This is a genomic window from Comamonas sp. MYb21 (genome assembly GCF_037479395.1).
In the GTDB taxonomy this organism is placed as follows: domain Bacteria; phylum Pseudomonadota; class Gammaproteobacteria; order Burkholderiales; family Burkholderiaceae_C; genus Comamonas.
On the sequence record NZ_JBBGZC010000003.1, the window covers coordinates 113,344 to 168,653 of the forward strand.

52 protein-coding genes and 1 pseudogene (2 of these 53 only partly in view) are annotated in these 55,310 nt (G+C 64.7%); 31 read left to right on the top strand and 22 right to left on the bottom strand.

Annotated features, from left to right (window positions below; all coding sequences use genetic code 11):
* From WH367_RS05535 to WH367_RS05545, 3 genes and pseudogenes are all read right to left on the bottom strand, one after another.
* On the bottom strand, positions 1-635 hold the 5' portion of the coding sequence (locus WH367_RS05535; protein WP_021024947.1) for an HpcH/HpaI aldolase family protein. 169 nt of this gene lie to the left of the window's left edge; 635 of the gene's 804 nt are visible here — the first part of the coding sequence; its start codon is at positions 633-635; its stop codon lies off the left edge, out of view.
* A 41-nt stretch (positions 636-676) separates the two neighbouring features.
* Positions 677-1,051 (bottom strand): hypothetical protein, encoded by a 375-nt coding sequence (locus tag WH367_RS05540; RefSeq protein WP_021024948.1) that lies wholly within the window; start codon positions 1,049-1,051, stop codon positions 677-679.
* 35 nt (positions 1,052-1,086) lie between these two features.
* Positions 1,087-1,980, bottom strand: a pseudogene (locus tag WH367_RS05545) (3-hydroxybutyryl-CoA dehydrogenase); the annotation flags it as partial.
* A 147-nt stretch (positions 1,981-2,127) separates the two neighbouring features.
* On the opposite strand from WH367_RS05545, the gene purT reads away from it, so the two are divergent.
* Positions 2,128-3,357: a formate-dependent phosphoribosylglycinamide formyltransferase gene (purT, locus tag WH367_RS05550; RefSeq protein ID WP_339534734.1), complete on the top strand. Its 1,230-nt coding sequence runs from the start codon at positions 2,128-2,130 to the stop codon at positions 3,355-3,357.
* A gap of 116 nt (positions 3,358-3,473) precedes the next feature.
* On the opposite strand, the gene WH367_RS05555 is transcribed toward purT, so the two are convergent.
* Together WH367_RS05555 and WH367_RS05560 are read right to left on the bottom strand one after the other, a co-directional pair.
* Positions 3,474-5,180 (bottom strand): tannase/feruloyl esterase family alpha/beta hydrolase, encoded by a 1,707-nt coding sequence (locus tag WH367_RS05555; protein ID WP_339534736.1) that lies wholly within the window; start codon positions 5,178-5,180, stop codon positions 3,474-3,476.
* A gap of 187 nt (positions 5,181-5,367) precedes the next feature.
* Entirely contained in the window at positions 5,368-6,852 is a 1,485-nt protein-coding gene (locus tag WH367_RS05560; RefSeq protein WP_339534738.1) for an AMP nucleosidase, read from the bottom strand.
* A 155-nt stretch (positions 6,853-7,007) separates the two neighbouring features.
* Here WH367_RS05560 and dbpA point away from each other — a divergent pair, with 155 nt between their 5' ends.
* The 4 genes from dbpA (at position 7,008) to WH367_RS05580 (ending at position 10,583) form a co-directional block, all read left to right on the top strand.
* Positions 7,008-8,417 (top strand): ATP-dependent RNA helicase DbpA, encoded by a 1,410-nt coding sequence (gene dbpA, locus WH367_RS05565; protein WP_339534740.1) that lies wholly within the window; start codon positions 7,008-7,010, stop codon positions 8,415-8,417.
* A 21-nt stretch (positions 8,418-8,438) separates the two neighbouring features.
* Entirely contained in the window at positions 8,439-9,392 is a 954-nt protein-coding gene (locus WH367_RS05570; protein WP_021024954.1) for a cation diffusion facilitator family transporter, read from the top strand.
* 59 nt (positions 9,393-9,451) lie between these two features.
* Positions 9,452-9,916, top strand: a complete 465-nt coding sequence (dtd, locus tag WH367_RS05575) for a D-aminoacyl-tRNA deacylase (protein WP_339534742.1) — start codon at positions 9,452-9,454, stop codon at positions 9,914-9,916.
* An 85-nt stretch (positions 9,917-10,001) separates the two neighbouring features.
* Entirely contained in the window at positions 10,002-10,583 is a 582-nt protein-coding gene (locus WH367_RS05580; protein ID WP_339534744.1) for a sugar O-acetyltransferase, read from the top strand.
* Positions 10,584-10,596: 13 nt separating this feature from the next.
* On the opposite strand, the gene WH367_RS05585 is transcribed toward WH367_RS05580, so the two are convergent.
* The 5 genes from WH367_RS05585 to WH367_RS05605 form a co-directional block, all read right to left on the bottom strand.
* Positions 10,597-10,935 carry a DUF6616 family protein gene (locus tag WH367_RS05585; protein WP_339534746.1) on the bottom strand — a complete coding sequence of 113 codons (339 nt, stop codon included), beginning with the start codon at positions 10,933-10,935 and terminating at the stop codon, positions 10,597-10,599.
* Between the two features lie 14 nt (positions 10,936-10,949).
* Positions 10,950-11,720: a DNA alkylation repair protein gene (locus WH367_RS05590; RefSeq protein ID WP_339534747.1), complete on the bottom strand. Its 771-nt coding sequence runs from the start codon at positions 11,718-11,720 to the stop codon at positions 10,950-10,952.
* Complete coding sequence (locus WH367_RS05595; protein ID WP_339534749.1) at positions 11,717-12,211, bottom strand: MarR family winged helix-turn-helix transcriptional regulator; 495 nt, start codon at positions 12,209-12,211, stop codon at positions 11,717-11,719. The genes WH367_RS05590 and WH367_RS05595 overlap by 4 nt, the downstream gene beginning before the upstream one ends.
* Positions 12,212-12,326: 115 nt before the next feature.
* Complete coding sequence (locus WH367_RS05600; RefSeq protein WP_339534751.1) at positions 12,327-13,688, bottom strand: heavy metal sensor histidine kinase; 1,362 nt, start codon at positions 13,686-13,688, stop codon at positions 12,327-12,329.
* The gene (locus tag WH367_RS05605) at positions 13,685-14,374 is read right to left on the bottom strand and encodes a heavy metal response regulator transcription factor (protein WP_027010427.1); all 690 of its coding nucleotides are present in this window, start codon (positions 14,372-14,374) and stop codon (positions 13,685-13,687) included. The genes WH367_RS05600 and WH367_RS05605 overlap by 4 nt, the downstream gene beginning before the upstream one ends.
* A gap of 210 nt (positions 14,375-14,584) precedes the next feature.
* Here WH367_RS05605 and WH367_RS05610 point away from each other — a divergent pair, with 210 nt between their 5' ends.
* The 4 genes from WH367_RS05610 to WH367_RS05625 all read left to right on the top strand — a co-directional run bounded on the left by WH367_RS05610 (position 14,585) and on the right by WH367_RS05625 (position 21,064).
* Positions 14,585-15,937: a TolC family protein gene (locus WH367_RS05610; protein WP_339534754.1), complete on the top strand. Its 1,353-nt coding sequence runs from the start codon at positions 14,585-14,587 to the stop codon at positions 15,935-15,937.
* Positions 15,938-15,941: 4 nt separating this feature from the next.
* On the top strand, positions 15,942-17,330 hold the full coding sequence (locus WH367_RS05615; protein WP_339534756.1) for an efflux RND transporter periplasmic adaptor subunit: 1,389 nt from the start codon (positions 15,942-15,944) through the stop codon (positions 17,328-17,330).
* 12 nt (positions 17,331-17,342) lie between these two features.
* Positions 17,343-20,522, top strand: a complete 3,180-nt coding sequence (locus WH367_RS05620; protein WP_339534758.1) for an efflux RND transporter permease subunit — start codon at positions 17,343-17,345, stop codon at positions 20,520-20,522.
* A gap of 197 nt (positions 20,523-20,719) precedes the next feature.
* Positions 20,720-21,064 (top strand): DUF4148 domain-containing protein, encoded by a 345-nt coding sequence (locus tag WH367_RS05625; protein WP_339534759.1) that lies wholly within the window; start codon positions 20,720-20,722, stop codon positions 21,062-21,064.
* A gap of 74 nt (positions 21,065-21,138) precedes the next feature.
* On the opposite strand, the gene cadR is transcribed toward WH367_RS05625, so the two are convergent.
* The gene (gene cadR / locus WH367_RS05630; RefSeq protein ID WP_339534760.1) at positions 21,139-21,573 is read right to left on the bottom strand and encodes a Cd(II)/Pb(II)-responsive transcriptional regulator; all 435 of its coding nucleotides are present in this window, start codon (positions 21,571-21,573) and stop codon (positions 21,139-21,141) included.
* A 95-nt stretch (positions 21,574-21,668) separates the two neighbouring features.
* Here cadR and WH367_RS05635 point away from each other — a divergent pair, with 95 nt between their 5' ends.
* On the top strand, positions 21,669-24,083 hold the full coding sequence (locus WH367_RS05635) for a heavy metal translocating P-type ATPase (RefSeq protein ID WP_445228074.1): 2,415 nt from the start codon (positions 21,669-21,671) through the stop codon (positions 24,081-24,083).
* 112 nt (positions 24,084-24,195) lie between these two features.
* Here the strand turns inward: WH367_RS05635 and WH367_RS05640 are convergent, their stop codons facing one another.
* Positions 24,196-25,227, bottom strand: coding sequence for a tetratricopeptide repeat protein (locus tag WH367_RS05640; RefSeq protein WP_339534761.1), 1,032 nt, complete (start codon positions 25,225-25,227; stop codon positions 24,196-24,198).
* Positions 25,228-25,481: 254 nt separating this feature from the next.
* Between WH367_RS05640 and WH367_RS05645 the strand changes: the two genes are divergently transcribed.
* A complete protein-coding gene (locus WH367_RS05645; protein ID WP_339534762.1) occupies positions 25,482-26,276 on the top strand; it encodes a class I SAM-dependent methyltransferase in 795 nt (264 codons plus the stop codon).
* An 87-nt stretch (positions 26,277-26,363) separates the two neighbouring features.
* Complete coding sequence (locus WH367_RS05650; RefSeq protein WP_339534764.1) at positions 26,364-26,771, top strand: hypothetical protein; 408 nt, start codon at positions 26,364-26,366, stop codon at positions 26,769-26,771.
* Between the two features lie 142 nt (positions 26,772-26,913).
* Here the strand turns inward: WH367_RS05650 and WH367_RS05655 are convergent, their stop codons facing one another.
* A complete protein-coding gene (locus WH367_RS05655; protein ID WP_339534766.1) occupies positions 26,914-27,054 on the bottom strand; it encodes a hypothetical protein in 141 nt (46 codons plus the stop codon).
* A gap of 66 nt (positions 27,055-27,120) precedes the next feature.
* On the opposite strand from WH367_RS05655, the gene WH367_RS05660 reads away from it, so the two are divergent.
* Positions 27,121-27,561, top strand: coding sequence for a hypothetical protein (locus WH367_RS05660; protein ID WP_339516347.1), 441 nt, complete (start codon positions 27,121-27,123; stop codon positions 27,559-27,561).
* 97 nt (positions 27,562-27,658) lie between these two features.
* Positions 27,659-28,168 (top strand): DUF2199 domain-containing protein, encoded by a 510-nt coding sequence (locus WH367_RS05665; protein ID WP_339534768.1) that lies wholly within the window; start codon positions 27,659-27,661, stop codon positions 28,166-28,168.
* A gap of 309 nt (positions 28,169-28,477) precedes the next feature.
* Here the strand turns inward: WH367_RS05665 and WH367_RS05670 are convergent, their stop codons facing one another.
* A complete protein-coding gene (locus WH367_RS05670) occupies positions 28,478-28,987 on the bottom strand; it encodes a DUF1993 domain-containing protein (protein WP_339534770.1) in 510 nt (169 codons plus the stop codon).
* A 199-nt stretch (positions 28,988-29,186) separates the two neighbouring features.
* Positions 29,187-30,461: a beta-ketoacyl-[acyl-carrier-protein] synthase II gene (locus WH367_RS05675; protein WP_339534772.1), complete on the bottom strand. Its 1,275-nt coding sequence runs from the start codon at positions 30,459-30,461 to the stop codon at positions 29,187-29,189.
* A gap of 106 nt (positions 30,462-30,567) precedes the next feature.
* Here WH367_RS05675 and WH367_RS05680 point away from each other — a divergent pair, with 106 nt between their 5' ends.
* Positions 30,568-31,161: a TetR/AcrR family transcriptional regulator gene (locus WH367_RS05680; RefSeq protein WP_339534774.1), complete on the top strand. Its 594-nt coding sequence runs from the start codon at positions 30,568-30,570 to the stop codon at positions 31,159-31,161.
* Positions 31,162-31,378: 217 nt separating this feature from the next.
* Here the strand turns inward: WH367_RS05680 and WH367_RS05685 are convergent, their stop codons facing one another.
* Entirely contained in the window at positions 31,379-31,621 is a 243-nt protein-coding gene (locus WH367_RS05685; protein WP_133248169.1) for a hypothetical protein, read from the bottom strand.
* Between the two features lie 149 nt (positions 31,622-31,770).
* Here WH367_RS05685 and WH367_RS05690 point away from each other — a divergent pair, with 149 nt between their 5' ends.
* Together WH367_RS05690 and WH367_RS05695 are read left to right on the top strand one after the other, a co-directional pair.
* Positions 31,771-32,724 (top strand): LysR family transcriptional regulator, encoded by a 954-nt coding sequence (locus WH367_RS05690; protein ID WP_339534777.1) that lies wholly within the window; start codon positions 31,771-31,773, stop codon positions 32,722-32,724.
* A gap of 43 nt (positions 32,725-32,767) precedes the next feature.
* Positions 32,768-33,208 (top strand): hypothetical protein, encoded by a 441-nt coding sequence (locus tag WH367_RS05695; RefSeq protein WP_339534779.1) that lies wholly within the window; start codon positions 32,768-32,770, stop codon positions 33,206-33,208.
* Positions 33,209-33,370: 162 nt separating this feature from the next.
* Here WH367_RS05695 and WH367_RS05700 read toward each other — a convergent pair whose 3' ends face one another.
* Entirely contained in the window at positions 33,371-33,850 is a 480-nt protein-coding gene (locus WH367_RS05700) for an acetyltransferase (protein ID WP_339534781.1), read from the bottom strand.
* A 186-nt stretch (positions 33,851-34,036) separates the two neighbouring features.
* Here WH367_RS05700 and WH367_RS05705 point away from each other — a divergent pair, with 186 nt between their 5' ends.
* The 3 genes from WH367_RS05705 to WH367_RS05715 all read left to right on the top strand — a co-directional run bounded on the left by WH367_RS05705 (position 34,037) and on the right by WH367_RS05715 (position 38,323).
* Positions 34,037-35,410: an aminotransferase-like domain-containing protein gene (locus WH367_RS05705; RefSeq protein ID WP_445228075.1), complete on the top strand. Its 1,374-nt coding sequence runs from the start codon at positions 34,037-34,039 to the stop codon at positions 35,408-35,410.
* 137 nt (positions 35,411-35,547) lie between these two features.
* Positions 35,548-36,408: a DMT family transporter gene (locus WH367_RS05710; RefSeq protein ID WP_339534783.1), complete on the top strand. Its 861-nt coding sequence runs from the start codon at positions 35,548-35,550 to the stop codon at positions 36,406-36,408.
* A gap of 172 nt (positions 36,409-36,580) precedes the next feature.
* Positions 36,581-38,323 (top strand): dipeptidase, encoded by a 1,743-nt coding sequence (locus tag WH367_RS05715; RefSeq protein WP_339534784.1) that lies wholly within the window; start codon positions 36,581-36,583, stop codon positions 38,321-38,323.
* Between the two features lie 81 nt (positions 38,324-38,404).
* Here WH367_RS05715 and WH367_RS05720 read toward each other — a convergent pair whose 3' ends face one another.
* The 3 genes from WH367_RS05720 to WH367_RS05730 all read right to left on the bottom strand — a co-directional run bounded on the left by WH367_RS05720 (position 38,405) and on the right by WH367_RS05730 (position 40,575).
* Positions 38,405-39,043, bottom strand: a complete 639-nt coding sequence (locus WH367_RS05720) for a 2-dehydro-3-deoxy-6-phosphogalactonate aldolase (protein ID WP_312987841.1) — start codon at positions 39,041-39,043, stop codon at positions 38,405-38,407.
* A gap of 61 nt (positions 39,044-39,104) precedes the next feature.
* The gene (locus WH367_RS05725) at positions 39,105-40,067 is read right to left on the bottom strand and encodes a 2-dehydro-3-deoxygalactonokinase (RefSeq protein ID WP_339534786.1); all 963 of its coding nucleotides are present in this window, start codon (positions 40,065-40,067) and stop codon (positions 39,105-39,107) included.
* Positions 40,068-40,188: 121 nt separating this feature from the next.
* Complete coding sequence (locus WH367_RS05730) at positions 40,189-40,575, bottom strand: RidA family protein (RefSeq protein ID WP_021024851.1); 387 nt, start codon at positions 40,573-40,575, stop codon at positions 40,189-40,191.
* Positions 40,576-40,706: 131 nt separating this feature from the next.
* On the opposite strand from WH367_RS05730, the gene WH367_RS05735 reads away from it, so the two are divergent.
* The 8 genes from WH367_RS05735 to WH367_RS05770 all read left to right on the top strand — a co-directional run bounded on the left by WH367_RS05735 (position 40,707) and on the right by WH367_RS05770 (position 50,224).
* Positions 40,707-42,281 carry an ABC transporter substrate-binding protein gene (locus WH367_RS05735; protein WP_339534788.1) on the top strand — a complete coding sequence of 525 codons (1,575 nt, stop codon included), beginning with the start codon at positions 40,707-40,709 and terminating at the stop codon, positions 42,279-42,281.
* A gap of 25 nt (positions 42,282-42,306) precedes the next feature.
* Positions 42,307-43,257 (top strand): ABC transporter permease, encoded by a 951-nt coding sequence (locus tag WH367_RS05740; protein ID WP_339534790.1) that lies wholly within the window; start codon positions 42,307-42,309, stop codon positions 43,255-43,257.
* Positions 43,257-44,150, top strand: a complete 894-nt coding sequence (locus WH367_RS05745) for an ABC transporter permease (RefSeq protein ID WP_339534791.1) — start codon at positions 43,257-43,259, stop codon at positions 44,148-44,150. The genes WH367_RS05740 and WH367_RS05745 overlap by 1 nt, the downstream gene beginning before the upstream one ends.
* A complete protein-coding gene (locus WH367_RS05750; protein ID WP_339534991.1) occupies positions 44,150-45,253 on the top strand; it encodes an ABC transporter ATP-binding protein in 1,104 nt (367 codons plus the stop codon). Before WH367_RS05745 ends, WH367_RS05750 begins: the two co-directional genes overlap by 1 nt.
* A gap of 2 nt (positions 45,254-45,255) precedes the next feature.
* Positions 45,256-46,281, top strand: a complete 1,026-nt coding sequence (locus WH367_RS05755) for an ABC transporter ATP-binding protein (protein ID WP_339534992.1) — start codon at positions 45,256-45,258, stop codon at positions 46,279-46,281.
* A gap of 11 nt (positions 46,282-46,292) precedes the next feature.
* On the top strand, positions 46,293-47,564 hold the full coding sequence (locus WH367_RS05760) for an amino acid deaminase (protein WP_339534793.1): 1,272 nt from the start codon (positions 46,293-46,295) through the stop codon (positions 47,562-47,564).
* A gap of 179 nt (positions 47,565-47,743) precedes the next feature.
* Positions 47,744-48,700: a MurR/RpiR family transcriptional regulator gene (locus WH367_RS05765; protein ID WP_339534794.1), complete on the top strand. Its 957-nt coding sequence runs from the start codon at positions 47,744-47,746 to the stop codon at positions 48,698-48,700.
* Positions 48,701-48,733: 33 nt separating this feature from the next.
* Positions 48,734-50,224: an N-acyl-D-amino-acid deacylase family protein gene (locus tag WH367_RS05770; RefSeq protein WP_339534795.1), complete on the top strand. Its 1,491-nt coding sequence runs from the start codon at positions 48,734-48,736 to the stop codon at positions 50,222-50,224.
* A gap of 33 nt (positions 50,225-50,257) precedes the next feature.
* Here WH367_RS05770 and WH367_RS05775 read toward each other — a convergent pair whose 3' ends face one another.
* On the bottom strand, positions 50,258-51,001 hold the full coding sequence (locus WH367_RS05775; protein WP_339534797.1) for a choice-of-anchor R domain-containing protein: 744 nt from the start codon (positions 50,999-51,001) through the stop codon (positions 50,258-50,260).
* A 957-nt stretch (positions 51,002-51,958) separates the two neighbouring features.
* Positions 51,959-52,522, bottom strand: a complete 564-nt coding sequence (locus WH367_RS05780) for a dihydrofolate reductase family protein (protein ID WP_339534798.1) — start codon at positions 52,520-52,522, stop codon at positions 51,959-51,961.
* Positions 52,523-52,742: 220 nt separating this feature from the next.
* On the opposite strand from WH367_RS05780, the gene WH367_RS05785 reads away from it, so the two are divergent.
* The 3 genes from WH367_RS05785 to WH367_RS05795 form a co-directional block, all read left to right on the top strand.
* Positions 52,743-53,723: a Bug family tripartite tricarboxylate transporter substrate binding protein gene (locus WH367_RS05785; protein WP_339534800.1), complete on the top strand. Its 981-nt coding sequence runs from the start codon at positions 52,743-52,745 to the stop codon at positions 53,721-53,723.
* A gap of 55 nt (positions 53,724-53,778) precedes the next feature.
* Positions 53,779-54,162, top strand: coding sequence for a cupin domain-containing protein (locus tag WH367_RS05790; RefSeq protein WP_021028533.1), 384 nt, complete (start codon positions 53,779-53,781; stop codon positions 54,160-54,162).
* Between the two features lie 67 nt (positions 54,163-54,229).
* Positions 54,230-55,310 carry the 5' portion of an acyl-CoA dehydrogenase family protein gene (locus WH367_RS05795; protein ID WP_027011285.1) on the top strand. 83 nt of this gene lie beyond the right edge of the window, so only the first 1,081 of its 1,164 coding nucleotides appear in the window; its start codon is at positions 54,230-54,232; its stop codon lies beyond the right edge, outside the window.

Consider the following 55,310-nt stretch of genomic DNA (forward strand, 5'->3'; position numbering starts at 1 on the left):
TTGCCGGCCGCGCGGATGCGGGTGATGGCGTTGTCAATCGCGGCATTGACGACCGGGTGGCGCGGCTGGCCAGGGTAGCCCATGCTGGCCGACAGATCGGCCGGGCCGATAAAGATGCCATCCACACCATCGACGGCGGCAATAGCCTCGATCTGGTCCAGCGCCTGCGCGGTTTCCACCTGCACCAGCAGGCACAGCTCCTTGTCGGCATCGTCCACATACTGCATGTCGCGGCCAAAGTTGCTGGCGCGCATCGAGCCGCCCATGCCGCGAATGCCCTGGGGCGCATAGCGCATGGCCTGCACGGCGGCGCGGGCCTCGTCGGCGTTTTGCACAAAGGGGATCAGAATGGTCTGGGCGCCAATGTCCAGGTAGCGCTTGATGAGGACTGGATCGTTCCAGGCCGGGCGCACCACGGCGCTGGTCGGGCGGGGCTGCAGGGCGGCTTCTACCGCCTGGAGCTGCTGCAGCACCTGGGGCACATCGTTGGGCGAATGCTCGGTGTCGAGCATGATCCAGTCATAGCCGCTGCCGGCCAGCAGCTCGGTGATGTAGGGCGAGGGAAAGGCCGACCACAGGCCGATCTGCGCCTGGCCGGCGGCCATGGCTTTTTTGAAGAGGTTGGGAGTTGGCATGCTTGTCTCTGTAGTGTGGTGTTGTCTGTGTGGTGGTGTGGTCAGGGCAGAAGGTGGATCTCGTCGTTGCTCAGCCGCGTGCGGCAGCTGCCGGCCAGGGTGTGCCACTCGCTGGCGCCCAGGTCCAGCGCCTGCTGGTCCGCCATGGCCGTCACGCTGCGGCAGATGGGCTTGAAATGCTTGGCCGCCACCGTGTCGCGCCCATAGCGCTGGTAGTAGCGCTTGAGGTGCAGATCGGCGGCCGGCACCCGGGCGGCCACATAGGCCAGGTAGTCGCGGTAGAGCGCATCGACCGGCGCCTCTTCGAGCTGCTGCTTCCAGAGGCGAAAGCCGGCCATGCAGGCCACCAGGGCCAGCACCAGTGCAGTCACCGGCAGGGCCTTTTTCCAGATCGGGGTGCTGCGTGGCGCGGGCATGGGGAGGAATCGCTGGGCAGCGCGGGCGCGCGCGATCAGGCGTAGCTGTAGACGCCCTTGCCGGTCTTGCGGCCCAGTTGGCCGGCGGCGACCATTTCCTTGAGCAGCGGGCAGGGGCGGTATTTGCTGTCGCCAAAGTCTTTCAGGTAGACCTCCATCACGGCCAGGCAGACATCCAGGCCGATCATGTCGGCCAGGGCCAGCGGGCCAATCGGGTGGCTGCAGCCGAGCTTCATGCCGTCATCGATGTCCTGGGCCGACGCAATGCCTTCGGCCAGCACATAGAAGGCCTCGTTGATCATCGGCACCAGAATGCGGTTGACGACAAAGCCGGGCGAGTTCTTCACGCTGATCGGCGACTTGCCCAGGCTCTCGGCCAGCGCCTTGACCGCATCGTGCGTGGCATCGCTGGTTTGCAGGCCACGGATCACCTCGACCAGCGCCATCAGCGGCACGGGGTTGAAGAAGTGCATGCCGATGAACTTGTCCGCGCGCTTGGTGGCGGCTGCCAGCTGGGTGATCGAGATCGACGATGTGTTCGAGGCCAGCAGCACCGAAGGGTCGAGCAGCGCATCGACTTGCTGCAGGATCTTGAGCTTGAGCTCGTAGTTCTCGGTGGCCGCCTCGATCACCAGCTGGGCCTTTTGCAGGTCTTCATAGCGGGTGCTGCCCTGGATGCGCGCGAGGGCGGCGGCCTTGTCGGCTTCGCTGATCTTTTCCTTCTTGATCAGGCGGTCCAGGCTACTGCCCACCGTTGCCAGGCCCTTTTGCACGGCCGCCTCCGAAATGTCCACTATCACCACATTCAGCCCGGCCACCGCGCAGGTCTGCGCAATGCCGTTGCCCATGGTGCCTGCACCAATTACGCCTACGGTCTGGATCGTCATCTGTCTTCCTTGGGTCCTGTTGCTGGGAGAGGGGCCCGCCCTGCAGTGCCTGTGGCAAGCCCGGTGGCAAGATCATAGCGGCTGGTGTTGCAGTGCGGCACAAACTGGGCGACAGAGCGCGGGGATAGGCGAGGGTTCTAAAATGCCCCCCATCGCTGCGCCGCAGCCCCTTTGTTGACACGACCTGATATGACCACCTTCGGCACCCCGCTTACCAAGAACGCAACCAAAGTCATGCTGCTGGGCAGCGGCGAGCTGGGCAAGGAGGTGCTGATTGCCTTGCAGCGCCTGGGCGTGGAGACGGTGGCGGTGGACCGCTATGACAACGCGCCGGGCCAGCAGGTGGCGCACCATGCCCGCACCATCACGATGAGCGACCCGGCCCAGCTGACGGCGCTGATCGAGGCCGAAAAGCCCGACCTGGTGGTGCCCGAGATCGAAGCCATTGCCACGCCCGCGCTGCAGGCGTTGGAGGCCGCTGGCACCGTGCGCGTGGTGCCGACGGCCCGCGCCACCCGGTTGACGATGGACCGCGAAGGCATCCGCCGCCTGGCCGCCGAGACCCTGGGCCTGCCCACCAGTCCCTACCAGTTCTGCGACAGCCTGGCCGAGCTGCAGGCCGCCATCGATGGCGGCATTGGCTACCCCTGCGTGGTCAAGCCGGTGATGAGCAGCTCGGGCAAGGGCCAGAGCAAGATCGATGGCCCGGCCGATGTGGAAAAGGCCTGGAACTACGCGATGGCAGGCGGCCGGGTGCAGGGCGGCCGCATCATCGTCGAAGGCTTTATCGACTTTGACTACGAAATCACCTTGCTGACCGTGCGCGCCAAGAATGCGGCCGGCCAGATCGAGACCCATTTTTGCGAGCCCATCGGCCATGTGCAGGTGCAGGGCGACTATGTGGAGAGCTGGCAGCCCGCGCGCATGGCGCCCGCTGCGCTGACCTTGGCGCAGGACATTGCCCGTGCCATCACCAGCGACCTGGGCACCGGCCTGAACGGTGAGCCCGCCGGCCTGGGCCTGTTTGGCGTGGAGCTGTTCGTCAAGGGCGACCAGGTCTGGTTCAGCGAAGTGAGCCCGCGCCCGCATGACACCGGCATGGTGACCATGATCACCCAGTGGCAAAACGAGTTCGAGCTGCATGCCCGCGCCATCCTGGGCCTGCCCGTGGACACCAGCCTGAAGACCGCCGGCGCCAGCGCCGTGATCTACGGCGGTGTCGATGCCCAGGGCATTGTGTTTGACGGCGTCGATGCCGCCCTGCAGATCTCCGGCACCGAGGTGCGCCTGTTTGGCAAGCCCGAGAGCTTTGCGCGCCGCCGCATGGGCGTGGCGCTGGCCCGCGCGGCCGATACCGATGCCGCGCGCGACAACGCCAAAAAGGCGGCAGCGCTGGTCAAGCCCCGCGTGGCGGAGTAAGCGGCTGCTGAGCGAACGCTCAGCACCGCGTTAGATTTATTCGATAAAAAAGCATCTGGCTGCCCTTGAGAAGGGCGTCCAGATGCTTTTGTTTTGCTGGCTTGCTGAGGCCGCTTTTAGTTGGTTTGGCAGCTGTAGTTGTCCGCCACGTTCACATCACCACTGCCCTTGTAGCGCGGCCAGGTCGGGTACTCGCACAGCGGCCGGGTGCGGCCGGGCACGCCAGCGGTGTCGCTGACTACCTGGGCGCCAGGGACGGTGCCGGCGGTTACCCACTGGTCCAGCGCTTTCAGCGAATCCCAGTTGGCATTGAAGGCGGTGCTGGCCGCATGGCCGTAGCCGGGTACTTCGTAGTAGCGCGCAAAGCTCTTGACGGCGCTGGCGCCCATGGTCTGCTCCAGGCGCTGCCAGTACTGCGCGGTGGCGCGGGTGCTGACGAGCACATCGGCCGTGCCATGGGCCATCAGCAGCTTGCCGCCGCGCTTGTTGAAGGCGGACAGGTCGGTGCTGTTGATGTCCTGCAGCTTGGTGAGCTGGTTGATGCGGTCGCTCCAGGCGCCAGGGTTTTGCGGGTCCAGTGACAGCGCGTCAAAGTTGGCATCGCGGGTCACAAAATAGCGCACCCACTGGTCCCAGAACACGGCCCAGTATGGGGCGGTGAGCGGCGCGGGGCTGGCCGGGGCGGTGGTGTTCATCGCCAGCAGGTTGACGGTGGGCTGCAGCGGGCTGCTGCCTTCCTCGCCCAGCTCCGAGCCCCAGACGTTGAAGCCGGGGTACTGCGTCTCGCCGCTGCCCAGCGGCGCGCTGAAGCGGATTTCGCTGTTGTAGGTCTTGAGCGCGCTGATCATCGCGTCGGACAGGCAGCCCTCCTGGCTCGCGCCGCCAGGGCAGCGCAGCGGCTGGCCATTGAGCGTAGCGGTGGCCGGGTCAAACTGGCTGTTGCAGGCCGCCACATTGCTGACCACGCCGTCCTGCACGCCGTCGAGCGCATCGCACTTCTCCAGCGCCGCCTGGCGCAGCAGCTTGCGCTGGCCCAGGCTCGGGTAGGCGCCGGGCTGGGCAAAGGCGCGGCTGATGCGGCCAAACTGCAGATCGAGGCTGGCCGCATTCCAGGCCGGGTACCAGGCGACTACGCCATCCCAGTCGGACGGCCATTTCTGCGCCACGGCCAGTGCTTCGCGCCCGCCGGTGGAGCCGCCCATGAAGTAGCGCTTGTCCGGCTTTTTGCCGTAAAAGCGCGTCACCAGCACATCGGCCACATCGCTGACCTTTTTCAGTGCAGCGCCCGAGAAGTTGGCGACCGCTTCGTCATTCGTGCCAAAGCTGCCGTCGCGGCTGCCGGCAGCCCCTGCCTGGTGGCCCGAGTCGCTGCCAAACACCGCATAGCCCTGGTTGAGCAGCGGGTAGGCACCCTGGCTGGCGGGGGCGGCCGGGTAGGTGTAGAGGCTGGGCATCACGCCGTTGTAGCCACCACCGCCCACCATCACCACCTTGCCGTTCCACTCCTTGGGCAGCAGCAGGCCCATCTTGATGGCCGGGGCGCCGGGGTCGACCGGGGCGATCGAGATATTGGCCCTTACCGAGGCGGGCGGCTGCGCGCCACTGGCAGCCGTTGGCGTTTCGGTCGAGGTCACCGTGGCGCCGCTGGTGGGCAGGCCGATCTGGCTGGCCGCCACCTGCTGCTTGGCCAGCGCCAGGCTGGCCTCGTCAAAGTTAAAGCTGTGGGAGCCGCCGCTGCCGCAAGCGGACAGCGCAAGGACCGCGCTGGCGACGGCCGTCAGAGGGATAAAGCGCCGCAGGGGTGGGAGGATGGTTGTGGTCACTGTGTCTCCTGGTTGTTATGGTGCGGGCGCAAAGGCTTCTTTACGGCCCGCCGACCATTGTGGAAGTGACGCCCACAGTTATCCACAGGGTTTGCAGTTAGGTAGTTCCCCATAAGTAAAAAAGCCAGCACGCTTGTGCTGGCATTGGAGTAGGGGCCCTCTGCAGAGGGCTTGTTGGGCGTGCTGCTTACTGGAAAGCCACCTCGGCAAAGCTGCGCAGCTTGCGGCTGTGCAGCCGGTCCACACCGCCTTCGCGCAGGATGTTGACTGCGCGCATGCCGATGCGCAGATGCTGGTCCACCCGCTCGCGGTAGAAGTGGTTGGCCATGCCGGGCAGCTTGATCTCGCCATGGAGCGGCTTGTCGCTCACGCAGAGCAGGGTGCCGTAGGGCACGCGAAAGCGAAAGCCATTGGCCGCAATGGTGGCGCTTTCCATATCGAGCGCCACGGCCCGGCTCTGGCTGAAGCGGCGCTGGGGGGTGTTGTCGGGCAGCAGCTCCCAGTTGCGGTTGTCGGTGCTGGCCACGGTGCCCGTGCGCATGAAGCGCTTGAGGTCGTCCTCAGGCACCTGGGTGACATCGGCCACCGCCTGCTGCAGGGCGACCTGGATCTCGGCCAGCGCGGGGATGGGCACCCACAGCGGCAGCTCTTCGTCGAGCACATGGTCCTCGCGCACATAGGCATGGGCCAGCACATAGTCGCCCAGCTGCTGGCTGTTGCGCAGGCCGGCGCAGTGGCCCAGCATCATCCAGGCATGGGGGCGCAGCACGGCGATATGGTCGGTGATGGTCTTGGCATTGGCCGGGCCCACGCCGATGTTGACCATCGTGGTGCCCGACTGGTCGGCACGCACCAGGTGGTAGGCGGGCATCTGCGGCAGGCGCGGCGGCGGGTTGCCCAGCACATCCACCGCTTCGGGCGCCAGGCCCTGGCGGCGGGTGACCACATTGCCCGGCTCGATAAAGGCGATGTACTCGCTGTCCGGGTTGGCCATCTCGGCGCGGCCCAGGCGGATGAACTCGTCGATATAGAACTGGTAGTTGGTGAACAGCACAAAGTTCTGGAACCACTCGGGCAGGGTGCCGGTGTAGTGGCGCAGGCGCTGGAGCGAGTAGTCCATGCGCGGCGCGGTGAACAGCGACAGCGGATGCGCCTCGCCCGGTTTGGGCTCCCAGGTGCCGTTGGCGATGCCGTCGTCCATCGCATGCAAGTCGGGCAGGTCAAACACATCGCGCATCAGCATGCGGCGCTCGGCGCTCAGCTGGCCTTCGATATGGTCGTTGTCGGCAAACGAGAAATGGATGGGAATGGGCTGGTTGCTGGTGCCCACCTCCAGCTCCACGCCGTGGTTCTCGATCAGCAGCCGGAACTGCTCGGCATAGTAGTTGGCAAACAGGTCGGGCCGGGTCAGCGTGGTCTCGTAGTGGCCGGGGCCCTCGACAAAGCCGTAGGCGAGCTTGCTGTCGGCCCGGGCCACGGTGCGCGTGTGCAGGCGCACAAAGGGGTAGCAGGCGCGGTAGGGGGCCGCCGGGGTCTCGCCGGCTACAAAGCGCTGCATGGCCTGGCGCAGAAAGCCGATTTGCTCGGCATAGATGGCCTGGACCTGCGCCAGCGCGGAGGAAGCCGTGCGGTGGCTGGTCGGTGCGGTAAAGGCAGGTTTGGTAAAGGTCATGCACCATTGTGCATCTGCTTTGGGGCCCTGGCATGACAAATCAGGGCCCGGTGTTGCTGGCAGTCGGCACCGGTGGCCGGCGGCGCCAAGGCCGGATTCAGGGGTACCCGCAGGGCCGCCAGCGGCTGCCAGGCCGGGCGCGGGATAATTGCGCCATGAACGCAACCACCACCACCGCCAACGCAGCGGACGCCAGCTCTTTCAGCCAACTGCCCCTGGGCCAGACCATGCAGGCCAATCTGCAGCAGCTGGGCTACACGCAGATGACGGCGATCCAGGCGGCCAGCCTGCCCTTTGCGCTGCAAGGCAAGGATGTCATTGCCCAGGCCAGCACCGGCAGCGGCAAGACGGCCGCCTTTGGCCTGGCCCTGCTCGCCCGGCTGAACCCGCGCTGGTTTGCCGTGCAATCGCTGGTGCTCTGCCCCACCCGTGAGCTGGCCGACCAGGTCGCCACCGAAATCCGTCGCCTCGCGCGCGCCGAAGAGAACATCAAGGTCGTCACCGTCTATGGCGGTGTGCCTTCGCGCAACCAGATCGCCAGCCTGGAAAACGGCGCCCACATCATTGTCGGCACCCCGGGCCGGGTGATGGACCTGATGGAGCGCGGCGTGATCGACCTGGCCGCGCTCAACACCTTGGTGCTGGACGAGGCCGACCGCATGCTGGACATGGGCTTTTATGGCGACATCGTCACCGTGGCCAGCCAATGCCCGGCCGAGCGCCAGACCCTGCTGTTCTCGGCCACCTACCCCGAGGGCATTGCCCAGCTGGCCGAGCGCTTTATGCGCGATCCGCAGACCGTCAAGGTCGCCTCGCAGCACAGCGCCCACAAGATCGCGCAGCGCTGGTACGAGGTCAAGGAATCCGAGCGCCTGCATGCCGTATCGCAGCTGCTGGCGCATTTCCGGCCCGAATCGTCCATCGCCTTTTGCAACACCAAGCAGCAGTGCCGCGACCTGGTCGAGGTGCTGCAGGCCCAGGGCGTAAGCGCCTTGGCGCTGTTCGGCGAGCTGGAACAGCGCGAGCGCGACGAGGTGCTGGTGCAGTTTGCCAACCGCAGCTGCAGCGTGCTGGTGGCCACCGATGTGGCCGCGCGCGGCCTCGATATCGCCAACCTCGCCGCCGTCATCAATGTGGACACCACACCCGATGCCGAAGTGCATATCCACCGCATTGGCCGCACCGGCCGGGGCGATGCCGAAGGCCTGGCGCTGAGCCTGGCCAGCATGGACGAGATGGGCTCGGTCGGCAAGATCGAGCTGCTGCAAGGGCGCGAGTCGCAATGGCACCCGCTGAGCGAGCTGACCCCCGCCTCCAACCAGCCCATGGTGCCAGCGATGCGCACCATCCAGATCATCGGCGGACGCAAGGAAAAGATCCGTGCCGGCGATGTGCTGGGCGCGATGACGCGCGACTTTGGCTATACCAAGGAGCAGATCGGCAAGATCAATGTGAACGACTTCTCGACCTATGTGGCCGTCAGCCGCGACATCGCCCAGCAGGCGGTGGACCGGCTCAACAGCGGCCGGGTCAAGGGCAAAACCGTCAAGGCGCGCCTGCTCTAAGCCAGGCCGCCCCCGCCCGCCATGAAACCTGCCTTATCCGCCGCAGCGCACAGCCGCTGGACCACGCCCGAGAACCTGCTGCGCATCTCGGTGGTGGTGGCCATTGCCACCATTGCCTTGAAGACCAGCGCCTGGGCCGTCAGCGGCTCGGTGGGCCTGCTGTCCGATGCGCTGGAGTCGCTGGTCAACCTGGTGGGCGCCTTGTTTGCACTGGGCATGGTGACCATTGCCAAGCGCCCGGCCGACGAGGGCCACCCCTATGGCCACACCAAGGCGGAGTACTTCTCGGCCGGCTTTGAGGGCCTGCTGATCTTTGGCGCGGCCATGGCCATCGTCTGGGCTTCGGTGGACCGTTTGCTCCATCCCCAGCCGCTCGAGCAGCTGGGCTGGGGCATTGCGCTGTCCATGCTCAGCACGGCGCTCAACGGCGGGCTGGCCTTCGTCATGTTGCGGGCGGCCCGCGCGCACCATTCGATGGCGCTGGAAGGCGATGGCCGCCACCTGATGACCGATGTCTGGACCTCGGTCGGTGTGGTCGGCGGCTTGCTGCTGGCAATGCTGACGGGCTGGCATTGGCTCGATGCAGTGCTGGGCATTGCGGTGGCCTTGCATATCTTCAAAGAGGGTGGCCAGTTGGTCTGGCGTTCGTCGCAGGGCCTGATGGACGAGTCCATCGATGCCGAGACCCTTGCCAAGATCGAGCACTGCGTGCGCAGCTTTGAGGCGCAAACCGGCGGCGCTGTGCATTGCGACAAGCTCAGCACCCGGCGCGCCGGCGCGCTGCACTTTATCGACATGCACCTGCACATGCCCGGCGGCTGGACCCTGGCCCATGCCACCCAGCTGCGCATGCAGCTGGAGGCCGCTTTGCTGCAGGAGCTGCCGCAGGCACGTATCAGCATGGAAGTGCTGCCACTGGGCGTGCAAACCCAGACCGAGGCCGTGCAGCGCGTTGGCGATGCACCCAGCCCCTGAACCATGAACCCCGGCTGCAGCGCCCTGGCCTGCCGCCTTTGCGGAAGCAAGAATCTCCGATGATCAGCGTATTGCAACGGGTGCGCGAAGCGCGTGTTGAAGTGGACGGCCAGGTGGTCGGCCAGATCGGCCATGGCCTGCTGGCCCTCGTCTGTGCCGAGCGCGGCGACAGCCAGGCAGAAGCCGACAAGTGGTTGGCCAAGATGCTCAAGCTGCGCATCTTTCAGGACGAGGCCGGCAAGATGAACAAGAGCGTCGTCGATGTGGCCGGCGGCCTGCTGATCGTGAGCCAGTTCACGTTGGCAGCAGACACCAGCGGCGGCAACCGCCCCAGCTTTACCCAGGCCGCGCCCCCGGCCGATGGCGAGCGCCTGTACGACTATGTCGTGGCGCAGGCGCGCGCGCAGCACCCGGAGGTGGCGACGGGCCGCTTTGGCGCCGACATGAAGGTCTACCTGATGAATGACGGTCCGGTGACGATCCCGCTGCGCATTGCGCCGGCCGCTGCGGCGCCGGGCGCTTGAAGCCTATCCACAGCCAGGTCATCGGAAGCTAGCCAAGCAGCAGCTAGACTCAGTCCTTTTGCCACCGAGAGGACGAGAGACACCGATGACCGAGATGGAAAAAGCCGCTGCCGGCCTGCTGTACGACGCCAACCATGACCCCAGCGTGCTGCAGCTGCGCGATGCCGCCAAGGAAAAGCTGTTTGCCTTCCAGCAGATCGGCGCGCACCTGGGTGCCGAGCGCGAAGCCATCCTGCGCGGCCTGCTGGGCAAGCTGGGCCGCAATCCCGTGTTCGATGGCCCCTTCTTGTGCGACTACGGCTTCAACATCGAGATTGGCGACAACTTCTACACCAATGTGAACCTGGTCATCCTCGATGCCGCCAAGGTCCGCATCGGCAACAACGTCTTTATCGCGCCCAATGTCGGCCTCTACACCTCCGGCCACCCGCTCGATGCCGCGCGGCGCAACCAGGGGCTGGAATTCGCCCTGCCCATCACCATTGGCGACAACGTCTGGATCGGGGCGGGCGTACAGGTGCTGCCCGGTGTCAGCATCGGTGCGGGCAGCGTGATTGCGGCTGGCGCCATCGTTACCAAGGATGTGCCCGAAGGCGTGGTGAGCGCCGGCAACCCGGCGCGGGTGCTGCGGGCCATCACCGACAAGGATGCACAGGCCTATGCCTGAGTAGGGCGGTTCCTCAAGCCGCTGCCAATGCTGCCAGATGGGCATCCACAGCGCCTGTACCACTGGCGGCATTCACATGCGCAAAGTACTGGTACCAGCCGCTGGCCTCGATCGCGGCCAGCAAGGCATCGCGTGCTTGTGGATCAGGAAAGCGCCAGATGCCCAGGTACTGGTGCGGGCTGGCTTGCGCAATGGCGGCATCGGTCTCTGCCAGCGACAACAGTTCAATCCCCAGGCTGGAAAGCTGCCCCAGGCCCTGGCCGATGGTGGCCAGAAACTGCTGGCGCTGTGCAGCAGGCAGCGCCTGCCAGGCGGCGTTCGGTGTGTAGAGTTCGACAAGGTAGCAAGACATGGCTGGGGCTTCTTTCAGCGAATACTGCGCAGCGCGCGTTGGCAGATACGTGCGGTGCTGGGCGATGGCGTATCGCCCAGCCACTGGCTGCAGAGCTCGCGCACCCAGTCGGGCTGGTCCTTGGCGGCGTCGTTGAGCCAGTTGGCGACGGAATCCTGCACATAGATGGAGGGGTCGGCGCGCAGCGCTTGCAGCAGCGGCAGGGCCTGCGCGGGTGCCTTTTTGAGCGCGGCGATATGGGCACACCAGACGCCACGCGGGCGCAGTGCCTCGCAGGCAAAGCGGCGCAGCTTGTCTGACGGCGATGCCGTCCAGGGCAGCAGCTGTGCGATGGCCTCATCCAGAGCGCTGGCCAGGTGCGGGCGCAAGGCCATCCAGGCCCATTCGCGCACGCCAAAATGCCCATCGTCGGCCAGGCTTTCAATGGCGGCCAGGCGTGCCGGCAGGGCCAGCCCCACTTGGGCACCCACCATAAAACAGGCCCAGCCGCGCACGGTGTCTGCCGGGTGATTGCGGCATTGCGCGATGCCCTCGGGGCCCAGCGCATCCAGCAGCAGCTCGCCGATGCGGCCCATGCGCCCCAGAATACCCAGCGTGCAAGCCGCATCGGCTTGCTGCAGGGTCTGGGCAGAGAGACCGGGAAAGACGGTGCGCAGCAGCTGCGCCTGGTCCAGCGCCGTGCATTCAGCCAGCGTGGCCGTGGCGATTTCGCCGCTGGACAGTGCTTGCAGCACATCGGCGGGAATATCAGCAGCGCGGCTGGCGCCTTTGCGCGGGCTGTTCATGGCGCTGCCTGGCCCAGGTTGCGGGCCACCTTGTCCAGCAGCTGGGCCAGCTGCTGACGCTCGCTGGCCGACAGCCCGCCGTACAACCCGGCGATCCAGTGGCTATGCTGCGCAAACACCTGTTGGGCCAGCTGCCGGCCTTTGCCGGTGAGCCGTATGCGCAGCGCGCGGCGGTCGCTGGCCTCGGCATGGCGGGCCACCAGGCCTTCGCGCTCCAGGCCATCGAGCAGACCGGTGACGGTGGCCCGGGTCACGCCCGCACGCTCGGCCAGGGTGTTGGGCGCCAGGCCATCGGGCGCCGCGTCCAGCAGGAACAGCAGCACAAAACGCCCTTCAGACAGGCCATGCGGCGCCAGCAAGCGGGCGCAGTCGCGGTCGATTTCTCCTGCCAGCGTGAGCGTCTGGAAGCAGAGGCGAATCCCTGCCACATCGGGCATGCCGCGCCGCTGGGCTTCGTCCAGCAGGGCGTTGTACTTTTGGGCGAGTTGCATGATGGTGGCTGATAGTAAGGTGGCTAATTATATGCATAAAGCGATCTGAAGTCTGGTTGCAAGCTATGGGGATGGCGGTTGGCGAAGGCGCTGTGTGGCTAGAAGCAGTGCTCCGTCACAAGACGGGCGCCACCGGCAGGATCAGCCCAAACGTCGTCTCGCCGCCCTGCGACTGGGCAAACACCGAGCCGCCATGCATCTTGGCGATGGCTTTGACAATGGCCAGGCCCAGGCCATGGTGGCGCTCGGCGTTGTGGCGCGAGGCATCGGCGCGGTAGAAGCGGTCAAACAGGTGGCGCAGGTGTTCGGGCGCAATGTCGGGCCCGGTGTTGGTCACGGAGATGACCGCATGGGCATGCTCGTGCTGCCAGCGCGTGCGAATGTCGATGCGGATCGCAGAGCCCGCCAGCGCATAGCGGGTGGCATTGCTCAGCAGGTTGGACAGCGCGCGGCGCACCAGCGGCGCATCGACCTGGGCCTGCGCGTCGCCCAGCACTTCCAGGCGCAGGTCGGCATCGAGCGCAACCGCTTCATAGAACTCGACCACATCCTGGGCCACGGCGGCCAGGCTGACGACCCCGGTCTCGCGCGCGCCCACGCCCTGGTCGGCACGCGAGAGAAACAGCATGTCGCCCACCATCGCGGCGATGCGGCGCAGGTCCTCCAGGTTGGACTCAAGCACATCGCGCAGCTCATCGACCGAGCGGGGCTTGCGCAAGACCACTTCGGTGCTGCTGATCAAGGTGGCCAGCGGCGTGTTGAGTTCGTGCGCCACATCGGCGTTGAAGGCTTCGAGCTGGCGGTAGGCATCGGCCAGGCGGTCGAGCAGGGCATTGAACTGCGTGACGATGGGCTGCAGCTCCTGGGGCAGGCCGCTGCCGCCCAGCCGGCGCTCAAAATCGCGGGCCGACAGCAGGCTGATCTGCGAGACCAGCGAGGCGATGGGCTGCAGGCTGCGCTGCACCAGCAGGCCGCCAAACAGCGCCAGCAGCAAGGAGCCGGCGACCATGGCCGCAAACAAGGTCCAGCCCAGGCCGCGCAGCAAGGCCTCGTCGGGGCGCAGGTCCATCACCAAGGTGGCGGTGGCTGCGCGCGCCTGGTGGTACTGGGGCGCGGTGATGCCGACGGCAAAACTGCGCTGCATGGTGTGGTGGCCGCTCCAGTCGGGCGGGATGCTGTCGAACAGCACATGGCCCTGGTTGTCCACCACGCGGATCGCATAGTCGCCGTGGCCGGCCAGAAAATCGGTCAGCAGGTGGTCCAGCGCCTTGTCGCGGTGGGCCGTGCTGTCATCGCGCAGCACATGCATCAGCGACTGCTGCTTTTGGTCGAGCATCTCCTTTTGGCGGGCTGACAAGGTGTTGTCGAACACCAGGAACACCACCAGGCTGACGGCGCCCAGGCCCAGCATCGACAGCAGCGCCATCCAGCGCGAGAGCCGGCGCCCCAGGTGCGGTACGGCGGTGGTCGGGCTCATGGCTGGGCCCGGCTCTCCAGCACATAGCCCATGCCGCGCACGGTGTGGATCAAGGGTGCGGCAAAAGGCTGGTCCACCTTCATGCGCAGGCGCCGCACGGCCACTTCGACCACATTGGTCTCGCTGTCAAAGTTCATGTCCCAGACCTGCGAGGCCAGCTCGGTGCGCGAGAGCACCTCGCCCTGGCGGCGCAGCAGCAAGGCCAGCAGGTTGAACTCCTTGGCCGTCAGATCGAGCCGCACACCGGCGCGCACGGCCTTGCGCCGGATCAGGTCCAGCTCCAGATCGGCCTGGCGCAGCACCGTGGGCTCGGGCGACGCCGGATGGGCCTGCGCACGGCGCAGCAGCACCTGGATGCGGGCCACCAGCTCGGAAAACGCAAAAGGCTTGATCAGGTAGTCATCGGCGCCGCTTTGCAGGCCGCGCACCCGGTCCTGCACATCGCTGCGGGCCGTCAGCATCAGCACCGGGGTGGATTTGGCCTGGCGCAGCGCTGCCAGCACCGCAAAACCGTCGATGCCTGGCAGCATGCCGTCGAGCACGACCAGGTCGTAGTCCAGCTCCATGGCCAGGTGCAGGCCATCGATGCCGTTGGTGGCGACATCGACCGTATAGCTCTCCTCGGCCAGACCTTTGCGAAGGTACTCGCCGAGCTTGGCTTCGTCTTCAATCAGCAGCAGTCTCATGGCTGCCATTGTCCCTGATGGTGTGCGCGGGCGTGGATTACAAATTTGTCATGTTCCCGTCGGCCTGGTGTTCGTTGCCGCTTTCTACAGTCGCTGGCATCGCATAGGGATACCGCCTGCAACTGGGGCCTGCGGTGCGGGCCGCCGCTGGCGGGCCCTGCGCTGCCAAGGCCAGGTTGCGCGCGGTCTGCCACCACAGGAGAAGCCGCCATGACCACCCCGCAGCCAGCCCCCACCCGGGCCGGCATCCATCCCCCTCACACACCAAACCATCGAGGCCCGGCATGGCCAGCCTGGCTGCTGGGCGTCGCGCTGGCCAGCGCCTGGCTGCCCCAGGCCCAGGCAGCCGCCCAAAGCCTTGAGCCAGCCGCAGCCGCTGCGCCTGTGCAGGCCACCCCGGCGATCACGCTGGCCGCCGCCTGGGACAAGGCCCTGGCGGCCAACCCCGGTTTGCAGGCGGCCCGCCATGGCGCAGCTGCCGCCGAAGGCCTGGTGGTGCAAAGCCAGGCGCGTCCCAACCCGGAGCTGGCTGTCAGCATCGAAGACACCCGCCGCGAGACGCGCACCCACACCGTGCAGATCAACCAGCTGATCGAGCTGGGCGGCAAGCGCGAGGCACGCATGCAGCTGGCTGATACCGAAAAGTCAGCGGCCGAAGCCGGTGTCGCGGCCGCACTGGCGGCCTTGCGCTACCAGCTGCAGATCCACTTCAATGAGCTGCTGCTGGCCCAGCAGCGGGTGCACTTTGCGACCCAGACCCATGCCCTGGCGACCCAGGCGCTGGATGCCGCCAACAAGCGCGTACAGGCCGGCAAGGTGCCGCCGCTGGAGGCCAGCCGCGCCCAGGTGGCGCAGGCCAATGCGGCGATGGAGCTGGAGCAGGCGCGCTCATTGACCGGCGTGGCGCAGCACAACCTGGCCGCGCTCTGGGGCGGGCGCGGTACGGAGCTGGGGCTGGCGAGCGGCGACTTTTTGACCACCACGGCGGCCCCGACTGCCGAGCAGCTGGACCAGCGCCTCGATGAGGCGCCCGCCATGGTGCTGGCGCAGCGCGCGCTGGCGCAAAGCCAGGCCACATCGGCGCTGGAGCGCGCCAAACGCGTGCAGGACCCTACCGTGAGCCTGGGCGTCAAGCGCGCGCAGGATGTGGGCCGCAACCAGGTGTTTGTTGGCGTCAGCATCCCCTTGCCGCTGTTTGACCGCAATGCCGGCAACCAGCTGCAGGCGCTGCGCAAGGTGGACCAGGCCGAGCAGCAGCTGCAGGACCAGCGCCTGCAGCTGCAGGCCCAGGTGTTTGCTGCCCGCCAGCAGTGGCTCAGCAGCAACCAGCAGGTGGCGCTGCTGCAAAGCCAGGTGATCCCCACGGCGCAGTCGGCCTATGACCTGGCCGTGCGCGGCTTCTCGCTGGGCAAGTTCAGCTTTCTGGATGTGCTCGACGCCCAGCGCAGCCTGTTTGACAGCCAGCGCCAACTGCTGGACCAGCTGATGGCCTCGCACCGCGCCCGTGCGGAGATTGAACGCATCTTTGGCACGCCAGCGCTGGCGGCCGCTACAGGAACCTGAACCCATGTCCGAGAAAACCCCATTCGATACCTCGCTCCGCTCATCCAAACAGTGGATCGCCGCGGCGGTGATGGCCGCTGCCGGTGTGGCCGGCGGCGCCTATTTGTTGCGCGGCCCCGGCGCGGCGGCTGCAGCGCCCGCTGCAGCGGCAGCAGGCCACGGCGATGCGCCATCCCACCAGGATGGCGAGCACCATGGCGCAGCTGCTGCCAAAACCGGTGCCAAGGCGGGCGCCGATGCGCACCAGGAAGCCGACCAGCATGGCGATGGCGAACACCATGGTGAGAAAGCCGACAAAGCCGAGGCCAGCAGCAAGGACGCGCACGGCGCTGCCGCCGGCGGCCATGCCGAAGGCGACGAAGCGGGCGAGGGCCTCGTCAAGCTGAGCGCAGCGCAGGCCAAGGCGGCCGGCGTGGTGGTGGAGCAGGCGGGGCCGGCGTCCATCCAAAAGCAGGTGCTGCTGCCCGGCGAGATCCGCTTTGACGAAGACCGCACCGCGCACGTGGTGCCGCGCGTAGCGGGTGTCGTGGCCTCCGTCCACGCCCAGCTGGGCGAGCAGGTGGCCAAGGGGCAGCTGCTGGCCGTCATTCAGAGCCCGGCAGTGTCGGACCAGCGCAGCGAGCTGCAAACGGCGCAAAGGCGGCTGGCCTTTGCCAAGAGCAGCTACGCGCGCGAAAAGCAGCTGTGGCAGGAGCGGATATCTGCTGAGCAGGACTACCAGGCAGCGCGCCAAGCGCTGCAGGAGGCCGAAATTGCCGTGGCCAATGCCGCGCAAAAGCTGTCCGCCATTGGGGCGGGCGCGGCTGGCGCCAGCCGCTATGAGCTGCGTGCGCCACTGGCCGGCATGGTGGTGGAGAAGCACCTGACCGTCGGCGAATCGGTGACTGACAGCACGGCCTCGTTCACCGTGTCGGACCTGCGCTCGGTCTGGGCGGAGATCAGCGTGGCCGCGCCGCAATTGCCCGATGTGCGCATGGGCGCGCCGGTCGTCGTGCGTGCCACGGCGTTTGACTCCGAGGCCGAGGGCCGGATTGCCTATGTGGGAGCGCTGATTGGCGCGCAAACCCGCACGGCACCGGCGCGCGTGGCGCTGGCCAACCCGCAGGGGGTGTGGCGGCCGGGCCTGTTTGTCGATGTGGCGGTGCTGGCCGGGGAATCGCCCGTCCCCATTGCGGTGGACGCCAAAGCCATCCAGCGGCCCGATGGCAAGGAGAGCGTGGTGTTTGTGCCGGCCGAGGGCGGCTACCGGGCCCAGGTGGTTGAGCTGGGTGCGACGGATGGCAAGACCACCGAAGTCAAGTCGGGCCTGCAGGCCGGCCAGCGCTACGTCAAGCAGGGCTCCTTCCTGCTGCGCGCCGAGCTGGGCAAGGCCTCTGCTGAGCACGCGCATTGATCGGGAGCCCGCATGTTTGAACGCATCATCCGTTTTTCCATCGAGCAGCGCTGGCTGGTCATCCTGGCGGTGTTCGCCATGGCTGCGCTGGGCGTATTCAGCTACCAGCGCCTGTCCATCGATGCCGTGCCCGACATCACCAATGTGCAGGTGCAGATCAACACCCAGGCGCCGGGCTATTCGCCGCTGGAGACCGAGCAGCGCATCACCTACCCCATCGAGACCGTGATGGCGGGCCTGCCGCACCTGGAGCAGACCCGTTCGCTGTCACGCTACGGGCTGTCGCAGGTGACGGTGATCTTCAAGGACGGCACCGACATCTACTTTGCGCGCCAGCTGGTCAATGAGCGCATCCAGGAAGCGCGCGAGAAGCTGCCGCCCGGTATTGCGCCGAGCATCGGCCCCATCTCCACGGGTCTGGGCGAAATCTACCTGTGGACGGTGGAGGCGGAAGATAGCGCCAAAAAGCCTGATGGCACGCCCTACACCCCCATGGACCTGCGCGAGATCCAGGACTGGGTCATCAAACCCCAGCTGCGCAATGTGCCCGGCGTGACCGAGATCAACTCCATTGGCGGCTTTGCCAAGGAGTACCTGGTGGCACCACGGCCGGACAAGCTCGCGTCCTATGGCATCTCGATGGACAAGCTGGTCGCAGCACTGCAGAGCAACAACACCAATGTGGGGGCGGGCTATATCGAGCGCGAAGGCGAGCAGTACCTGATCCGCGCGCCCGGCCAGGTCAAGGGCATTGCGGACATCCAGGAAGTGATTGTGGGCAGCACCCAAGGCCAGCCGGTGCGCGTGCGCGACCTGGCCGAGGTGAGCCTGGGCCGCGAGCTGCGCACGGGCGCTGCCACCGACAACGGCCGCGAGGTGGTGCTGGGCACCGTGTTCATGCTGATCGGGGAGAACAGCCGCATCGTCTCCAAGGCGGTGGATGCGCGCATGGAGTCGATCCGCAAGACCTTGCCCGAAGGCGTGAAGATCGTGACCGTCTACGACCGCACCACCTTGGTGGAAAAAGCCATTGCGACGGTGAAGAAAAACCTGGTCGAAGGTGCGGCGCTGGTGGTGGTGGTGCTGTTCCTGTTCCTGGGCAATATCCGCGCTGCGCTGATCACGGCGCTGATCATTCCGCTATCGATGCTGTTCACCTTTACGGGCATGGTGAAGTACGGCATCAGCGCCAACCTGATGAGCCTGGGCGCGCTGGACTTTGGCATCATCATCGACGGGGCGGTGGTGATTGTGGAGAACTGCGTGCGGCGCCTGGCGCATGCGCAGGAGCGCAAGGGCAGCCCGCTCTCGCGCAGCGAGCGCTTTCATGAGGTGTTTGCCGCCGCCAAGGAATCGCGCCGTCCGCTGCTGTTTGGCCAGCTGATCATCATGGTGGTCTATCTGCCGATCTTTGCGCTGACGGGGGTGGAGGGCAAGATGTTCCACCCGATGGCGCTGACCGTGGTGCTGGCCCTGGTGGGCGCGATGCTGCTGTCCATCACCTTTATCCCGGCGGCCATTGCCTTGTTTATTGGCAGCAAGGTGGGCGAGAAGGAGAACCGCCTGATGACCTGGGCACGCAAGGCCTACGAGCCCTTGCTCTCGCGGGTGATGCGCATGCCGGTGGTGGTGCTGACGGCGGCTGTCGTTTCGGTGGCCCTGAGCCTGCTGCTGGCCTCGCGCCTGGGCAGCGAGTTTGCGCCGAATTTGAACGAGGGCGACTTCGCGATCCAGGCGCTGCGGGTGCCGGGCACGAGCCTGACGCAATCGCTGGAGATGCAGATGCAGATCGAGCGCGCGCTCAAGGACCAGGTGCCCGAGATCGAGCGCGTGTTTGCCCGCACCGGCACGGCCGAGATTGCCTCGGACCCGATGCCGCCCAATATCTCGGATGGCTACATCATGCTCAAGCCGCGTGCGCAGTGGCCGGATCCGCAGCGCAGCCGCGAGGACCTGCTGGCCCAGGTGCAGGAGGTCGTCGAGGCGATACCGGGCAGCAACTACGAGTTCTCGCAGCCGATCCAGCTGCGCTTCAACGAGCTGATATCGGGCGTGCGCAGCGATGTGGCGGTCAAGGTGTTTGGCGATGACATGCAGGTGCTCGAACGCACGGCCCAATCGATTGCCGCGATGCTGCAGAAGGTGCCCGGCGCCTCCGAGGTGAAGGTGGAGCAGACCACGGGCCTGCCGATGCTGACGGTGCAGGTGGACCGGGAAAAGGCATCGCGCTATGGCCTGAACATGGGCGATGTGCAGCAGACCATTGCCACGGCGGTGGGCGGCCAGGAGGCCGGCACGGTGTTTGAAGGCGACCGGCGCTTTGACATCCAGGTGCGCCTGCCCGAGGCGCTGCGCAGCGATCTGGCCGCGCTGGAGCGCCTGCCCATTGCGCTGCCGCAGCAGGAGGGCAGCCGCCTGGGCTTTGTGCCCTTGTCGGCGGTGGCCAGCTTTGCGCTGTCGCCCGGGCCCAACCAGGTCAGCCGCGAGGATGGCAAACGCCGCATTGTGGTGAGCGCCAATGTGCGCGGCCGCGATATCGGCTCCTTTGTCGAGCAGGCGCAGCAGGACCTGGGCGCGATGGCACTGCCCAGCGGCTACTGGACGCGCTGGGGCGGCACCTTCGAGAACATGCAATCGGCCCAGCAGCGGCTGCAGATTGTCGTGCCCGTCGCGCTGCTGCTGGTGTTCACCTTGCTGTTTGCGATGTTCAACAACGTGCGCGACGGTCTGATCGTCTTTACCGGCATTCCGTTTGCACTGACTGGCGGCATTCTGGCGCTGTGGCTGCGGGGCATTCCGCTGTCGATTTCTGCCGCCATTGGCTTTATTGCGCTGTCCGGCGTAGCCGTGCTGAACGGCCTGGTGATGATCTCGTCGATCCGCGCGCTGCGCGAGGGTGGGCTGGCCGTTCCCGATGCCGTGCACACCGGAGCGCTGTCGCGCCTGCGGCCCGTGCTGATGACGGCCCTGGTCGCATCGCTGGGCTTTGTGCCGATGGCCATTGCAACCGGCACGGGTGCCGAGGTGCAGCGCCCCTTGGCCACCGTGGTGATTGGCGGCATCTTGTCGTCGACCGTGTTGACCCTGTTGGTTCTGCCCTTGCTGTACCGCCTGGTGCACCGGCACGATCCGTCGGAGGATGAGTTGGACGACAAAGAGGGCGCTGACAAGCCCGCTGCGCACCCGGCCTGAGCCTTCCAAACGCAGATACAACAAAGCCATGGCCCAGCCCGCCATGGCTTTGTTGTATCTGCTATTTAAGCGGCCTGCGCATTGCAGCAATGTCATCTTGCTGTGGGGCTTTGGTCAGCGTGTTTTTTCAACAATGGAGCCATCTCGAATGCAGTCGCAGCGAGAGTATTTTCACCCTCATGAAAGGCATTGCAACCATGCAAAAGACACGCACCTCCACCCTGTTGTCCCTGGCTTTCGCAGCCCTGTCGCTGGGCATGCTGGGCAACGCATCGGCCAGCGCCACCTTGCACTCGGCCCCGACGGAAAAGGGCTATGAGCTCTACCCCGAACATGCCCAGCCAGGCAAAAGCCGCGCGCAGGTGCAGGCGGAGACCGCCCAGGCACTGCAAAAACGCGGCCCCAACGCCTTGCGCAGCAGCAACTACCCGCCCGCGCCTGTCGCCTCCGGCCCAGGCAAGACGCGCCAGCAGGTGATCGATGCCTACACCAGCGAGACGCCGGCAGAGAGAAAGGCCCGCTTGCAAATGTTCCGTGGCTAAACGCTGCGTGGCTCTACAAGGTGGCGCAGTGCGCCACCTTTTTTTGCGCCCTCTGATCTCCCGCGACCAGGCCTTTAGCCCACATGCAGATGCTGTTTGACCGCCGGTGTCGCTGGCGTCTCGGCCAGGCCGGCGAGGATGCCGCAGTGCTCCACATCCTGGGTGCCCCGGCAGCGGTCACGCAGGGCGATCAGCTGGGCTTCCAGCCCGCGCAGCTCCTGGATGCGCAGGGCGACGTGGCCGATATGCGCTTCGAGCAGTTTGTCCACCGTTTCGGCGCAGTCCTGGGCCGGCTCGTCCTTGTAGCGCAGCAGCTCGCGCACTTCGTCCAGCGACATCTGCAGCCCCCGGCAGTTGCGGATGAACTGCAGGCGCTCCAGGTGCTGCTCTTCATAGATGCGGTAGTTGCTGGCGGTGCGCGTGGGCTGCGGCAGCAGGCCTTCGCGCTCGTAGTAGCGGATGGTTTCCACGGGCGTCGCCGAGGCCGTGGCCAGTTCACCGATTTTCATGTCATTGCCCTCATGTCCATACGGAGTCTAGCGATTTAGGCTTGACATTGTAGTTACTACAGGGTTTTTAATCGAAGCAACAGGGAGCACGCTTTATGACCCAAACGAATTCCAACCCCGTCACCGCCCATTCCGACACCGCGCAGCGCCATGCCCATGGCCATGCAGCGGCATCCTGCTGCGCCGGCAAAGACCAGCAGGCCGCCGCCGTGGCCGCCAAGGGGCACGACCATAGGCACGATCACGGCCATAGCCACGACAAGGGTCACGATCACAGCCATGGCCAAGACCATGCGCATGCCCATGCCCCAGCAGCAACAGCTGCAGCGCATGCGCATAGCGACTGCTGCAGCCCCGACCTGGGCGCTGCCGCCCAGGCCAGCTCGGCCTTGCAGGCCGATGACGGCGCCTTGCTGCTGCGCATTCCCGCGATGGACTGCCCCGTGGAAGAGGGGCAGATTCGCCAGATCCTCGAAGGCGCGGCAGGCGTCAGGCTGCTGCAGTTTGACCTGCCGGCCCGCACCTTGCGGGTCGAAGCCGACCCGCAGCAATGGGCGGCAGTGACGGAGAAGATCCAGGCCGCAGGCTTTAGCACCGAAACGCTGTCGGCCCCGCCGGCTGCCGCCGATGTGCAGAAGGCACAGCGTGTGGAGCTCTACCGCCTGATTGCCGCGCTGGTGGTGGCAGCCACCGCCGAGCTGCTGCACCTGCTGACACCCGAAACCTCGGTCTGGCGCATGGTCGGCATGGCGGTCGCCGCGCTGGCCATTGCGTTGTCGGGCCTGGGCGTGTTCAAGAAAGGCCTGTCGGCCTTGCTGCGCGGCCAGCTGGGTATCAATGCGCTGATGAGCGTGGCGGTGATCGGCGCCTTTGTCATTGGCCAGTGGCCTGAGGCGGCCATGGTGATGGCGCTGTACTCGCTGGCCGAGCTGATTGAGGCGCGCTCGGTGGACCGCGCGCGCAATGCGATTGCCCAGCTGCTGGCACTGTCGCCGCCGCAGATCGAGGCCAGGCAGGCCGATGGCAGCTGGCAGATCCAGGACGCCAAGACGGTGGCGGTCGGCACGCTGGCGCGGGTCAAGCCCGGCGAGCGCTTTGCTTTGGATGGCGTGGTGACCAGCGGCCAAAGCGCGGTGGACCAGTCCTCCGTGACCGGCGAGAGCATTCCGGTGGACAAGGCACCGGGCGACCCGGTGTTTGCCGGCACGATCAACCAAAGCGGCTCGCTGGAGTTCGAGGTCAGCAAGCTGTCGACCGACACCGTGCTGGCCCGCATCATCCACGCGGTGGAGCAGGCCCAGGGCCAGCGCGCGCCCACGCAGCGTTTTGTGGACAGCTTTGCCCGCATCTACACCCCCGCTGTGTTTGTGCTGGCTGTGGCAGTCGCCGTGCTGCCGCCTCTGATGCTGGACTGGCCCTGGCTGACCGCCATCTACAAGGCCTTGGTGCTGCTGGTCATCGCCTGCCCTTGCGCGCTGGTGATCTCCACGCCAGTGACCGTTGTCAGCGGCCTGTCGGCCGCCGCCCGCCGGGGCATTCTGGTCAAGGGCGGCGCCTATCTGGAAGAGGCGCGCAAGCTGCGCGTCGTCGCCCTGGACAAGACCGGCACCATCACCGCCGGCACCCCTCAGCTGGTGCAGACGCGCATGCTGTCGACCAGCACCGATGCCCCCCAGATCGAGCGCATCGCCAAAAGCCTGGCCGCGCGCTCGGACCACCCGGTATCGAAGGCGGTCGCCGCCGGTATTGATGGTGAGGTGCTGGAGGTGGGCAACTTTGCCGCCGAGCTGGGCCGCGGCGTCAAGGGCGATATCGGTGGCCACAGCTATGTGCTGGGCAACCACCGCTGGATCCATGAGCGCGGCCAGTGCTCTGCCGAGGTGGAGGCGCTGATGCTGGCGATGGAGGAGCAGGGCCAGACCGTCTCGGTGCTGGCCAGCGCGCAAGGCGTGCTGGGCCTGTTTGCGGTGGCCGACACCACCAAGGAATCGAGCAAGCAGGCGATTGCTGAATTGAAGGCCCTGGGCATCCGCACCGTGATGCTGACCGGCGACAACGAAGCCACCGCCCGCGCCATTGCCGCGCAGGTGGGCATCGACGAGGTCAAGGCCAACCTGCTGCCCGAGGACAAGCTCCAGGTCATCAACGGCCTGGTGGCCCAGCAGCCGACCGGCATGGTGGGTGACGGCGTCAACGACTCGCCCAGCCTGGCCGCCGCCTCGATCGGCTTCTCGATGGGCGGCGCCGGCACCGACATCGCCAAGGAGGCCGCCGACATCCTCATCATGAACGACGACCTGCGCCGCGTGCCCGAGACCGTGCTGCTGTCCAAGCGCACCTACGCCATCCTGTGGCAGAACATCATCTTCGCGCTGGGCATCAAGGCGGTGTTCTTTGCGCTGGCGGTGTTGGGCAATGCCTCGATGTGGATGGCGGTGTTTGCGGATATGGGGGCGAGTCTGCTGGTGGTGTTCAATGGGCTGCGGCTGCTGCGGGTGCCTAAAAAATAGGCTGTCGCACAGGGGCGCTTGAGCAAGCCCAGGCCCCGGTGGTTGCGCCATCGCAGGGTGCGAACTGAAAGAGGCACCGCAGCGCAACAAGCGCCGATGCCCCCCGGTGTGGTCAGTGCGAACGTCCTGCCGCCGCCCAGGTAATCAGCTTGGCGATAGCCACAGCCGGCAGCACGATGAACACATAAGAGGCGGACCGCGCCAGGCGAGAGCCTTCAATGTACCGAGCGATAGCAGGGCCATGGCGGTAATACCAGCGAATGAATGCCTTGCCAAACGCAGTGCGGACCAGCATGGTGTCCCGGAAAGACCGGAGGAATGTGACATTCGGGTGCTGTGCACTGCCCATGGTTGCAGTGATCACAAAGCAATACGAGGATTTTCTTTTTGGATAGGGGAGTTGGTAGCCGGGCTCCAGCGCTACGAGCTTCTCTGCATATAAATTGAAAATAACGCGCAGCTCTTTCTCGTAATCATCGTTGAGATGTTTGACGGTCGTGGCATTGCCATTGGCAGGATCTTTGAATTTGATGCCTGAAATATTGTCACTGCATATCTGGACAATATTTTTGAGAATTTGGGTGTCCTTGGGGTTGTAGCTGTGCGCGGTTTCGAGCAGCGAAATAATCTCTCGGCACAGCGTCAAATGACTGGCCCATGCGCCATGGGCCGCGACAAGCCTTGCAATGATGCTGCTTGCCATTTGGTAATTGGTCGCGCCAACACTTGCCATGTCCCTTGCAGCTGCTGCTTTCATATCGGCGACCTTATCGGGGGGCGATAATTTAATGGCCTGTGCAATGGCAACCTGCATTTCTTTCAGGTGTTGAAAGCTCCCGTTGCCCATCGCGCCAGCGGCCTTCCCCTTGCCATACCAGGCATCCGCATTGCGAGGCTCTATCTCCAATACCTTGGTGTAATAGCCGTAGGCTTCTGAAAAATTTCTCGCCGCCAAAGCGACATGCGCCAGCTCCATAAAAGTGGATGCGCTGCCAGAAATCAATCGAATGGCTTGTCTCACGACGACATCGACACCACAGTACATGCATTTGACGATGTCGTGGTCATCGGGTACTTGGAGCTTTCCCGAGCAGGAAGGGCATAGGGCAGGCACAAATGGCATAAACTCTTTCGATATCTTCAAGTGTTCGGGGCAGCAGCGAGGAGTCTGGAATTCCTCCAAATGGCTTATGTTCCGATCTTCGTCGCGGCGGACATTCAATCATTTCCCGCCCAATGCCGGAGTGGGTGCAAGCTTCGGTTGGTTTTGCTTATAGATAGAGAAGCAGTGCATTGGACCTCGGGCGCTGGATAGTCTACCGCTGGCTGGGCGGGCCCATGGCACGCGGACCATCCCGTATTTGGACCATGCATTCTGCCGAGATGCTGAAGAGCCCCATGACAGATCCCATCGACCTACTCACCCACAACCAAGCCGCCTGGAACCGCCAAGCCGCGCAAGGCTGCGCATGGTCTGCCCCGGTCAGCGCTGAAGCGATTGCAACCGCCCGCGCGGGCGACTGGAGTGCCGCCCGCCTCACGCCCGGGCCCTTGCCTGCAGGGTGGCTGGCGCAGGTGCGTGGCCGGCGCATTCTGTGCCTGGCAGCCGGAGGAGGGCAGCAGGCCCCCATCCTGGCAGCGGCGGGCGCTGTCGTGACCGTGTTCGATTTCTCCGAAGGGCAGCTGGACCAGGACCGCCAAGTCGCCGCCAGAGAGGGCCTGGAGCTGCGCTGTGTGCAGGGCGATATGCGTGATCTCTCCGTCTTTGCCGACGCCAGCGTTGACGTCATCTTCCACCCCATCTCCAACCTCTACATCCCCGATGTACGCCCGGTCTGGCGCGAATGCGCGCGCGTTCTGGCGCCGCGTGGCGAGCTGCTGTCTAGCTTTTGGAACCCGGTGGTCTTTGTGGCCGACCGCGACCCGGCCTTGACGGCCCAGGGGCTTGTGCGCCCCAACCGCCGGCTGCCCTTTTCCGACTTAGCGCACTTGTCTGCTGAAGACCTGGCCGCCAAGCGCGAGCGCGGCGAGGCCCTGGTGTTTGGCCATACGCTGGCAGACCAGATTGGCGGCCAGCTGGATGCGGGCTTGGTGCTCACCGGCTTCCATGAGGACTGGCAGCCCCATCCGCGCTTTGTGGTGGAGAATGTGATTCCGACTTTTATTGCTACCAGGGCGTTGAAGCTCGGATGATCAATCATTCGCTTGCCACCTGCATCACAGGCCGATGCCTATTGACGTGTAGCTTGGTCAGCAGAAGCCACTTTGAGGAGCGACATGATGTCAGCAAACTCCGGGAAGCCCGTCTTTTACCCAAGCCAGATGGCTCGTGAAGCCCTCGCAACTCGGTTTGGGTTGCCATTTCACTACAGCATGCAGGATTGGGAATGGGAGGTTGCAGATGTGAAGCGCTTCGATGAGTTTTTTGAGGCCTATCGAGCAGAGGGCGTCACGGATGCGGAGCGATATTCCCTGATGGAGATCCTGATTCAGTGTGTCGAGGAAATGCCTTTGTCTTTGTTTGATTCCGCTTGGCAGCGTATTGAACTGTCCTTGTTAGCCAGACCTGAAATTCACGCTTCAACCATTTCATACTGGGCCTGCCTTGAAGACATTGGGCCGGAGGCGGAGTTTGAAGTTTCTAGGAACATGCGCCGGATATGGCGCATGATTTCTGACCAGATGTGAGACGCCCACCTGTCATAGAAGACCAGTGGTCTAAGCCGAGAGCTGCTTGAACACCAACGAAACAATCACCCCACCAAACCCATTGGGCATCGTGCCTTCAATCGCATGTACCGATAGACTGCCGCGAATGAAAACGAGCCCTTCAGCCCACGGGGTCAGGGTTGTCCAGGTTGAGGAGCTGCGGGGCCATCTGGTTGCGCAAGGCTGACACGATAAAGATCGCAGCGGTCCCGTCAGAGGCACCTAGCATATGGCAGGGGTCTGATCCGGTGGGGGTGTTCATGGATAGCGGTTATTGCGAGGTGGGGCTCCAAGCCATAAGCGCGCGAGGTCGATAGACTTGGCAGCCATGCGCCTTCCGACTTTTGAAGAAATCAACATCCATGATTCGCTGGATGAGCGTTTTGCCGCCCAGATGTTCTTGGGGAAGAGCATTGCCGAGGCCGTCGAGATGTTTCGGGCGCATTCCATGCCATGCGCTGAAGCGCTCGCCGATATGGGGCCGCAAGCACGTGTTTTTTATTTGGCGGCCTACCTGCAGTATCTGGCCTCGGAGGACTCTAGAGGTGATACCGATGCGGCCGCTGGTTTGACCCGTGTTGCACAGGAAGTCATGGGGTCAGGCATGGACAGCGGGGAGATTCAAAAACAGCTTCTGGCAGCACTTGAAAGAATTCATTCCCAGTTTGCAAGATATGCCCCTGATCGGCTGACACAGCGCATCTACCACCAGGTGCCCGCAGATGTTCGGCGGACCATTCGTATGCTGCGCTTGCGCATGGATACTTAGCTGCCCATTTTGTATGGCTGGCGTTTGTTGTAGTCGATGGACGAGCCTCATCAGTTGCTTTTTCCACCCCTTGGCTTTTGAAGCATGGAGACGGATGATGTCTTTTGAATTTTTATGCGCCTCATGCGGTGAGGTGCACCAGGGGATGCCCTCCTTTGGCGTACTCACCCCGTTCAGTTATGACGATATATCGCCCAATGAGCGCGCGATGCGCTGCACACTCTCAACAGATACCTGCACTGTTGATGGCAGGTTCTTTTTTGTCCGTGCGTGCCTTGAGATTCCTGTTCAAGGGGAGCCCGAGCCTTTTTCCTGGGGGGTTTGGGTATCGCTCAGCGCCGAGAGCTACAACCAATGGCTTGAATTTGAGTTCATTGACAAACGCTCGCATATTGGACCATTCTTTGGATGGCTCAACACAGACTTGATGCCCTATCCAGACACATTGAACCTCAAGACGCGGGTGCATCTTCGCGATGACGGGATTCGGCCTTTTATTGAGCTGGAGCCCACCGAACACCCACTTGCCATCGAACAGCGGCAAGGCATCTCGGTGGACCGTGTCGCAGAACTGTATGCGATGGTGATGCACGATCCGTCGTCATGACCTGACAGGGCTGACGGCCGCGATGGCCGCTCGTACCTGCCATCTTCTGTGCTTCCCAGGCACCCATAACAGGTCCCATTGACCTTCTCGCCCGTAGCCTAAGCCGCCTGGATCCGCCAGGTCGCGCAACGCTGCGCATGATGGGCCTTGGTCAGTGCAGAAAGGATTGCAACCGCCCGCGCTGGCAACCAGAGTGCCGCCCGCCTCAGGCCATGGTCATTATCTGTTGGGTATCCAGGGCATGTGCGCGATCGGCGCAACGATGCCCTAGTGCCACCGAGCAACCGTAACCAAGCGGCGCCGCGCAGGTTAATACGCACCCATATAGTCGCGCTTGCCCACCTCCACACCGTTGTGGCGCAGGATGGCATAGGCGGTGGTCACATGGAAGAAAAACTGCGGCAGACCATAGTGCAGAAGGTAGGCGCTGGCGGTCAGCTTCTTTTCCTTGGGCGTGCCGGGGCGCAATACGATGTCGCGGCTTTCGCTGAGATCAAATTGCGCGGCAGGGAAGGATGCGAGATGCGCCAGCGCCTTGGCGATCAAGGCTTGAAGGTCAGCGAAGCTGGTCTCCGTGTCGGGCCAGGAGGGCACTTCAGCACCCGCCAGGCGCGAAGCAATGCCTTTGGAGAAGTCAGAGGCGATCTGCACCTGACGGACGAGAGGAAACATGTCGGGAAACAGCCGCGCCTGCAGCAGCGCATTGGGGTCGATATTGCGTTGCGCCGCGTAGTCTTCGGCCTTCTTGAGCACATCGGACAGCGCACGCAGCATCTGCTGCATGACGGGAATGGAGGCGGTGTACAGCGGGCTGGTCATAGGGGGTTCACTTTTCAGAAGGGGCGCGATGGCCGAGGTGGGGCTGGCAGGGATCCTGCTGGCCATGGAAGGCTAACAGCAAAAGAACACAGCATCATGTGTGGTGCCGTTACAGGCTTGCGGGTCGCGCGTTGCCTGTGTGAAAAATGTGGTGGCGAATGCCAAGGGCCCCCGGCTCTTCTTGGCATGGCTGAAGCGCTTATGAGCGCTCAAACCGCTTCAACACCAACGAAGCATTCACCCCGCCAAAGCCAAACCCATTGAGCATGGCATGCTCTATCGCATGCGCCCGCGCACTGCCGCGAACCAGATCCAGCCCGGCGGCCAAGGGGTCGGGGTTGTCCAGATTGAGCACGGGGGGCGCGATCTGGTCGCGCAGGGCCAATACGGTAAAGATGGCAGCAGCCCCGCCAGCAGCGCCCAGCATATGTCCCAGGGCCGACTTGGTGGCGGTGATGGATGGGCCCGTGCCGGCACCAAACACCTGGCGGATAGCAGCGAGTTCGCCGCGATCGCCCACCGGGGTGGAGGTGGCATGGGCATTGAGGTGCTGGATATCGCCGGGCTGCAGCTGCGCCTGGCGCAAGGCGGCGCGCATGGAGCGGGCGGCGCCCGATCCGTCCTCGGGGCCGGAGGTGACATGGTAGGCATCGGCCGAGGTGCCATAACCGACGACCTCGGCCAGCGGTGTGGCGCCACGCGCCAAGGCGTGGTCCAAGGCCTCCAGCACCAGCAGGCCTGCGCCTTCGGCCATCACAAAGCCTTCGCGCGCCATGTCAAAAGGCCGGGACACCTGGCCGGGATGGTCCTCGCCTCCGGTGGCGACGGCCTTGGCTGCTGCAAAGCTGCCCAGCGCCACGCGGTCAATCGTGGCCTCGCTGCCGCCGCACAGCGCCATGTCCGCCTCGTTGTTGCGAATCAAGCGTGCCGCATCGCCAATCGCCTGGATGCTGGCGGCGCAGGCCGTGACCGGCGCGCCCAGCGGGCCCTTGAGCTGGTGGCGGATGGAGACCTGGCCGGCGGCCAGATTGGCCAGAAAGGCCGGCACGGTGAAGGGCGAGAGGCGCTGCGGCCCCTTGCCATCGGTGGTGCGTACCGCGTCGGTGATGGTGCTAAAGCCCCCCACGCCGGAGCCGATGATGGTGGCTGCGCGCTCTTGCTGCTCGGCGCTGGCTTGGCCCCACTGCGCATGCGCCAGCGCCTGGTCTGCGGCGCCCAGCGCAAAGGCGATAAAGCGGTCCATGCGGCGCAGCTCCTTGGCGGCAATGAGGGCCTCGGCGCTCCAGCCGGCTTGCGGGTCTTCTTCCAAACTGGGTACGCGGCCAGCGACCGTGACGCCGGTGCCTTCACCGACCTCGGCGGCCAGTGTGCGCACGCCCGATTGGCCCGCCAGCAAGCGCTGCCAGGCCAGCTCCACATTGCAACCCAGGGGTGACACCAGGCCCAGCCCGGTGATGACGACGCGACGATCCATATGGCAGCTTTCGCGGTTGGACGCCATCGCGGAAAAACGGGCGCCCAGCCTTATTGATGATGGTCGTCATCATAAATGAGTTTTGATGATGGGTATCATCTAACGCATGAAAGTCAGCAAAGCACAAGCGGCCGAACACCGCGAAGACATCGTCGATGCCGCTGCACGCCTCTACCGAGAAAAAGGCCTGGAGGGCGTGGGCGTGGCCGAGATCACGCGCGACGCGGGCCTGACGCATGGCGGGCTCTACCGGCACTTCGCGTCCAAGGATGCCCTGGCCAGAGAGGCCTGCCTGCGCGCCTTTGACTGGACCATCACGCCGCTGGAGGGCCTGGATAGTGCTGGTGCCCATGACGACCCCGCTGCCCGGCTGCGTGCCTTGGTGCATGGCTACCTGTCTGCCAACCACCGCGACCACCCCGGCGACGGCTGCCCCGCAGCCGCCTTGGCCACCGATGCAGCCCGCGCCGGGCCGGAAATGTCCGAGGTATTTGCGCTGGGGGTGGAGCGCAATATCCAGCGCTTTATGGCCGTGTTACCCGATGACCGTGTGGACAGGCGCAGCCAGACCATCGTGGCGCTGAGCAGCATGGTCGGCGCCCTGGTGCTGGCCCGCGCCACGGCGGCAGGCAATCCGGGGCTGTCGGAAGAGATCTTGGCTACTTTGCGGGAGCAGTTGGCACCGGCAGACGATGAATGATAGGTTTCAAGATGGCGCTGGAAACCGCCTGCAGCAGTAGGCGAATGACGAGCTCCACGGCATCTTCAACCTAAGACCGCAACGGGCATAAATCTACCCTTTCCATCCTTCAATCGGTCATTGGGCGTCAAGGACGTAAATGGTGGCATGAGGTTTCAACACGCCTGAGGAAAAGGGCAGTGTGGTTGCGTTCCCAGGGAGGCATGGAATGCGCACCTCACTCCGGCGCCCCAAACGCCCCCTCACGCGACAGCCCATAGCCGGCGATAAAGAACTCGTAGCTCAGCCCCGTAGCCACATCCGTCGCAGTCTCGATGCCAATCGTCTCCAGCGCGCCCTCCAGGATCTGCGCCTGCTTCAAGGGCTTGGCATCGATCTGCTGGGCGACGATATAGCTCCCATCCGCTGCCCGAAAAACCACATCGCCCTGGGGCGTCACTGCCTCAATCACATTCTGCATCGCTGGCTCCAAATTCATAATGGCCGGGCACGGTGGCCCAGCACCTTATGGGTGACTGTACGCAGGCAGCAGCCCATCCGGTAGTGGGCGCAGGCTTGCAGAACTCGTAATCTGGATTTACGAATGGGTTTGCGTATACATTCGCATTTATGACGAATCTGCGCGCCATCGATATCTTTGTCAAAGCCCTGGAAGGGGGCTCCATCGCCTCGGCTGCACGCCAGCTGGGTATCTCTCCGGCGGCAGCCAGCCAAAACATTGCGCGGCTGGAGCGCGAGCTGGGCTCGCGGCTGATCACACGCACCACGCGCTCGATGGCCTTGACCGAAGCGGGCGAGCGCTACCTGGCCCGGGTGGCGCCGGTGCTCGATGAACTGGCGCGGGCGCAGGCCGATGTGTCGCTGGTGCATGGGGTTGTGCAAGGGCGGCTGCGGGTGGCCTGTATGGCTGCCTTTGGCCGACATGTGCTGGCGCCCTTGCTGCCGGCCTTCCAGGCGCGCCACCCGCAGCTGGAGCTGGAATTGCTGGTGACCGACCGCGATGTCGATGTGCTCAAGGAGGATGTGGACGTCAGCATCCGCTACCGCGATGTACTGGAGCCCGGCATGTCGGTGCGGCCGCTCGCCGCCATGCCGCGCCTTCTCTATGCCTCACCCGCGTATCTGGAAAAACATGGCCGCCCGCAGGTGGCTGACGACCTGCTGCAGCATGCCTGCTTGCTGTACCGCCGAGAGCGGGACGGGCGCTTTATGCGCTGGCCCTTTGTGCGCGATGGCCGCCGGGTCGACCCTGGCCTGCGCATTGCCGCCATTGGCACCGATATCGATGCGCTGGTGGAGCTGGCCGTTGCCGGTGGCGGCATTGTCTGGGCTGGCAGCTTTATCACGCAGCGCCATGTGCAGGAAGGGCGGCTGCTGCCCTTGGTGCTGCAGCCCGCGCGCAAGGGTCGAAAAGCAGCACCGGGCCCACTGATGCTGGAGGATGTGACGCTGGACTTTTTTGCCTGCTTCCGCGACCGGCAGTATGTGCCGGCCAAGGTGCGCAGCTTTGTGGACTATTTGCTGGAGGTGCTGCCGGGGCATCCTCGCTTGGAGAATAAATAAAGCGGGAGGCCCTTAGACTACACATCAAGAATTGGCAGACAACATGACCTTCAATATCCAAGGCTGGATCGAAATCTCACGCTGGCCGGACTCCGGGGGGGACGAGCATGCGTGGCAAGGTGTTCTCAACTTGGGCTCCGTCGTAGACGTAGCTGACGCCGTTTCTGAGCGTCTCTTTGGCCTTTCCAGAAAGAGTGTCCAAAGGCCGCATATTGACAATGCCATTGCTGCCAGGCGCGGCGTTCCTCCAAATCCATCCCCACAGGTTCAAGATGCCATCCGGCAAATTCGTGCGGATGTAGATTTATATGGCAAAGGAGAGTGCGGAGGCTTTACATATGCCACCTGGGAGGAGATTCGTCATTGTTCATTCAACGAGATGTCTTTCGAAGAGGAGTGGCGCATACCATTTGGAGTTTCCAGACTTCTAGAGGCACGATGTCCCGCATCACAAATAAGGTTTGTTGTCTGGTTCGTTTGGTGATCTTCTCCGTCCAAGAGATCTGCTTCTGGAGACTCTCGCCATGTATGAAGGTTGTGGTTGTCTTGAGTAACCCCTTGCAGATGCTTATACGTTGCAGGATTTAGGCGCTGGAGCTTACGCTCGGCTCCGCAGGCTTTGAGGCAGAAATTTGCTATTCAGTGCCTACAAAACGAGCGTGTCGTCATCCTTTCCCGTTGATGGCGTCTGCTCCCCGTACTCCAAATGGATCAGCGGATAAGGTCGCCCCTGCCCATCCACCGCCGAGCGGCCGGTGCGCCGAAAGCCCATCTTTTCGTAAAAGCCCACCGCTTGGGCGTTCTGCTCGTTGACATCGGTGCGCATCTGCGCATGCAGTGACAGCCCATGGCGAACCAGTGCGGCGCCCAGGCCTTGGCCTCGGGCGGCGGGGTCGACAAACAAGGCTTCCATGTGGCCGTTGTCGATGAGCATGAAGGCGAGTGGGTGGTCCTGCGCATCAACGGCCAGCCAGAGCGGCGCCTGGGGCAGGAAGCGGCTGACCAGCACATCCAGGGCGGCGCGGTCGTCCGGCTGCAGAAAGTGGTGGGTGGCGTCCACGGCCTGGCGCCAGATCTCGACGGCGCGTGGGCCATCTTCGGGGCGGGAAGGGCGAATGGTGATCATCGCGGAATTATGCACAGGCCTGTTGTGCTGGGGCACTGAGGCGTGCACGGCGCAGCTGCGCATGGGCATTGCACAGCCCATGGCTGGCATCGGCATCCAATAACAATTAAGCTCCACCGTTATGGATTTTTTAGCAGAACAGTGGAGCAGATGATGGCGCGCAATGGGACCCTTATCCAACAGGTCATGGCCCATGTGCGTGCCGGCATGGCAGCGCGCAGCTATTTGCCGGGCACGCGGCTGCCATCGGTGCGGCAGCAGGCGGGGTTGCTGGGCATGTCGGTCTCGACGGTGGTGGAGGCCTATGAAAGGCTGGCGGCCGAGGGCCTGGTGGTGGCGCGGCCGGGGGCGGGTTTTTATGTCAACGGGCCGGTAGCACCGCTGGCGCTGCTGAAGCTGGGGCCCAAGCTGGACCGGGTCGTCGATCCGCTCTGGGTGTCGCGCCAATCGCTGGAGAGCGACTACGCCACGCTGCGCCCGGGCTGTGGCTGGCTGCCGCCGGAGTGGATGTTTGAGGAGGGCGTGCGGCGGGCGTTGCGCGCGCAGGCGCGCGGGCCGCTGGATGGGTTGACGGAATATGCCACGCCGCTGGGCAGCCCGGGGCTGCGCCAGCTGCTGGCCAGGCGCATGGCGGCCACCGGCATTGAGGTATCGCCCGAGCAGCTGATGCTGACCGAGTCGGGCACCCAGGCCATCGACCTGGTGTGCCGCTTCTTGCTCAAGCCCGGCGACACTGTGCTGGTCGATGACCCCTGCTACTTCAACTTCCATGCGCTGCTCAAGGCGCACCAGGTGCAGGCGGTGGGCGTGCGCTACACGCCGCAGGGCCCCGATGTGCAGCAGTTTGAGAAGGCCCTGCAAGCGCACCAGCCCCGGCTCTACATCACCAATGCCGGCATCCACAACCCCACGGGTGCCGCGCTGTCGCCGCTGGTGGCGCACCGGCTGCTCAAGCTGGTGGAGGGCACGGACCTGGTGATTGTGGAAGACGATATCTTTGCCGATTTCGAGAACCAGCATGCGCCTCGGCTGGCCGCGTTTGACGGGCTGGCGCGCGTGATCCAGATCGGCAGCTTTTCCAAGACCGTCTCGGCCTCCGTGCGCTGCGGCTACCTGGCGGCCCGCCCCGACTGGATCGAGGGCCTGGTGGACTTGAAGCTGGCCACCACCTTTGGCGCCGGGCGGCTGGCGCAGGACATCATCCTGAAAACCCTGACCGACAGCGGTTACCGCAAGCACATGGACCTGGTGCGCCAGCGCCTGGCCAAGAACATGGACAAAGTGGCCCAGCGGCTGCGCAAGCTGCGGGTAGAGCCCGCCTTGGTGCCGCAGGCCGGCATGTTTTTGTGGTGCCGTCTGCCGCAAGGCGCCGATGCGGCGGCGGTGGCGCGGGCTTGTCTGCAGGAAGGAGTAGTGCTGGCGCCTGGCAACTCATTCAGCCAGTCGCAGTCGGCGGGCGACTATGTGCGCTTCAACGTGTCGCAGTGTGCCGATGAGCGGGTGTTTGCGGTGCTGGACCGGGCCTTGAGACAAGCTACAGCCGAGGCGCAAGGCCGCTAACTGCAGGATCTGCGGCCCGCTTGGCTGCCAACTGTATGGCCTTTTATTGATGACAGTTTCTTTGAACTGTACTGCACTGTGTCTGGTGCAGAGGGCAGGCGGCATGCTGTACTGCGGGCTCGATCAAGGAGTCTGGCATGGAGAAAAGTACGGGCGGGTGGCTCAATGGCCTGGTGGGGGTGGCGATTTTTGCCGGTTCGCTGCCGGCCACGCGGGTGGCGGTGGCGGATTTGAATCCCAGTTTTTTGACCTGTGCCCGCGCCGTGGTGGCGGCGCTGTTGGGGGGTGTCTTTTTGCTGGCCCAGCGTGCGCGCCGGCCTGCCGCGGCCGATGTGCCGTCGCTCGCGGTGGCAGCTTTGGGCGTGGTGGTGGGTTTTCCGCTGCTGACGGCCTTGGCGCTGCAGCGCATGACTTCGGCCTATTCCATCGTCTTTATCGGCTTGCTGCCGCTGTCCACCGCCTTGTTTGCGGTGTTGCGCGGCGGTGAGCGGCCCCAGGGGCTGTTCTGGGTGTTCTCGTTGGCGGGGGCCGCCGCCGTGGCGGGCTATGCCGCCCTGGGCGGCGGGCAAGGATCGCTGAGCGGCGATCTGCTGATGCTGGCCGCCGTGCTGGTCTGCGGCATGGGTTACGCCGAGGGCGCGCGCCTGTCGCGCAAGCTGGGCGGCTGGCAGGTCATCAGCTGGGCGTTGGTTTTGGCGCTGCCGCTGATGCTGCCGTTGGCGCTGTGGCTGGCCCCTGCCAGCTTGGCCCATGTCAGCAGCGCCACCTGGCTCAGCTTTGTCTATGTGGCCGTGTTCAGCCAGCTGATCGGCTTTGTGTTCTGGTACCGGGGGCTGGCACAAGGCGGCATTGCGGCGGTCGGCCAGTTGCAGCTGCTGCAGCCTTTTATGGGTTTGGCGCTGGCTGCCGTGCTGCTGCATGAGCAGGTCAGCGGGTCGATGCTGGTCGTCACCCTGGTGGCGGTGGTCTGTGTGGCGGGGGCCAAGAAATACGCCTGATCCAGCTGCCACACGGCGTTTGACAGCAGCTGGGGCAACACGCTGTCTGCATCCGGTACCAAGCGGGCATGTTCGGCATGTTCTGTGTGGCGCTGGCGAAGTTATCTGGCGCTGGACGAGGCGGAAAACGGCTATTCTTTTGTCTTTCCAAAATAAGAGACCGAGGTTTGCCATGAAGACCGTATTCCGCCACACCGCCATCGCCTTGGGTATTGCTTTGGCCGCTGCAAGCGCCCAGGCCCAGCTGCTGCAAAAGCCGGCGCTCGATGCCATTGCCGCTGAGGCGGTAAAGACGCCTGCGACCTTTGCGCAGTTTTTGCAGAACGCCGCCAAGCAGGATGCCCGCTTGGCCGCTGCGGTGCAGCGCTACACGCAAGGCGCGCCGCTGCAAGGCGATGACCTGGCCAATGTGGCCCGCCTGCTCGGCCTCTACACCCGCCTGACGCAAGAGCACCAGGTGCTCAGCAGCATTACCCAGATGGTGGCGCTGCCAACGGTGCGCGACCCCAAGGTGCCGCCGCATGAGAGCCCGGCCATCATCGACTTTGGCCGCATGGTGGAAAAGATGGCCCAGGACTTTGGCCTGCAGTACCGCAATGTGGACAACCGCATCTTTGAAGTGACCTTGCCGGGCACGAGCGCAGAAGAGTTCGGCATTCTGACCCATGCGGATGTGGTGCCGGTGGTGCCCGCCGAATGGGTGGTGGATGGCCAGCAGCTCGACCCCTTCAAGGTCACCCGTGTGGGCGACAAGCTCTACGGGCGCGGCACCATCGACGACAAGGGCTCGATCGCCACGGTGCTGTATGCGATGAAGGCCGTCAAGCAATCGCAGCTGCCATTGCAGCGCGGCATCCGCTTGATGATCGAGACCACCGAAGAGACCGGTGGTGATGCGATGAAGTACTACCGCGACAAGACCAAGCTGCCCGACTACAACATCGTGCTCGACAGCAAGTACCCGGCTGTGGTGGCCGAAAAAGGCACGGGCGCCATCAAGGCCAGCTTTGCCGATCTGAAAACCGACCCGCAGCAACCGGCCATCACCGCGATGGCCGGCGCCGCATCGGCCAACGCCATTGCCCAGACCGCTACCGCGACGATCGAGGCTGGCAATGCCGCCGCGCTGGCCGCCGTGGCCGAAAAACTGCAGGCCGCCAAGGATGGCTTTGTGGCCAGCAACCAGCAGTTTGGCCAATTCAGCGTGGACCTGGTGACCAGCGCCAACAAGATCGATATCAAGGTAACCGGCACCTCTGCCCACGGCTCGCGCCCTGAAGAAGGCGTGAACCCCGTGCCGCGCCTGGCCTTGCTGCTGCAATCGGCGCTGATGCCCGCCCAGGGCCAGCCCCTGGTGCAGCAGAACCAGTACAGCGAAGCCGTGCGCTACATCAATGGCGTGTTTGGCATGGACTACTTTGGCAAGGGCCTGAATGTTGCCTACGCTGATGACTTCATGGGCCCGCTGACCATCTCGCCCAACCTGATCAAGCCCGGCAATGGCCAGCTGGAGGTGACCGCCAATGCGCGCATGCCGCGCGGCAAATCGCCCGAGCAGCTCAAGGCCGAGGTGGAAAAGGGCATTGCCAACTGGAGCGCTGCCGCCAAGGTGCCCGTCAAGATCGACTACAGCCAAGGCAACTGGATGGCCCGTGACCCCAAGGGCGCATGGCTCTCGACCCTGCTGAACATTTTTGGGGATACCACCGGCCTCGATGCCAAGCCCGTGCCGACGGCCGGCAGCACCACCGCCAAGCTGATGCCCAATGCCATCAACTTTGGCCCTGCGATGCCCGGCAAGAAGTACACCGCGCACAACGCGCTGGAGTACAAGGAAGTGCCGGATCTGCAAGCCGATATGCAGATGTTTACCGAGATGCTGGTGCGCATCGGCAACCTGCAGCAGATGCAATAAACACCAGGCTTTGGCCCCAAGCAAAAGGCCTGCTCCCAAGACGGGGAGCAGGCCTTTTTTTACGGCGTGGCGCTGATCTGGTCAGCCCGCTTTTGCCGCCTGAAAGTTCTCCGCAAACGCCAGCGCATCCACACGCACCTGCGCGGCCGTCTTGCCGGGCTTGAACAGCGCCGAGCCAATGCCAAAGCCTGCCGCGCCCGCTTGCAGCCAGGGGGCCATGTTGTCCGGAGCGATGCCGCCCACGGGGTAGATATTGCTGCCCTTGGGCAGCACGGCCAGCAGGGCCTTGACGACGGCGGGCGATGCCAGCTCGGCCGGGAAGATCTTGAGGCCATGGGCGCCATGCTCCAGCGCCATGAAGGCCTCGGTCGGGGTGAAGACGCCGGGCAGGCTGATGAGGCCCAGCTTGACGGCCTCATCGATCACGGCGGGGTTGCAGTTGGGCGAGATGATCAGCTGGCCGCCTGCGGCATGCACATCGCGCACCTGCTGGGGCGTCAGCACCGTGCCCGCGCCCACCAGCACATGCGGGTAGGCTTCGCGCATCGCGGCAATGCTCTCCAATGGCTCGGGCGAGTTCAGCGGCACTTCCCACAGGCCAAAACCGGCCGATTGCAAGGCGGCACCCACGGGCACGGCCTCGCTGGGGGTGAGGCCGCGCAGGATGGCGATCAGCGGCAGCTTGGCCTGCAGGGCCTGGAATTGTTGGAGCAGGTTCATGGCGGTGTTCTGGATGGAGGGCGGTACGAAGAGGGCAGGGGGCGTGGGGTGGGCGGCGTGTTCAGCCTTGGGTCAGGTGCTCGTAAATGGCCTGGTGGCCGGCCCAGGTGGCTTCGTCACCAAAGGCAATGGGCTCGCAGCCTCCATGGCGCAGTGCCAGGCTGTAGCGCTGCACCAGGGTGCTGGAGCCGATGACGGCAACGCGGCTGCCCGCGGCCGTCGGCATGGTGCGCAGCTCCTGGCCAATCAGCAGGCCCGAGAGGTAACTGGCCAACTGGGCCGGGTCCAGCGCGCCAAACAGCGACAGCGCACGCGTGCCAAACAGCAGGTGGCTCAGGCTGTCGGGGCTCTGCGCCCGCTCCAGCCCTTGTGTGAAGGCGGCCTCGTCCAGCGCGGCGCTGCTATCCAGCGTCTTGCCCAGGATCGAGTGCTGGGCCAGCAGCGCAAACAGCTCGCCGGTCATGAAGGTCTTGAAGCCGGTGATGGTGCTGTTTTGCGCCTGCACCCATTTGCTGTGCGTGCCCGGCAGCAGCAGCAGGCCGTCGCGGCTGCCCATCAGCCGCAGCGCGCCAATCACCTGGATTTCTTCGCCGCGCATCACATCGGGCACGCCATGCACGGCATCGACCTGGCTCTGCGCCAGGCTGCTCATGCCCGGCACGATGGCCGTGGGCACGCCCTGGGGAAGATCGAGCCAGAGCAGCTGCTGGCACAGCGCAGAAAAATCGGCCGGGCAGGGGCAGTAAGGCGCTTCCTGCCAGCCCTGGCGGCTGCCCACCATGCCCGACAGCAGACACAGCTGGGGCCCTTCGGCCAGCCAGTCGCCAAAGTGCTGTGCAAACGCATCGGCAAAGCCGCCGGGCGCCACTTGCAGGATGCCTTGGGGCAGGGCGCGCCGCTCGCTGATCTGGCCCTGTGCATCGATGCGCACGCCCCGCAGTGAGGTGGTGCCCCAGTCGATGGCGAGCATGCGGGGGCGCGGGTCTGACGGCGTGCGGGCGGAAAAGGTCGGAGGCTTGGGCATGGCGGTGAGAGAAGGCGAAAAAAAGCGCAGACCAAGTCTGCGCGGGCCATTGTAGAAGCGCCTGCAGCGGGCAGCTGTCGCGCCTGCTGCGCGCGCCCGTTGCACCTGCGCGCTAGTGGTTTTACAGCGGCTTGTAGGCCGTCACATCGATCTCGACCTTGGCATCGATCATCAGGCGCGATTCCACGGTCGAGCGGGCCGGGCGGTGGTCACCAAAGCACTCCATGTAGACGCGGTTGAAGCTGCCGAAATCACGCGGGTCATCGAGCCAGACATTGACCTTGGCGACATCGGCCAGGGTGCAGCCGCCCAGGGCCAAGGCCTCTTCCAGGCGCTTGAACACGGCGCGCGTCTGCGCCTCGATGCCGCCGGGCACCACCTGGCCCTGGTCATCGGTGGGCACGGTGCCGGAGACAAAAACAAAGTCGCCAGCGCGCACCGCGGGCGAGAGCGGACGGGCCAGACGGTCCGATGCAAGAGGGGGTTGGCCTAGGGTAATTACTGTCATGGGGGTGGGCTCCTGTATGTAAAGATATTACATCAACAACCCATAAATCTGTCAATAAGACGATTTGAAGGCAGTTTTTAGCGGTTGTGGTGTAAAAAAATTTCTTCTCCCCTTCGATGAAAGCCTGCCCCATGAACGCCCTTGCCTTGCGTGTCCGCACCTCCCGTCGCCAACTGCTTGCCGCAGCCCTGTTGGCTGCCGGTTGCGTAGGCCTGCCAGCGGGCAGTGCCTGGGCCCAGGCGGCCCACAAGGGCGGGGCGGCCAACCTGGCCATGATTGGCGAGCCCCAGAGCCTGGACCCGATGGTCAGCTCCACCGACCTGGTGGGCACCATCATGCAACACGTCTACGAGCCGCTCTTCACCTTTGATGCGCAGTGGCGCATCCAGCCGATGCTGGCCCAGGCCATGCCGGTCATCTCTGCCGATGGCCTGACCTACACCATCAGCCTGCGCAAGGGCGTCAAGTTCCACAACGGCAAGGAGATGGTGGCCGAGGACGTGGTCGCCTCGCTGCAGCGCTGGATGGACGTGTCGGCACGCGGCAAGGCGGTGGGCCAGGAGATTGCCAGCATGAGCGCCAAGAACCCGCAGACGGTGGAGATCAAGCTCAAGGCGGTGTATGCACCGCTGCTGGCCCACCTGGCGATGCCCAGCGGCATGGCCGGCATCATGCCCAAGGAGGTGGTGGCACCGGTGCTCAAGGATTTCATCGGCACTGGCCCCTACCAACTCAAGGAGCGCAAGCCCGACCAGTTCACCGTGCTGGCGCGTTTTGACCAGTACGCCGCACGCAGCGAGCCCGCCAGTGGCTACGCCGGCAAGCGCGAGGCCCAGCTCGATGAGCTGCGCTTTGTGCCGGTGCCCAATGCGACGACGCGGGTCGAGGGCGTGCTCTCGGGCCAGTTCCAGTACGCCGATCTGCTGCAGGTCGAATCGGTAGGCCGCCTGGAAAAGGCCGCGCCCAATGTGGTGCCGATCGTCACGCAGAACTTTGGCTTCCCTTACATCGTCTTCAACACCAAGGAAGGCGTGCTGGCCAAGAAGGAACTGCGCCAGGCGGTGCAGACGGCCATGGGCCCGGCCGAGATGCTGCAGGCCGGCTTTGGTGACAAGCGCTTCTTTGCGGCCGAGCCCAACTTCTTTGCCAAGGGCACGCCGTACTATTCGGATGCTGGCGCCAAGCTCTACAACCAGAAGAACCCGCAGCTGGCCAAGGACCAGGCGGCCAAGGCCGGCTACAAGTCCGAGCCCATCCGCATCATGGCCAGCCGCCAGTATGAGTTCCACTACAACATGGCGCTGGTGATGGCCGAGCACTTGAAGCGCGCCGGCTTCAAGACCGAGCTGCAGGTGGTGGACTGGGCCACCCTGGTGCAGCGCCGCAACGATGCCAAGCTCTGGGATGTCTATATGACCCACTCGGGCCTGTTCCCTGAGCCGATGCTGTCGCCGCCCCAGATGGGCAGCGGCGCCCCCGGCTGGTGGGAGACCGAGACCAAGAAGGCCGCGCTTGCCGCCTTCAATGGCGAGCCCGATGTGGCCAAGCGCGGCCCGCTGTGGGGCCAGGTGCAGGCCCTCGTCTATGACGAGGTGCCCTTTGTCGAAGTCGGCAAGTTCAATGCACTGTCGGCACGCTCGTCCAAGCTGCAGGGCTATACCCCCATGCCTTGGCCTTTCTTCTGGAACACCTCGCTGAGCCAGTAAGCCCCAGCGTTTCTCGAGTTCAGCCATGCTGCATTTTTTACTCAAGCGCCTGGGCGGCGCGGTGGTGGTGCTCGCCCTGGTCGCCGTGCTGGTGTTCCTGCTCACGCGCCTGGCATCGGGCGATCCGGTAGCGCTGCTGCTGGGTGACCAGGCCACCGCCGCCGATATTGCTGCCGCGCGCGTGCAGTACGGGCTGGACAAGCCCCTGACCACCCAGTTTGTGCTGTGGATTGGCCAGGTGCTGCAAGGCAACCTGGGCCAGTCGCTGTTCTTGCAAATGCCTGTGACCCATGCGCTGCTGGAGCGCGCCGAGCCCACGATGTTTCTGGCGCTGTTCGCCGTGTCGATTGCCGCCTTGATCGGTGTGCCTTGCGGCATGGCAGCGGCGGTGTGGCGCGGCAGCTGGATCGACCAGGTGCTCAGCACCATTGCGATGCTGGGCGCCAGCATTCCCAGCTTCTGGTTCGGCCTGATCCTGATCCAGATCTTTGCCGTGCACCTGGGCTGGTTTCCGGCTTCGGGCTATGGCGATCCGGATGCGAGCTTTGGCGACCGCCTGCAGCACTTGCTGCTGCCCGCCTTGGTACTGGGCGTGCTCAACTCGGCGCTGATCATCCGCTTCACGCGTGCCTCGGTGCTCGACATTCTGGGTGAGGACTATGTGCGCACGGCCCGGGCCAAGGGCCTGGGCGAGTCGGTGGTGCTCGTCAAGCATGTGCTGCGCAATGCGCTGGTGCCCGTCGTCACCGTGCTGGGCCTGACCCTGGCCTTGATGATTGGTGGCACCGTGGTGACCGAGACCGTGTTCAACCTGCCCGGCGTGGGCAACCTGGTGGTGCGCGCCGTGCTGCGGCGCGACTATCCCGTCATCCAGGGCACCTTGCTGGTCATTGCCGCCATCTACGTTTTCATCAACCTCGCGATCGACCTGCTCTACACGGTGGTCGATCCCCGCATTCGTCTGGAGGGCCAATGATGAACGCCTCCCCAACCGCATTGCCGCTGCCCGCACGCGGCGGCTGGGCCCAGTCCCCCTGGTTCAAAACCTTGCGCCGGCTGTTTGCGCGCAAGGTGGTGCTGGCGAGCGCCGTGGTGCTGCTGCTGATTGCAGCCACCGCCTTGCTCTACCCGCTGCTGACCGACTCCGACCCCAATGACATGAACATCAGCATGCGCCTGCATGCGCCGTCCTGGGCGCACTGGGCCGGCAACGATGAGCTGGGGCGCGATGTGATGGCGCGCATCATCTATGGCGCGCGCTACTCGCTGATGATCGGCTTTTTCACCGCGCTGGGCGCCGTGGTGCTGGGCACCTTGCTGGGCATGCTGGCCGGTTACTTTCGCCGGCTCGATGCGCCGCTGATGCGCCTGGTCGACGCGATGATGGCCTTCCCCGACATCCTGCTGGGCATTGCGCTGGTGTCGATCCTGGGGGCCTCACTGTGGAATGTGATTCTGGCGCTGACCATCGTCTACACGCCGCGCGTGGCCCGCGTGGTGCGCGCCTCGACCCTGGTGCTGCGCGAGCTGCTGTTTGTCGATGCCGCCAAGGCGCTGGGCGTGCGCACGCCTTTGATTCTGTGGCGCCACATCCTGCCCAACCTGCTGTCGCCGGTGCTGGTGCAGGTCACCTTCATCTTTGCCTATGCGATCCTGGCCGAGGCGGGTCTGTCGTTTCTGGGCGTGGGCGTGCCGCCCGATATCCCCACCTGGGGCACGATGATTGCCGGCAGCCTGGAGTATGCCGACAAGGCCTTCTGGACCATTCTGACCCCGGGCGTGGCCATTGTGCTGACGGCGCTGTCGCTGCAACTGCTGGGCGACGGTGTGCGCGATCTGCTCGACCCCAAGCTGAAGAACAAATCATGATGAACACCGCCACCCCTGCAGCGGCCGCCGACATGGCCGCGCCCCGCCTGGATGTGCGCTCGCTGTCGACCTCGTTCGCCACCGAAGGCGGGCGCATCCAGAGCGTTTCCGATGTGAGCTTCCAGATTCTGCCGGGCCAGACCCTGGCCCTGGTGGGCGAGTCGGGTTCGGGCAAGTCGGTCACCAGCCTGTCGCTGATGGGCCTGCATGCCAAGACCTCGCAGGCCCAGGTGCAGGGCCAGGCCCGGTTTGTGCAGCGCGATGGCCGCACCGTCGATCTGCTCTCGCTCGATGCCAAGTCCCTCCGTGCGCTGCGCGGCAATGAGCTGGCCATGGTGTTCCAGGAGCCGATGACCAGCCTGAACCCGGTGCTGACCGTGGGCGAGCAGATTGCCGAATCGGTGCGCCTGCACAAGGGCCTGGGCAAGGCAGCAGCCCTGGCCCATGCCCAGCGCATGCTGGAGCTCGTCGAGATACCGGCTGCCGCCCAGCGCGTGCATGAGTACCCGCACCAGCTGTCTGGCGGCATGCGCCAGCGGGTGATGATTGCGCTGGCCATGGCCTGCGACCCGAGCCTGCTGATTGCCGATGAGCCCACCACCGCATTGGATGTGACCATCCAGGCGCAGATCCTGGCCTTGATGGGCCGGCTGCAAAAGGAGACGGGCATGAGCATTCTGTTTGTGACCCACAACCTGGGCGTGGTGGCGCAGTACGCCGATGCGATTGCGGTGATGTATGCCGGCCGCATTGTGGAGACCGCCAGCGTGCATGCGCTGTTTGCCGCGCCCCAGCACCCCTACACCCAAGGCCTGCTGGGCTGCCTGCCCGGCATGGCGCGCCAGCGCGAGCTGGCCGAGGCCGCCGAACTGCGCGCCGGTGGCAAACCCGCCTTTGTGGGGCGGCGCCGCCTGGATGCCATCCCCGGCCAGGTCTCCAGCCCCTTGAGCCCACCGCCCGGCTGCGCCTTTGCGCCGCGCTGCAGCAAGCGCCTGAACGCCTGCGAGCAAGCCATGCCCGGCCTGGAGACATGGCGCAGCGGCAACGATGCCGAGCCCAGCGAGCGCCAGGTGCGCTGCATTCGCGCAGGAGAAGCCGCATGAGCATGACCGACACCCTGGAACGCCCGGCCGAGCGGGCCACGGCAGCGACTGGCGCCACCGCAGTGGCCCAGCCGCTGGTGCGCATCCAGCATCTGAGCAAGCAGTTTGGCAGCGGCGCCCACCCGGTGCGTGCGGTGCAGGATGTCTCGTTTGACATCTTCCCGGGCGAGACCCTGGGCCTGGTGGGCGAGTCCGGCTCCGGCAAAAGCACCATCGGCCGGCTGCTGACGCGCTTGATCGAGCCGACGGACGGCCAGCTGCATTTTCGCAAGCAGGGCGGCGAGACCGTGGACCTGGCGCACCTGGGCGCGAGCGCGATGCGGCCGCTGCGCGCCGATATCCAGATCATCTTTCAGGACCCCTATGCCAGCCTGAACCCGCGCATGCGCATCCGCGATGTGCTGGGCGAGGCGCTGTCCACCCACGGCCTGGCGCCGGGCGCAGCCCGCCAGCCGCGCATTGCCGAGCTGCTGGACCAGGTGGGTCTGCGTCCCGAGCATGCCGAGCGCTTTCCGCATGAGTTCTCCGGCGGCCAGCGCCAGCGCATCGGCATTGCCCGAGCCTTGGCAGTGGAGCCCCGCTTTATCGTGGCCGATGAGCCGCTGTCGGCGCTCGACGTGTCCATCCAGGCGCAGGTGGTCAATTTGCTGGGCGACCTCAAAGACCGCCTTGGTTTGACCTTGCTGTTCATCTCGCACGATTTGGATGTGGTGGAATACCTCTGCGATCGCGTGGTGGTCCTGTATCTGGGCCGTGTGGTGGAGGTGGCACCGACCGAGGCCTTGTATGCCCGGCCGCGCCACCCCTACACCCAGGCCTTGCTGGCAGCCGCGCCGATTCCGGACCCGGCCCAGCGGCGCACGATCCCGCTCTTGACGGGAGACCTGCCCAGCCCCAAGAACCCGCCCAGTGGTTGCGTCTTTCGTACCCGTTGCCCGCAGGCCGAGGCGCGCTGCGCCCAGGCTGATATGCAGCTGCGCCCCGTGGCCGAAGGCCATCTGCAGGCCTGCTGGAAAGTCCAAGATTGAGAGAGTGAACCATGCAACCCGATTTTTTGATTGACGCGCGCAGCAAGAGCTACCCGCTGGCTGCTGCCCCCACCCAGGCCTCTGCATTGGCCGCACGCGGCTGGAATGTGCTGTGCGATGACCTGCCTTACCCGCTGGCCGTCATCCGCCAGTCGGCGCTGGCCCACAACGCCCGCTGGATGCAGGACTATGCGGCGCGCCGCCAGATCCAGTTTGCGCCGCACGGCAAGACCACCATGTCGCCCCAGCTGTTTGATTTGCAGCTCAAAGGCGGCGCCTGGGGCCTGACCTTTGCGACCATCTTCCAACTGGCGGTCGGTGTGGAGGCCGGTGCGCGCCGCGCCATCATTGCCAACCAGGTGGTGGCACCGGCCGATCTGGATGGGCTGGACGCGTTGCTGAGCCAGCACGCCGATCTGCGCGTCTGGTTCCTGGTCGATTCGATCAGCCAGCTGCGCTGTATCGAGGACTGGAGCCGTGCACGCAACAGCGCCCGCCGCTTTGATGTGCTGATCGAGGTCGGCATTCCTGGCCAGCGCACCGGTGTGCGCAGCCAGGAGGAGGCGCTGGCGCTGGCCCAGGCCATCCATGCCAGCGGCAGCGCCCAGCTGGGCGGCATCGAATGCTATGAGGGGGGCCTGACCCAGTGCGACAGCGCGCATGACATCCCCGCCGTGGCCGAGCTGGTGCGCCGCGTGGTCGAAATTGCCAAGGCCTGCGATGCACAGGGCCTGCTGCCTGAGGAGGCGCCGATTCTGAGTGCCGGCGGCTCGGCCATTTTTGACCTGGTCGTCCCCTTGCTGCAGGGCGCGGGCCTGTCACGCCCCTTTACCGGTGTGCTGCGCTCGGGCTGCTATATCACCCATGACCATGGCAACTACCGGCGCCTGCTCAAGCTGGTTGAGCAGCGCGAGGGCGTGGCCGACTCGTTGCAGGCGGCGCTCGAGGTCTGGGCCATGGTGCAGTCCGTGCCGGAGCCCGGCCTGGCCTTGCTCACCTGCGGCCGCCGCGATATCTCCTACGATCTGGAGATGCCCTCCGTGCAACGCCATGCACCACGCGGCAGCCAGGAGGCGCAGCCCGCCCCTGCCGGCTGGACCATCTCGGCGCTGAACGATCAGCATGCCTATCTGCGCTTTGACCCGGCGCAGGGCGCCCCTGCTGTGGGCGACCGCATTGCGCTGGGCATCTCCCACCCTTGCACCACCTTTGACAAGTGGCGCTGGATTCCGGTGGTGGACGATGCCTGGAACCTGGTCGATGCGATCGAGACAAGGTTCTGAATGCTTAGAGCACAACCCCCTGAGGCGCTCTGCGCCTTCCCCCTTCTCTCATGCTATGCATGGGAAGAGGGACGCAGCCCTCGCTGCGGGGCGGCGCGGCCCGCTCCGGCCCTTGCTCGGCTGCCCGCGCATCGGCTCTGCTCCAACCAGTGGCTAGGCTATCAATGGGGAGCATGGTGATGAATCGCTCGGTTTTGAGCCTGCAGCTGCTGCAACAGCAGCAGGCCGCGCTGCCATTGGCCCAGCGCCAGGTGATCGATGTGATCCTGCGCGACCCCGGCGCTGCGGTGCTGGCCACCGTCGAGCAGCTGGCGCTGCAGGCGAATGTGTCGATGCCGACGATCGTGCGCATGTGCCGCCGCTTTGGCTATGCCTCGGTGCGCGAGTTCATGGTGGCGTTGGCGCAGACCTTGGCGGTCTCGGGCTCGCACCTGCACCGCAGCGTGCAGCAGGACGACTCCACCGCCGAGGTGGTCAGCAAGATCGTGCATGCGGCAGCAGGGGCCATTGCCAACCTGGGCCAGCGCCTGGATGCAGCGCTGATCGACGAGGTGGCCGGCAAGATGGCCAAGGCCTCGCGCATCGATTGCTACTCGGTCGGGGCGGCTTCGTCCTTTATGGCGCAAGAGCTGCAAAGCCGCTTGTTCCGCCTGGGCCTCACGTCCAATGCCATCTTTGATGCCCACCAGCAGCTGGTGTCGGCCTCGACCCTGGGCAAGAACGGCGTGGCCTTTGTGATTTCGCATGTGGGGCGCATGCCCTACACCCTGGAGGCGGCGCAGTTTGCCAAGCAGCAGGGCGCTACCGTCGTGGCGCTGACCCAGCCAGATACGCCGCTGGCCGAGATGGCCGACCACGTACTGGCGGTGAATGTGCCGCAGGACGCGGTGATGCGCGTGGGCACCGAGGCCTACCTGGCCCACCTGGTGGTGATCGAAATCATGATGGTGCGCCTGGCGCAGATTCTGGGGCCACGCGTGGTCACCGGCATGCAGCAGTACAAGCGGCTGCTGGAGACCCATGGCTTTGACAGCTATGAATACATGGGCTTTCAGCAGCCCGCGCAGCAGCGCAAAGGGGGCCCCGTGCCCGATGCAGCCGCCCCCAGCCAGCAACAAGGCAAAACCGCTGGCTGATGGCAGCCGGCAGCAGCGCCTGGAGAGACAACAATGGAACGCAGAGTGTGGTTGAGCAATGGCACGGTGGTGGATGGCACCGGCCTGTCGGAGTTTGTTGGCGATGTCTGGCTGCAGGGCGGGCGCATCATCGGCGTGTTTGCCCGCGATGGCGCGGTGGATGCCGCCGAGCAGGCGGAGTTGGCCGACTGGAAGGTGCAGAACCCGCTGCAGATCGATTGCACGGCCAAGGTGATTGCCCCGGGCTTTATAGATGTACACACCCATGACGATGCCGCCGCGCTGAACAGCCCGGCCATGCTGCCCAAGCTCTCGCAAGGGGTGACCACGGTGATCGCCGGCAACTGCGGCATCTCGCTGGCGCCGGTGGTCACGGCGCATCCGCCCGCGCCGTTGTCGCTGCTGGGCGACCAGCAGTTTCGCTTTGGCAGCATGCAGGACTACGCAGCCGCCGTCAATGCGGCGCAGCCCTCGATCAACATCGCGGCGCTCTTGGGCCACACCTCGCTGCGCATCAAGCACATGGCCGATCTGAGCCGCCCGGCCAATGCCGCCGAGCGCGAGGCCATGGCGCAGGACATGCACGAGGCCATGCAGGCAGGAGCCCTGGGCCTGTCCAGCGGCATCTTCTACCGCGAGGCCTACGCGGCCGACATGCAGGAGCTGGTGGCCGTGGCCACCGTGGCCGCCCGGCATGGCGGCGTCTATGCCACCCATATCCGCGACGAGCTCGAAGGCATTCTGGAGGCCATGCTGGAGGCTGCCGGCACGGCCCAGCAATCGGGCCTGCCGCTGGTGCTGTCGCACCACAAATGCGCGGGCTCGGCCAACTGGGGCCGCACCCTGCAGACCTTGCCGCTGGTCGACAAACTGGCGCAGCAGCAAGAGCTGTCGATGGACGTCTATCCCTACACCGCAGGGTCGACGGTGCTGCGCGAGGACCTGGTCGATGGCGTCATCGATATCCTGATCACCCGCAGCGAGCCCCACCCCGAGGTGGGCGGCCGCTACCTGCGCGATATTGCCGCCGACTGGGGCATCAGCGAATACGACGCCTGCGTGCGCCTCAAGCCCGGCAATGCCTGCTATTTCCAGATGCGCGAAGACGATGTGGAGCGCGTCATCCGCCACCCGCTGGCCATGATCGGCTCGGACGGCCTGCCCAACGACGAGCGCCCTCACCCTCGGCTCTGGGGCGCCTTCCCCCGCGTGCTGGCCATGTACTGGCGCGACAAGGGCGTGCTGAGCCTCGCCCAGGCCGTGCACAAGATGACGGGCATGTCGGCCCAGCGCTTTCGCATGGCCGACCGCGGCCTGCTGGCCGCCGGCAAGGCCGCCGATGTGGTCGTGTTCGACCCTGCGCGCATCCAGGACCAGGCCACCTTTGAAAACCCCAAGCAGCGCAGTGTGGGTGTGGAAGCCGTCTGGGTCAATGGCGTGCTTAGTTACACGGAAGAGGCGGGCGCCTTGCCGGCGCGGGCTGGGCGGTTTGTGCGGCGGGCGGCAGCTTGCGCTGCCGCTTAGCGCCCTGCGGTCCTGCGCGCCTCTTGGATTTCCTTAGCGGGAAGAGCGCCTTCTTTGGGCCCACAAGCCCAGGCCGGCAAAAGACAAGCTCAGCAGCGGCAGCGCCAGGCCCGTGAGGCCCGGAACCGGCGTGGGGGCGGTGGGCTCCACCGGCGGATCCACATTGACCACGGGCGTACCCATCACGACCAGCTCGGTCACTCGGTCGTCGGTGCGGTCCAGCCAGTCGGTGTACTGGCCTTGGTATTCGGCAGCGCGGACAAAGACTCCTCCAGTCGGCAATGCGGACGTGGAGGTGTACACATCACAGCCGCCAGTGACGGTGGTAGTAGCGAACCATACCCAGTAGCTGCTGCCGCTTTGCAGACGCAGTGGCTGGCTGGGTACAAAGTTGTATTCGTGGCGCTCAGAATCACTCACGCCCGTATCCTGGGGCGGCGGCAGGGTCTCCACCATCGATAAGGTGGCCAGCAGATCGGCGGCAGAGGGCTCCGTTGCGTCCGCCGTCCATTGATGCACCTGCACATCAATGGCGGTAGCCGGGTTGGTTTCCTCAAACCAGAGCGGCAGCTTGACGCTGGTCAGGTCAAAGGACTGGCCCGCAGGCACCGTGAGCTTGACGGCAAAGCGGTACTGGTCGCGGGTCGTGCACCAGCCTCCTACCGGATTAGAGGGTGGTGCGGAGTACAGCACCTCTGGCGTGGTGGTTTGCGCCTGTGCCGGTGCGGAAAGCAGCGCCACGGTGGTGGCCGAGGCCATCAGGATTTTCTTGAGCATGTGAACGAGTCCTTGTAGTTGGTTGAGACCAGCGCTGCCGATGCATCGGCAGCGTGGTGACTTCCCAGAGTTAGCAAGCCTTGTCAGTCATCCCGTCGTATCGCTTCTGTCCAGCCTGCGCTGCGCGCCAACCACAGACCTTGGCAGCCGGTATGGCTGCTGCAACCTGCCCTGGCACAAGACCTCTGGCACGGGGGCCGGCTCTATAGCACCGAGGGTGTTGGCATGCGCTGCGCTGGATCAATTCCGGCCAAATGCTGAAGCGTAGACAATGGGATTCTCACGATTGTGCAAGCATTGCATAAATTAAATATGAATATCTATGTTTTGATATCAATTGTTGAAATTTATCTAAATTGATGATAGCTATCAGCAGCGTGTGTTTTTAATCCTGATTGCAGCCGTCAATCCACCCCTTGGCGCATTGCCGTTTTCGCAGCCGGTAAGCCCTGATGGCGGGCCAGAGAAGTGCCGATTCTGGAGCGCAGCCGCATCCCTTAGCTTTATGCCGCGCTGGCAGGCCAGCGGCGTTCTATGCGTTGCTGTGCTGCTGTGCAGGCTGTCAGGGGCCCGTGCCACCGCACGAGTTTTACGGTGCATGCGGGCGTTGTCATCTGGCATGCAGCAGCGCAAAGCAGGGGCCTGCAACTCGTGCTCCGGGCTTGCAGCGGAGGGCGATGCAAGAGGTGCTGAACTGCTTCAAACAGGCCAGGCAGGTCGGTCTGGGCGCCGGACCAGGATGGGCCGCAGCTTGTAGTGGGTGTGCAACATCCTGAGCGACTTCAAGCGACCCAGGCGCGTAATGGCGGGGGATGGTGAATTTACCTGGCGATGTGATCGGCTTGACCTGCCGGCATCTGCAGCCAGAGGAGTTTGAGAACTGCTTGTCAGCGCAGGGCAGCGGCGAAGGCCGGCTGTGGCCATGCCTGAGCGACACCAGCCAGGGGTGGCATCTATTTAGAGCGCGTCGCCTGCCGAGTATTGCAGCCGGTAGTCACTCTGCACAAAGCCAAAGTCATAGCTGCGCGTCTGCAGATGCTGGGCGCTCACCGAGCTGATTCCATCGGCCAAGGGCCCGAACAGCGGCAGGCCGCTGCCCAGCAGCACGGGGATGCGGGTGATGGTGATCTCGTCGAGCAGCTGTGCGTTGATAAAGGACTGGATCAGCTGCCCGCCATCGACATAGGCCGCGCGCACGCCGCTGGCGGCCAGATGGGTGCGGAGCGCCGGCAGGCTGCCCTTCCACAGCTGGGCGGTGGCGGGCGCGCCAGCGGGCAGGGCGTTCCACTGGCGAGACACGACATAGACCGGCTTGTCATACGGCCAGGCGCCAAAGGACAGCACCGTCTCAAAGGTTTTGCGCCCCATCAGGATCACATCGACACCGGCCATGTACTGCGCATAGCCGCAGTCTTCCCCCTCTGGCACGGTGGCATTGGCGGCATTGAGCCAGTCCAGGCTGCCATCGGCCTTGGCGATAAATCCGTCCAGGCTGGTGGCGATAAAGCTGCTGCAGTGCATGGGATGTCCTGGTGAAAATCACGGGCTAAGCCTTGCATTCTAGGCAGGCTGCAGCAGGACGCTGGGGCGAGTTACCTATTTTTTAACAGTATCCAGTCTCCCTAATTAAGAATTCGATTTGTATATCAAACCATCCATATAAAACATTGGACGCGAATCGTTGACGTCTGCACCATGCAAGCTAGCCCGTAGAGGCTAATTAAAAACAGGAGACAAAGACATGCAACGACGCCAATGGTGGGCGAGCCTCGCCCTGACCGCCATCGCCACCGTAACAACAGCAGCTTACGCCAGCGCGGCGCAGGGCAACTACCCCAATGCACCGATCACGATGATCGTGCCCTTTGCCGCTGGCAGCGGCACCGATGCGGTGGCCCGGGCCGTGGGCCAGAAGCTGGGTGAGCGCCTGCAGCAGCCAGTGATTGTGGACAACCGCGCGGGCGCCAATGCGCAGATTGCGGCCGGCCTGGTGGCGAAGGCCAAGCCTGATGGCTATACCTTGTTCATGACCACCAATACCTCGCATTCGGCCAACCCCTGGCTGGTCAAAAGCCTGAAGTACGACCCGATCAAGGATTTCACGCCGATCGCCCGCGTGGGCGAGCTGCCGTTTGCGCTGGCCGTACACCCTTCCGTGCCGGCCGATTCGGTGCAGGCGCTGATCGACTACGCCAAGGCCAACCCGGGCAAGCTCTCGTACGCGACACCCAACAGCACCTCGCTGGTGGCGTCGGAGACGCTGCGTTTTCTGTCCAAGACCGATATCGTTGGCGTGCCCTACAAATCCAGCCCGCAGGCGCTGACCGACCTGATGGGCAACCAGGTGCAGATGTATGTGGTGGACCTGGGCTCGGGCTGGAGCATGCTCAAGACCGACCGGGTGCGCACCCTGGCTGTGACCGCTGCCAAGGGCAGCAAGATCCTCCCCAATGTGCCGCCCATCGGCAAGACCTTGCCGGGCTTTGACATCACCTCCTGGAACGGCATTTTTGCGCCGGCGGGCACGCCCCCGGAGGTGGTCAACAAGATCAATGGCGCCTTGCAGGCCGTGCTGGCCGATGAGGCCGTGCAAAAGCAGCTCGAACAGATTGGCTTTGAAGTCTGGCCTACCAAGACCCCGCAGGAGTTTACCCAGTATGTGAGCGAGCAGCTGGCGTACTGGGGGCGCCTGGTCAAACAGGCTGACATACCTGCGCAATAAGCCTGGGCTCTGTCTTCGCCACCTTTGTTAACCCCTACAGAATGACTGCTCCACGATGACTTCGCGTTACCTGATCCGTGCCTCCGAGGTGGAGGCCTATAGCCCGGCCAACCATACCGGTACCTTTAACCGCCGCCTGGTGAGCCAGGCCAATGTGGGCGCCCAGCACATGGAAGTGGTGCTGGGCGAGATTGCCAAGGGCGGCGGCGCGCTGCCCCATGCCCACCCCGGCATGGAGCAGGCCTGCTACCTGCTGGAGGGTACGGCCCATGTCGAGGTGGAGGGCGAAAGCTTTGAGATGCTGCCGGGCGATACCTGCTTTTTCCCGGCCGACAAGATGCATATCTTCCAGACCACCAGCGACACGCCGGCCAAGCTGCTGGTGATCTACAGCCCGCCCTATGGCGAGAACCCAGAGCGGGTGCGCCGGCCGGCCTGAGCGGCGATGTGAACCTGCGCCGTGCACGGCACCGCGCCACTGATTGGATATTGAGGACCGCAACACCATGGATTTCGCCCTGACCGAAGAGCAGCAACAGATCATCGATGCCATCGAGAAAGTCTGTGCGCCGTTTGATGCCGACTACTGGCATGCCCGTGACAACGATGGCGCTTTTCCGGAAGACTTTTACCGCGCGCTGGCCGATGCCGGCTGGCTGGGCATTGCGATGCCCGAGGCCTATGGCGGGGCCGGCCTGGGCATCACCGAGGCGGCCTTGATGATGCACACGATCTCGGCCACCGGCGCGGGCCTGTCGGGCGCGTCTGCGGTGCATATGAATATCTTTGGCCTGCACCCGGTGGTGGTCTATGGCACCGAAGAACAAAAGGCACGCATGCTGCCGCCACTGATTGCCGGCAAGGACAAGGCCTGCTTTGGCGTGACCGAGCCCAACACGGGGCTCAACACGCTCAAACTCAAGACCCGCGCGGTGCGGGATGGTGACCACTATGTGGTGCATGGGCAGAAGGTCTTCATCTCGACCGCGCAGCAGGCCAGCAAGATCTTGCTGCTGGCGCGCACCAAGCCGGTGGAGGAATGCAAGGGCACCGAAGGCCTGTCGCTGTTCTACACCGACTTTGACCGCAGCAAGATCGAGGTGCATGAGATTGCCAAGATGGGCCGCAAATGCGTGGACACCAACCAGCTGTTCATCGATGGGCTGCGCATTCCGGTAGAGGACCGCATTGGCGAGGAAAACCGGGGTTTTGAATACATCCTGCATGGCATGAACCCCGAGCGCATTCTGATTGCCTGCGAAGCCATTGGCCTGGGCCGCGCCGCGCTGGGCCGCGCCACGCAGTACGCCCGCGAGCGCGAGGTGTTCAACCGCCCGATTGGTCAGAACCAGGGCATCCAGCACCCGCTGGCCGAGCGCTGGATGGAGCTGGAAGCAGCCTTTTTGCTGGCGATGAAGGCGGCCTGGCTGTATGACCGCCACCAGCCTTGCGCGGCCGAGGCCAATGCGGCCAAGTTCCTGGGGGCGGAGGCGGGTTTCAAGGCCTGCGAGACCGCCATCTTTACCCATGGCGGCATGGGTTACGCCAAGGAGTTCCATGTCGAGCGGCTGATGCGCGAGAGCTGGA

What these genes read in the sequence shown, in the direction of transcription:
- WH367_RS05540 (WP_021024948.1), bottom strand. Translation starts at nt 1,051, where the DNA reads ATGCCCGCGCCACGCAGCACCCCGATCTGGAAAAAGGCCCTGCCGGTG.
- purT (WP_339534734.1), top strand. Translation starts at nt 2,128, where the DNA reads ATGACCACCTTCGGCACCCCGCTTACCAAGAACGCAACCAAAGTCATG.
- WH367_RS05560 (WP_339534738.1), bottom strand. Translation starts at nt 6,852, where the DNA reads ATGACCTTTACCAAACCTGCCTTTACCGCACCGACCAGCCACCGCACG.
- dbpA (WP_339534740.1), top strand. Translation starts at nt 7,008, where the DNA reads ATGAACGCAACCACCACCACCGCCAACGCAGCGGACGCCAGCTCTTTC.
- WH367_RS05570 (WP_021024954.1), top strand. Translation starts at nt 8,439, where the DNA reads ATGAAACCTGCCTTATCCGCCGCAGCGCACAGCCGCTGGACCACGCCC.
- dtd (WP_339534742.1), top strand. Translation starts at nt 9,452, where the DNA reads ATGATCAGCGTATTGCAACGGGTGCGCGAAGCGCGTGTTGAAGTGGAC.
- WH367_RS05580 (WP_339534744.1), top strand. Translation starts at nt 10,002, where the DNA reads ATGACCGAGATGGAAAAAGCCGCTGCCGGCCTGCTGTACGACGCCAAC.
- WH367_RS05585 (WP_339534746.1), bottom strand. Translation starts at nt 10,935, where the DNA reads ATGTCTTGCTACCTTGTCGAACTCTACACACCGAACGCCGCCTGGCAG.
- WH367_RS05590 (WP_339534747.1), bottom strand. Translation starts at nt 11,720, where the DNA reads ATGAACAGCCCGCGCAAAGGCGCCAGCCGCGCTGCTGATATTCCCGCC.
- WH367_RS05595 (WP_339534749.1), bottom strand. Translation starts at nt 12,211, where the DNA reads ATGCAACTCGCCCAAAAGTACAACGCCCTGCTGGACGAAGCCCAGCGG.
- WH367_RS05600 (WP_339534751.1), bottom strand. Translation starts at nt 13,688, where the DNA reads ATGAGCCCGACCACCGCCGTACCGCACCTGGGGCGCCGGCTCTCGCGC.
- WH367_RS05605 (WP_027010427.1), bottom strand. Translation starts at nt 14,374, where the DNA reads ATGAGACTGCTGCTGATTGAAGACGAAGCCAAGCTCGGCGAGTACCTT.
- WH367_RS05610 (WP_339534754.1), top strand. Translation starts at nt 14,585, where the DNA reads ATGACCACCCCGCAGCCAGCCCCCACCCGGGCCGGCATCCATCCCCCT.
- WH367_RS05615 (WP_339534756.1), top strand. Translation starts at nt 15,942, where the DNA reads ATGTCCGAGAAAACCCCATTCGATACCTCGCTCCGCTCATCCAAACAG.
- WH367_RS05620 (WP_339534758.1), top strand. Translation starts at nt 17,343, where the DNA reads ATGTTTGAACGCATCATCCGTTTTTCCATCGAGCAGCGCTGGCTGGTC.
- WH367_RS05625 (WP_339534759.1), top strand. Translation starts at nt 20,720, where the DNA reads ATGCAAAAGACACGCACCTCCACCCTGTTGTCCCTGGCTTTCGCAGCC.
- cadR (WP_339534760.1), bottom strand. Translation starts at nt 21,573, where the DNA reads ATGAAAATCGGTGAACTGGCCACGGCCTCGGCGACGCCCGTGGAAACC.
- WH367_RS05635 (WP_445228074.1), top strand. Translation starts at nt 21,669, where the DNA reads ATGACCCAAACGAATTCCAACCCCGTCACCGCCCATTCCGACACCGCG.
- WH367_RS05645 (WP_339534762.1), top strand. Translation starts at nt 25,482, where the DNA reads ATGACAGATCCCATCGACCTACTCACCCACAACCAAGCCGCCTGGAAC.
- WH367_RS05650 (WP_339534764.1), top strand. Translation starts at nt 26,364, where the DNA reads ATGTCAGCAAACTCCGGGAAGCCCGTCTTTTACCCAAGCCAGATGGCT.
- WH367_RS05655 (WP_339534766.1), bottom strand. Translation starts at nt 27,054, where the DNA reads ATGAACACCCCCACCGGATCAGACCCCTGCCATATGCTAGGTGCCTCT.
- WH367_RS05660 (WP_339516347.1), top strand. Translation starts at nt 27,121, where the DNA reads ATGCGCCTTCCGACTTTTGAAGAAATCAACATCCATGATTCGCTGGAT.
- WH367_RS05665 (WP_339534768.1), top strand. Translation starts at nt 27,659, where the DNA reads ATGTCTTTTGAATTTTTATGCGCCTCATGCGGTGAGGTGCACCAGGGG.
- WH367_RS05670 (WP_339534770.1), bottom strand. Translation starts at nt 28,987, where the DNA reads ATGACCAGCCCGCTGTACACCGCCTCCATTCCCGTCATGCAGCAGATG.
- WH367_RS05675 (WP_339534772.1), bottom strand. Translation starts at nt 30,461, where the DNA reads ATGGATCGTCGCGTCGTCATCACCGGGCTGGGCCTGGTGTCACCCCTG.
- WH367_RS05680 (WP_339534774.1), top strand. Translation starts at nt 30,568, where the DNA reads ATGAAAGTCAGCAAAGCACAAGCGGCCGAACACCGCGAAGACATCGTC.
- WH367_RS05685 (WP_133248169.1), bottom strand. Translation starts at nt 31,621, where the DNA reads ATGCAGAATGTGATTGAGGCAGTGACGCCCCAGGGCGATGTGGTTTTT.
- WH367_RS05690 (WP_339534777.1), top strand. Translation starts at nt 31,771, where the DNA reads ATGACGAATCTGCGCGCCATCGATATCTTTGTCAAAGCCCTGGAAGGG.
- WH367_RS05695 (WP_339534779.1), top strand. Translation starts at nt 32,768, where the DNA reads ATGACCTTCAATATCCAAGGCTGGATCGAAATCTCACGCTGGCCGGAC.
- WH367_RS05700 (WP_339534781.1), bottom strand. Translation starts at nt 33,850, where the DNA reads ATGATCACCATTCGCCCTTCCCGCCCCGAAGATGGCCCACGCGCCGTC.
- WH367_RS05705 (WP_445228075.1), top strand. Translation starts at nt 34,037, where the DNA reads ATGGCCCATGTGCGTGCCGGCATGGCAGCGCGCAGCTATTTGCCGGGC.
- WH367_RS05710 (WP_339534783.1), top strand. Translation starts at nt 35,548, where the DNA reads ATGGAGAAAAGTACGGGCGGGTGGCTCAATGGCCTGGTGGGGGTGGCG.
- WH367_RS05715 (WP_339534784.1), top strand. Translation starts at nt 36,581, where the DNA reads ATGAAGACCGTATTCCGCCACACCGCCATCGCCTTGGGTATTGCTTTG.
- WH367_RS05720 (WP_312987841.1), bottom strand. Translation starts at nt 39,043, where the DNA reads ATGAACCTGCTCCAACAATTCCAGGCCCTGCAGGCCAAGCTGCCGCTG.
- WH367_RS05725 (WP_339534786.1), bottom strand. Translation starts at nt 40,067, where the DNA reads ATGCCCAAGCCTCCGACCTTTTCCGCCCGCACGCCGTCAGACCCGCGC.
- WH367_RS05730 (WP_021024851.1), bottom strand. Translation starts at nt 40,575, where the DNA reads ATGACAGTAATTACCCTAGGCCAACCCCCTCTTGCATCGGACCGTCTG.
- WH367_RS05735 (WP_339534788.1), top strand. Translation starts at nt 40,707, where the DNA reads ATGAACGCCCTTGCCTTGCGTGTCCGCACCTCCCGTCGCCAACTGCTT.
- WH367_RS05740 (WP_339534790.1), top strand. Translation starts at nt 42,307, where the DNA reads ATGCTGCATTTTTTACTCAAGCGCCTGGGCGGCGCGGTGGTGGTGCTC.
- WH367_RS05745 (WP_339534791.1), top strand. Translation starts at nt 43,257, where the DNA reads ATGAACGCCTCCCCAACCGCATTGCCGCTGCCCGCACGCGGCGGCTGG.
- WH367_RS05750 (WP_339534991.1), top strand. Translation starts at nt 44,150, where the DNA reads ATGAACACCGCCACCCCTGCAGCGGCCGCCGACATGGCCGCGCCCCGC.
- WH367_RS05755 (WP_339534992.1), top strand. Translation starts at nt 45,256, where the DNA reads ATGACCGACACCCTGGAACGCCCGGCCGAGCGGGCCACGGCAGCGACT.
- WH367_RS05760 (WP_339534793.1), top strand. Translation starts at nt 46,293, where the DNA reads ATGCAACCCGATTTTTTGATTGACGCGCGCAGCAAGAGCTACCCGCTG.
- WH367_RS05765 (WP_339534794.1), top strand. Translation starts at nt 47,744, where the DNA reads ATGAATCGCTCGGTTTTGAGCCTGCAGCTGCTGCAACAGCAGCAGGCC.
- WH367_RS05770 (WP_339534795.1), top strand. Translation starts at nt 48,734, where the DNA reads ATGGAACGCAGAGTGTGGTTGAGCAATGGCACGGTGGTGGATGGCACC.
- WH367_RS05775 (WP_339534797.1), bottom strand. Translation starts at nt 51,001, where the DNA reads ATGCTCAAGAAAATCCTGATGGCCTCGGCCACCACCGTGGCGCTGCTT.
- WH367_RS05780 (WP_339534798.1), bottom strand. Translation starts at nt 52,522, where the DNA reads ATGCACTGCAGCAGCTTTATCGCCACCAGCCTGGACGGATTTATCGCC.
- WH367_RS05785 (WP_339534800.1), top strand. Translation starts at nt 52,743, where the DNA reads ATGCAACGACGCCAATGGTGGGCGAGCCTCGCCCTGACCGCCATCGCC.
- WH367_RS05790 (WP_021028533.1), top strand. Translation starts at nt 53,779, where the DNA reads ATGACTTCGCGTTACCTGATCCGTGCCTCCGAGGTGGAGGCCTATAGC.